A 57,671-nucleotide genomic window follows, 5' to 3' on the forward strand; every position below is an offset into this window, starting at 1 on the left:
ACGTCGCGTCCATCGCGGCCGGCACCGGCGCGAAGTCCGGCGGCAAGTACAAGGGTGTCGCGCCCGGCGCCGACATCCTCAACGGCAAGGTCCTCGACGACAACGGCTCCGGTGACGACTCCGGCATCCTCGCCGGCATGGAGTGGGCGACCGAGCAGGGCGCCGACGTCATCAACATGAGCCTCGGCGGCCCGGACTCCCCGGAGGTCGACCCGCTGGAGGCGGCGGTCGACAAGCTGTCCGCCGAGAAGGGCGTGCTGTTCGCCATCGCGGCGGGCAACTCCGGCCCCGAGTCGGTCGGTTCGCCCGGCACCGCGGACGCCGCGCTGACCGTCGGCGCCGTCGACGACAAGGACGAGCTGGCGGACTTCTCCAGCACCGGCCCGCGGCTCGGCGACGGCGCGATCAAGCCCGACGTCACCGCGCCCGGCGTGGACATCACCGCCGCCTCGGCCAAGGGCAGCGTCATCGCGCAGGAGGTCGGCGAGAAGCCGGCCGGCTACCTGACCATCTCCGGTACGTCGATGGCCACCCCGCACGTCGCGGGCGCCGCCGCCATCCTCAAGCAGCAGCACCCGGACTGGACCGGCGCCCAGATCAAGGCCGCGCTGACCGCCTCCACCAAGGGCGGCGCGTACACGCCGTTCGAGCAGGGCTCGGGCCGGATCCAGGTCGACAAGGCGATCAAGCAGACGGTCGTCGCCGAGCCGGTGTCGGTGAGCTTCGGCGTGCAGCAGTGGCCGCACACCGACGACAAGCCGGTCACCAAGCAGCTGACCTACCGCAACCTCGGCACGACGGACGTCACCCTGACCCTGTCGTCCAAGGCCACCAACCCCAAGGGCCAGGCCGCTCCGGCGGGCTTCTTCACCCTGGGCGCGACCAAGGTCACCGTCCCGGCGGGCGGCAAGGCCTCGGTCGACTTCACCGTCAACACCAAGCTGGGCGGCACCGTCGACGGCGCCTACTCGGCGTACGTGACGGCGACGGGCGGCGGCCAGACCGTGCGCACGGCGGCCGCGGTGCAGCGCGAGGTGGAGTCGTACGACCTCACCGTGCAGCACATCGACCGTGACGGCAACGCGGCGAAGAACTACGGCACCAGCCTCGCCGGCCTCACCGGCCTGAGCAAGGACAAGTGGTTCAACCTCTACGACGCCTCCGGCACCGTCAAGATCCGCGTCCCCAAGGGCAGCTACGTGCTCGACTCCGGTCTCTTCCAGGACCCGGAGGACTTCACCAAGGGCGCCGACTGGCTGGCCCAGCCGAAGCTGAACATCACCAAGAGCACCACGGTGACGGTCGACGCGCGCAAGGCCAAGCCGGTGGACATCACCGTGCCGGCCGCCGGCGCGAAGTCGGAGTTCGCCTCCCCCGACTACACGATCGACACCAGTGAGGGCTCGTACACGTTCGGCTGGTGGATGGACTCGTACGCCAACTTCCGCAGCGCCCACCTGGGCCCGCAGATCACCGACGGCTCGCTGAGCCAGCAGTGGGCCGGGCACTGGACCAAGGGCGCCAACGAGCAGTACGACACCGTGACCGGCGGCAAGGTCAAGCAGCTCGCCACCGGCTACACCAAGCACTACAAGGCCGCTGACCTGGCGAACGTCAAGGTCGCCATGGGTTCGGCGACCCCCGGCAAGAAGGGCGCGATCTCCGCTGTCGGCTGGCTGCCGGGCAGCTCCGTCGCCTCCTCCATCGCCATCCCGCAGAAGCTCCCGGGCACCCGCACGCTCCACCTGTCCGCGCAGGGCGGCGTGAAGTGGGACCTGGAGTTCGAGCAGCAGGGCGGGGTCGACGCCGACGGCTGGCCGATCTCCGAGGCGTACTACACGCTCGGCGAGAACGTCTCCTTCAAGGCCGGCAGGGACTACGCGAAGACGGTCAACAAGGCCGTGTTCGGCCCGACCCTGAACAGCGAGTTCGGCCTCTACCGGGACGGCAACGAGATCTACGGCTACCTGCCGCTGTTCGCCGACTCCCAGAAGAACCCGGGCTCGTCGCTGTTCACCTCGGTGAACACGACCCTGTACCGCAACGGCACCAAGGTCGGCACGCACGACGACCCGCTGTTCGGTGAGAAGTCCTTCAAGGTCCCGTCCGGCGACGCCGCGTACAAGCTGACCACCTCGGTCAAGCGGACCACCAAGGTCGCCGCCGCCTCCACCCGCATCGACGCGAGCTGGACCTTCCGCTCCAAGAAGCCCGCCGACCTGGCCAAGCTCCCGGCCTCCACCGCCCGCTTCAACGCGAGCGTGGGCGCGGACGGCAAGGTCACCGCCGGCCAGAAGGTCACCTTCCCGGTCACGGTGGAGGGCTCCGCCAAGGGCTCCAACCTCAAGTCGCTGCACGTCTACGCCTCGTACGACTACGGCAAGACCTGGAAGAAGCTCACGGTGAAGAACGGCAAGATCACCGTGAAGAACCCGGCGAAGGGGAAGGCCATCTCCTTCCACGCCAAGATCACGGACAAGAAGGGCAACAAGTCCACGATCTCGATCTACAACGCCTACTACGGCAAGTGATCGAACGGCAGTGAACCACTGAAGGCAGCACTACTGAAGGCCCCGGCGCCGTCGTCAGACCGACGGCGCCGGGGTCTTCGTCATGTGCACGCACCGGAGGCGGGACGGCCGCGCCGCGCCTGAGGCCGGACCGGTCGCGCCGCGCCTGGGTCAGACCGGCCGCGCCGCGCCTGAGGCCGGGCCGGTCGCGCCGCGCCAGGGTAGAACCGGCCGCGCCGCGCCGCGCCGGGGTCAGACCGGCCGCGCCGCGCCGGGGGAGGCCGTCGCGTCGGCGCCCCAGCTCGCCAGCAGGCGCAGGGCGTCCGCCGACGGGGAGCCCGGCTCGGCGTGATACGTGATCAGGGACTGCTCCGAGTCGTCGCCCAGACGGAACGTCTCGAACGACAGCGTCAGCTCGCCGACCAGCGGATGGCGCAGCAGTTTCACGCCGTACGTCTTCTCCTTGACGTCGTGCCGGGCCCACAGCCGCCGGAAGTCCTCGCTCTTCACGGACAGCTCCCCGACCAGCGCGGACAGCCGCGGATCGTCGGGGTGACAGCCGGCGTCCAGCCGCAGATGGCCGACCACGTCCGAGGCCTTCTGCTCCCAGTCCGCGAACAGATCGCGGTACTCGGGCCTGAGGAACACCAGCCGCGCCCAGTTGCGCTCCCGCTCCGGCAGCTCACCCCAGTCGCCGAAGACCGCCGCCGCCATCCGGTTCCACGCCAGCACGTCCGAGCGCCGTCCCACCACATACGCCGGGACGCCCTCCATCGAGTCCAGCAGCTGCCCCAGCGCCGCGCGCACCTGCTGAGGGCGCGCCGCCGGCCGCTTCTTGTGCTGCTTCGGCTTCGCCAGATGGATCAGATGGGAGTGCTCGGCGTCGTTCAGCCGCAGTGCGCGGGCGATCGAGTCCAGGACCTCCGCCGAGACATTGCGCCCGTTGCCCTGCTCGAGCCTGGTGTAGTACGCCACCGACACCCCGGCGAGCTGCGCCAGCTCCTCGCGCCGCAGCCCCGGGACCCTGCGGTGCCGCCCGTAGTCGGGCAGCCCCACGTCCTGCGGCTTCAGCCGGGCCCGCCGGGTGCGGAGGAACTCGCTCAGCTCCGCCCGCCGGTCCAGACCTGCGCCGGGCGTGTCGGCGGGTCCGGATACGGCGGCTTCGAGCTGTTCGTCCATACGTCCAGTATTCACGGTCGTACGTACACGATCCTGACCCTGCCAGTGGTACGCACGGCGAACGTACGCAACAGCGTGGTCTGGGTGATCCCCGCGCGGTCCGCGAGGCTGGTGGCGTGCCCGGAAGGAACCGGACGGCGATCCAGCGGTCCGGCGAGAAGGCAGCCGGGCACGAGCCACCCCACGAGGAGAGAACCCCGGCATGACCACTGTCGCCGCATACGCCGCCCCCTCCGCCAAGGCTCCGCTGGAGCGCACCACCATCGAGCGGCGGGAGGTCGGCGAGTTCGACGTCCTGATCGACATCAAGTTCGCCGGCATCTGTCACTCCGACATCCACCAGGCCCGCGAGGGCTGGGGCGAGGCCATCTTCCCGATGGTCCCCGGCCACGAGATCGCGGGTGTCGTCGCCGCAGTCGGCTCCGGCGTCACCAGGTTCGCCGTCGGCGACCGGGTGGGCGTCGGCTGCATGGTCGACTCCTGCCGTGAGTGCGAGAACTGCAAGGCCGGCCTGGAGCAGTACTGCACCGGCGGCGGCATGATCGGCACGTACAACGCCGTCGGCAAGGACGGCCGGCCCACCTACGGCGGCTACTCGCAGAAGATCGTCGTCGACGAGAACTACGTCGTGCGCATCCCCGACGGGCTCGCGCTGGACGAGGCCGCGCCCCTGCTGTGCGCCGGCATCACCCTGTACTCCCCGCTGAAGCGGTTCGGCGCCGGCCCCGGCAAGAAGGTCGCCATCGTCGGCCTCGGCGGCCTCGGCCACATGGGAGTCAAGATCGCCCACGCGCTCGGCGCGGAGGTGACCGTCCTGTCCCAGTCCCTGCGCAAGAAGGACGACGGGCTCAAGCTGGGCGCCGACCACTACCACGCCACCAGCGACCCGAAGACCTTCGAGGAGCTGGCCGGCACCTTCGACCTGATCGTCTCGACGGTCTCGGCCCCCCTCGACCTCGGCGCCTACCTCTCCCTGCTGAAGACCCAGGGCACCCTCGCCAACGTGGGCGCCCCGGAGGAGCCGGTCTCGCTGAACCTGTTCTCCGTCATCAACGGCGGCAAGTCCCTGGCCGGCTCCATGATCGGCGGCATCGCCGAGACCCAGGAGATGCTGGACTTCTGCGCGGAGCACGGCATCGGCGCGGAGATCGAACTGATCCGCGCGGACCAGATCAACGAGGCGTACGAGCGGGTGCTGGCGAGCGACGTGCGGTACCGGTTCGTGATCGACACCTCGACCATCTGACCGTCCGCCTCGACCATCTGACCGTCCGCCGCCATGCGGAAAGGCCGCCGACCTCACGGGTCGGCGGCCTTCGGCTTGCATCGGCGCGGCAGGACCTCGATCCGGTGCGCCCGGACCTCCCTCCGGTGCGGCCGGACCGCGGCGGTCAGCCCTCGGCCTTCGCCACCCCGATCGGGCAGGAGACGCCCGTCCCGCCGATGCCGCAGTAGCCCGCCGGGTTCTTGTCGAGGTACTGCTGGTGGTAGTCCTCGGCCGGGTAGAAGGGGCGGCCTTCGGCCGGGAGGATCTCCGTGGTGATCTCGCCGTAGCGGGAGTCCGAGAGGACCTTCTGGTAGGCCTCGCGGGAGGACTCGGCGGTGGCCGCCTGGGCGGGGGTGTGGGTGTAGATCGCCGAGCGGTACTGGGTGCCGACGTCGTTGCCCTGGCGGTAGCCCTGGGTCGGGTCGTGGGACTCCCAGAAGGTCTTCAGCAGGCGGTCGTAGGGGATGACGGCGGGGTCGTAGACCACGCGGACGACCTCGGTGTGGCCGGTCAGGCCCGAGCAGACCTCCTCGTAGGTGGGGTGCTCGGTGTAGCCGCCCTGGTAGCCGACCAGGGTCGTGTACACCCCCGCCGGGAGCTGCCAGAACTTGCGTTCGGCGCCCCAGAAGCAGCCGAGGCCGAAGTCGGCGATCTCCATGCCCTCGGGGTAGGGGCCGAGGAGCGGGGTGCCGAGGACCGTGTGGCGCTCGGGGACGGTGTAGGCCGGCTCCGGGCGGCCCGTCAGTGCCTGCTCGGGGGTGGGCAGGACGGGGGTGCGGCCGAACAGCATGGTGGGGCTCCTTCTTGCCGGACGACGTCGGGGCGGCACTCGGTGAACGTCCGGGCGCCGCCCCGCATTCCGGCCGGGTGCCGGCCGGGCTCAGTCCGCGGCGGCCACCACCAGCGCCGACGAGTCGCGGATCGTGCAGTAGTACGCCGTCATCCCGTCGCCGCGGTAACGCCACGGCAGCGCGTTGACGTAACCGTCCACCAGACGGAACTGCTCGACCGCCATCTCGTCGCGGTCCTGGAGGGACAGGTAGTACGCCAGCAGGTGGCGCAGTTCCGGCAGGCGCGGGTGGGCCGGGTCGGCCGCGGCGGCGTCCGCGAGGCCCGCGTCCACCCGGGCCACCATCTGCGGCGTACGGTCGCCCTCGGCGTCGTCGGAGTCGTCGTGCTCGAAGTGGGCGATCAGCGGCAGCACCGTCAGCAGGCTGCCCAGCGGTGCCTTCGCCGCGGCCTGCTCGGCGAACTCCATGGCCAGCTCCTCGGAGCCGCGCCACTTGGCGCACCAGTACTGCAGCGCCGAGAAGTGCGCCTCGTAGTGGTGGGGGGCGCGGGCGGTGATCTCCGCCCAGAGCCTGTCCATCTCCGCGTGCGGATAGCCGAGCCCGAGCGCCACCCAGATCTCCGCGATGAACGGCGTGGGGTCGGCGGGGTTCAGCGCCGCCGCCCGCGCGATGTCCTCGCGGGCGCCCGCGAGCGTCCGGTGGAAGCCCTCGAACTGCTCGCTCGTCGTGTACTCGGCCCGCTTTCCGCCGCGCAGCTTCCAGGCCAGGATCACCGTGCTGCGGGCGCGCACCACGGCCGCGTCCGGGTCCTCGGGCCGCGCGGCCTCCCAGGCGAGCAGCCAGTCGTCCTCCTCGGCCGCGAGGTCGCCGAGCAGGTACGCGGCCAGGGAACGGCGGTCCCAGTCGTGTCCCGCCTCGCGCATCAGACCGGCCGCCGCCTGCCAGTCGCCGCCGCGCACGGCCGCCAGCGCCGCCTCCCAGTTCGCGGGCAGCGGGCCCGCGTGCTCGGTGTTCTGCCGGGCGGCGGGCAGCAGGCCGAGCTTGCCGGCCGCCTCGGCGGCGGCCTCCTCGTCATGGCTCGGGGAGAAGAACTCCTTCAGGAACACCCAGGCCAGCCACCCGAAGAAGATCAACGTGGGGACGGCCAGGATCGCCAGGATCCACAGCACTACGGTCATCGGGAACTGTCCGTTTCTCGGTTCGCGGGGTCGGTCGGGGCGGAGGGCAGCAGGGCGCGCAGCGGGGCGGTGACCGGGTGGTCGGCGACCGCGGCGGCGACGGCGGGAGCGAGCAGGTCGCTCACGGCGGTGCCGGTCGCGGACGCCGGTCCGCCCGGCACGGGCAGCACCAGCGCGGTCGCGCCGCGCTCCCAGGAGAACTCCCAGCGCAGCCGGGCATGGGCGCTGAACTCGGCCAGTACCATGCGGTGCAGCGACTCGGCCAGCGCGGGCCGGACGAACTCCCGGAAGGCGCGGCCCTTCGCGGCCGCCGCCTCGTCGGACAGCGGCAGCCGCCGCGCCAGCTGCCACAGCCGGCCCTCGTCGATCAGGGCGAGCAGCGCGGGCAGGGTGGGGCGCGCCTTGGTGTAGAGGGCCAGCGCCCGGTGCAGCGGGGTGTTCAGGCCGGCGAGCTGGGCGGTCATCGAGCCGTCGAGCAGCTCCGGCCAGCCGGCCGTACGCCGCCACCGTCGTACGTCGTCCGGCAGGACCGCGTCCTCCAGGGCCGCCAGGGTCCGGTCGGGGTCGGACAGCAGGCCGAGGGCGGCGTCCCGGCCCTCGTCCGTGCGGTGGTCGGCGGGCAGCGCCTCGACGCGGTGGACGCGGTCGGCGATCGGCGGGTGGGAGTCGTACGGCGAGACCGGCTCGGTCGGCAGCTCGGTGCGCAGGCCGGCCAGTTCCAGCTGGCGGGCGCTCAGCATCCGGCCGAAGCCGCCGAACACCTCCCCGCGCGGCGGCAGCAGCGCGGCGTCCTCGCCGAGGGTGAGGTAGTGGTGCGTGTAGAAGCCGAACGCGGCGTCCAGGACCGGGATCTCGCGCAGCGCGGAGGCGGTCGCGTCCCGGCCGGCGATCCGGGCGGCCGCGGCGTCGGCGGCGTACTCCTGGCGGCGGGCGCCGGCCAGCGTGGCGCGGAGGTACAGCCTGGCGTACGCGGTGTAGAGCCGGGCCATCGCGCGGTACGTCAGGCCCGCGTGCCGGGTGTCGACCTCGCCGGTCTTCTTCCCCTTGGCGGCGGCCCTGGCGTTCTTCTTCTCCTGCCGGGCCCGTTCGCGGGCGGCGCTCTTCCCGGCGCGCTCCTCGAAGTGGCCGATGGTGCGCAGGATCTGGGCGCGGCCGCGCACGGTGAGTGCGGCGAGGCGGGTGTCGGCGTGGGAGTAGTGGCCCAGCTCGTGGGCGAGGACCGAGCGGAGCTGCGCCTCGGTGAGGCCCTGGAGGAGGGGCACGCCGAGGTGGAGGCGGCGCGGGCCGGGCAGCAGGCCGAGCAGCCGGGCGTCCTCGGTGACGGCCGCGTTGACCTCGGCGGTCAGCACGATGCGGGCGGGCGCGCGGGTGCCGATGCGGTCGGCCAGCTCGCGCACGGTGCGCCACAGCGCGGGTTCGTCGGCCTCCGTGACGGCGAGTCCGGGGGCCTCCTCCGCCTTCGGGGTGCGCAGCATGAACAGGCCGCGGACCAGCGGGATCGCCAGCAGCACGGAGACGAGGTACAGCTTGACCGCGACGCCCGAGGGGGCGTGCAGATACAGCAGGTAGTCGAGGCCGGCGAGGGCCGCCAGCAGCAGGACGCCGAGCAGGTGGAAGCCGGCGAGCAGCAGGAGAGCGCGCAGCGCGCGCAAGGTCGCGCCCATCGGGCAGGGTCCCCCCACGGGATGTGCGGTTGACGGTAGCGGGGTGCCGCGACAGCGTGCCGCGGGTGCGCGACGCGGGTGCCGCGGAGCGCGGCGACACGGGTCTGCGCCTGATCGCGGCCGGCCGGTGTGAGGTGGGCTCAGCGCCCGTCGTGATCAGTGGTTGTGGGGGGAAGCGGAGTATCGCCTACCGGCGGGTTGACGTGCAAGACGTGTCCATGGCAGGCCGCTGCTGCCGGGCTGCCGGGCTGCCGGGCTGCCGGGCTGCCGGGCTGCCGGGCTGCCGGGCTGCCGGGCTGCCGGGGTGCCGGGGTGCCGGGGTGCCGGGGTGCCGGGGTGCCGGGCCGCCGGGCTGCCGGGGTGCCGGACCCGGCCATGGAGCCGCGCGCGGGGCGCCGGCCGGGCTGCCCGTCACGGAGCTGCACCGGCCGGGCCGCCGGGCTGCCGGCTACCGGTCACGGAGTCGCGCGCGCAGCGCCGGCCGGGCTGCCGGGGAGCCGGGCGGCGGGGCTGCCCTCAGTGCAGCAGCGTCGCCGGGCTGCCGCCGTTCGCCTCGTAGCCCGCCACCGCGAGGGCGCGGTAGACCGCGAACTCCGCCGCCGGGTCGGGGGAGAGGGTCCACGGCAGGGCGCCGACGTGGCCGTCGACGTGGACGAGCTGGCTCATGGCCTCCGCCCAGCGCTCGCCGCGCACCAGGAAGAAGACCAGCAGGTGGCGCACGTGCGCCAGCATGGGGTCGTCGGCGCGGGCCGAGTGGACCGCGTGCAGCGCGCCGTGGATCGCCTTGGTGACGACCTCGCTCTGGTAGAAACCGCTGACCAGGTTCACCTCGGGCAGATGCTCGAACACCGCGAACAGCGGGAGCGCCGCCAGCAGCGAGCCCTGCGGGGCGCGGGCCGCGGCGGCCTCCGCGAACGAGGCGGCCAGCTCACGCGAGCCGTGCCACTTCTCGCACCAGTAGTGCAGGGCCGCCAGGTGCGCGCCCATGTGGTGCGGCGCCCGGTCGAGGATCTTCAGCCAGAGCTGCTCGAACTCCTCGCGGGAATACGACAGGCCGCGGGCCACCGACAGCTCCACGATGTACGGCACCGGGTCGCCGGGGGCGAGCAGCGCCGCCTCGCCGCACGCCGCCTTCGCCTCCTCCATGATGATCCGGAACTCGTCCGTGCCCGGCGTCGCCGTCCGCCACGCCTGCTGCACCAGGAACTCGGCGTGCACCGCCGCGCCGCCCGCGTCCTTGGGCTGCTCGGCCCGCCACACCCGCAGCCACTGCCCGCCGGGCGTCTCGCCGGCGTTCCCCGGCCGCTGCTGGAGCTCCAGGGACGCGGCGCCCGCGAACGCCTGCACCCGCTGCCAGCGCAGCTCGCCCTGCGCCTCGGTGCCCGCCAGCAGCTGGGCCGCCGCGCGGTAGTCCTGGGTGCGCTGGACCAGGTCCAGGACGTCCAGCAGGTCCGGGTCCGGGCCCGGCATCCGGACGTCCAGCTGCTCCTGGCGCACGAAGCCGTAGTTCGCCGGGTCCGCCGCGTCCGGGTGGCCCGGCGCCACCTGCTCGATCATGCCGCGCCGGCGCCTGAGGAAGGGAAGCAGCACGAAGCCCAGCATGAGCAGTGCCATCAGGACCCAGAGAATCTCCATACCCCCAGCGTTCCAGACGCCTGTGACAATTGGCCAACCCGGTGCGGGGCCCGTGGACGCCCCGGCCGTCCGCCGCTTTCCCCGTGCGCGCACTACGCTCGGTCCCCATGAGCGACAGGCACATCAGTCAGCACTTCGAGACGCTCGCGATTCACGCGGGCAACACCGCCGACCCCCTGACCGGCGCGGTCGTCCCGCCGATCTACCAGGTCTCGACCTACAAGCAGGACGGCGTCGGCGGTCTGCGCGGCGGCTACGAGTACAGCCGCAGCGCCAACCCCACCAGGACCGCGCTGGAGGAGAACCTCGCCGCCCTGGAGGGCGGCCGCCGCGGCCTCGCGTTCGCGTCCGGGCTGGCGGCCGAGGACTGCCTGCTGCGTACGCTGCTCAGCCCCGGCGACCACGTCGTCATCCCGAACGACGCGTACGGCGGTACCTTCCGGCTGTTCGCCAAGGTCGTCGCGCGCTGGGGCGTGGAGTGGTCGGTCGCCGACACCGGCGACGCGGCCGCCGTACGGGCCGCGATCACCCCGAAGACCAAGGCCGTGTGGGTCGAGACGCCCTCCAACCCGCTGCTCGGCATCACCGACATCGCCGCCGTCGCCCAGGTCGCCCGGGACGCGGGCGCGAAGCTCGTCGTCGACAACACCTTCGCCACGCCGTACCTCCAGCAGCCGCTGGCGCTCGGCGCGGACGTCGTCGTGCACTCGCTGACCAAGTACATGGGCGGCCACTCGGACGTGGTCGGCGGCGCGCTGGTCACCGCCGACGAGACGCTGGGCGAGGAGCTGGCGTACCACCAGAACGCGATGGGCGCGGTCGCCGGGCCCTTCGACTCCTGGCTGGTGCTGCGCGGCACCAAGACCCTGTCGGTGCGCATGGACCGGCACAGCGAGAACGCCACGAAGATCGCCGACATGCTGACCCGGCACCCGCGCGTGACCAGCGTCCTCTACCCGGGCCTGCCGGACCACCCCGGTCACGAGGTCGCCGCCAAGCAGATGCGGGCGTTCGGCGGCATGGTCTCCTTCCGGGTCGAGGGCGGCGAGGAGGCGGCCGTGCAGGTCTGCAACCGCGCGAAGATCTTCACCCTGGGCGAGTCCCTGGGCGGCGTCGAGTCGCTGATCGAGCACCCCGGGCGGATGACGCACGCCTCCGCCGCGGGCTCCCCGCTGGAGGTCCCGGGGGACCTGGTGCGCCTGTCCGTCGGCATCGAGAACGTCGACGACCTGCTGGAGGACCTCCAGCAGGCGCTCGGCTGAGCCGGCCGGCACACCGGCGCGCAGCCCGGTGCGTTCACCAGCCCGTGAGCGGTGGGGTCGTCCGCGACGGCGGCTCCACCCACGGGCGGGCGGTCAGCGCCCACACGGTGAACGCCACGGCCGCCGCGAGCAGCAGCAGCCACCCGACGCGGCGGGCGAGGACCCTGCGGCGCAGCATGCGGGCGCCCCGGCGCAGCGCCTGCGCGCAGAGGTCCGGCGGCACGGGCGGCGCCGCCCGCTCCATGATCCGCCGTACGGCGGCCTCCCGTTCGAGCCGGTTCACCGCGGCCGCCTCATGACGGCACCGCCTTCGCCACCGCAGGCGCGGGCCTGCGGGGCGGGTGCAGCACGGTCGCCGTGGCCCGGTCGCAGACGGCGCGGACGCGGTCGGGTGGCAGGCCGAGCAGCGCGGCGGTCTGCTCCTCTCCGACCCCTTCGTACAGCCTGAGCACCAGGATCAGGCGCTCCTGCGGGGCGAGCACGGCGAGCGGCGCGGTGTCCGGGCCGGGCCGGAACCGGGCGAGGGCGCCGCCGTGGTGATGCCATGCCTCGCGGGCGAAGCGGGTGGCCAGATACTGCCGGGCCCGGTCGTACGGGTCCTCCCCGCGCAGCCGGTCCCAGTACGCGTACGTGTGCGCGAGGGCCAGGGTGAGCAGGCGCCGCGCGCGCGGGTTGGCGTCCGGTGTCTCCGCCGTGAGCAGCGTCGCGGTGTGCAGCAGCCGCCCCGCCGCGCCCGCGACGAACGCCTCGAACTCCGGGCCCCGGCGATCGCCTCGGCACACCTGCCGTCGTCGCACCACGCCTCCCCCCTGAGGGCGACCAAGGACGCGGATCCGGGGACCCGGTCTCATATGAGGCCAGGCGAAGCGTTTCGGTCAAGAGCCGTGCAGGGGGCAACCCCGAGCCGGGCCGCACCGGACGACGGCGGTCCGGGTCGGGACGGCAGCGGTGCCGGTCAGGGCGGTGGCGGTGCCGGTCAGGGCGGTGGCGGTGGCGGTCCGGGGCAGACCGGCGGTGAGTCGGGCTCGACGACGGCGGTCGCGGTCAGGGCGGCGGCGGTCCGGGGCAGACCGGCGCCGATCCGGGCTCGACGACGGCGGTCCGGGGCAGACCGGCGCCGATCCGGGCTCGACCACGGCGGTCCCGGTCAGGACGTGGGCGGTCCCGGTCAGGACGTGGGCGGTCCCGGTCAGGACGGAGAGGCCGGCTCCGCCACCGGTGCGCCCGCCGCGGCCATCCGGGCGGACAGCGCCACGTTGAAGCGGGTGAGCAGCGTGCAGAACGCCTCGCGCTCCTCCGGGGCCCAGTCCTGGGTCAGCTCGGCCATCAACTGGCGCCGCGACGAGCGCACTTCCTCCAGCCGGGACAGCCCGCGCGGGGACAGCTGGAGCACCACGGCCCGCCCGTCCTCGGGGTGCGAGGTCCGCTTGACCAGACCGGAGTCGACCAGCGGCGCGACCTGCCGGGTGACCGTCGAGGAGTCGATGCCCATGCTGGAGGCGAGCGCCTTGACGCCCATGGGGCCCTCCTTGTCGAGCCGGTTGAGCAGCAGGTACGCGGCGCGGTCCATGGAGTTGCGCACCTGCCCGACACCGCCGAGCCGGGTCTGTTCGGCGCGGCGGGCGAACACCGCCACCTCGTGCTGGAGGGCGTCGAGAAGACCGGTGTCACCGACGGTCGTCATGTCCATCGACATTTCAGGTGTTGTGGGCATGGCCGGGGGCTCACTTCATGAAGGGGTGCTGGGTTGGGGGACAGGGTACGCGGCCCGGAGGCGGGTCGTACCGGCGCTGCGCAAACCGGTCTCGGAGGTTGGTCACAACCGCGCTTCCCGCCCGTGAACTGCGATGCTGGTGTCATGAGCTACCGCACCGCTGACTCCTTTCGCACCGTCACGCTCGACGATGTGCGCGGGGCGCAGAAGATGCTCACGGGGGTCGCGCGGGTGACCGCGATGGAGGGCAGCCGGCACCTGAGCGGTCTCGTCGGCTCGCCCGTGCACCTCAAGTGCGAGAACCTCCAGCGGACGGGATCGTTCAAGCTGCGCGGCGCCTACGTGCGGATCGCCGGGCTGCTGCCCGAGGAGCGGGCCGCCGGAGTGGTCGCCGCGAGCGCCGGCAACCACGCGCAGGGCGTGGCCCTGGCGTCGTCCCTGCTCGGGGTGCGCGCGACGGTGTTCATGCCGAGAGGCGCCCCGCTGCCGAAGATCAGCGCCACGCGGGACTACGGCGCCGAGGTGCGCCTGCACGGTCACGTCGTCGACGAGACGCTGGCCGCCGCGCAGGAGTACGCCGACGACACCGGCGCGGTCTTCATCCACCCCTTCGACCACCCCGATGTCATCGCGGGCCAGGGCACCGTCGGCCTGGAGATCCTTGAGCAGTGCCCGGAGGTGCGCACGATCGTCGTGGGGATCGGCGGCGGCGGGCTCGCCGCGGGCGTCGCGGTCGCGGTGAAGGCGCTGCGGCCGGACGTGCGGATCGTCGGTGTGCAAGCGGCGGGGGCTGCGGCGTATCCGCCCTCGCTGGCGGCGGGCCGCCCGGTGTCGGTCGGGAACCCGGCGACGATGGCCGACGGCATCAGGGTCGGCCGCCCCGGCGACGTGCCGTTCGGGATCGTCGGCGCGCTCGTCGACGAGGTGCGCACGGTCACCGAGGACGAGCTGTCCACCGCGCTGCTGCTGTGCCTGGAGCGGGCCAAGCTGGTCGTGGAGCCGGCCGGGGCGAGCCCGGTCGCGGCGCTGCTGAGCGCCCCCGACGCGTTCGAGGGGCCGGTGGTGGCGGTGCTGTCGGGCGGCAACGTCGACCCGGTGCTGATGCAGCGCGTCCTGCGGCACGGCATGGCCGCGCAGGGCCGCTACCTGGCCGTACGGCTGCGGCTGACCGACCGGCCGGGCGCCCTCGCGACGCTGCTGGCGGTGCTGTCGGCGGTCGACGCGAACGTCCTGGACGTGAGCCACGTGCGGACCGATCCGCGCCTCGGCCTGACCGAGGCGGAGGTCGAGCTGCACCTGGAGACCATGGGCCCGACGCACTGCGCCGAGGTCGGCGAGGCGCTGCGCACGGCGGGCTACACGGTCATCGGGTGAGGCGCGCCGGGCCGCGGGCGTACGACGACGCCCCCGGCGTCACAGGACACCGGGGGCGCGCGGCAGTGGCGGCGGCTGGGGTCAGCCGCTGTACGGCTCGGCCTTCAGGATCCGCACCGAGGCCTTCTTGCCGTTGGGCAGCTCGTACTCCGCGTCCTCGCCGACCTTCTTGCCGTTGACGCCGGTGCCCAGCGGGGACTGCGGCGAGTACGTCTCGATGGTCTCGCTCGCGTACTCCCGGGAGGCGAGCAGGAACGTCAGCGTGTCGTCCTCGTCGCCGTCGAAGGCGATCGTGACGACCATGCCGGGCGCGACGACGCCCTCGGTCGCCGGAGGCTCACCCACCTTGGCGTTCTCGAGGAGCTGGGTCAGCTGGCGCACGCGGAGCTCCTGCTTGCCCTGCTCCTCCTTGGCCGCGTGGTACCCGCCGTTCTCCCGCAGGTCGCCCTCCTCACGCGCCGCGGCGATCTTGGCCGCGATCTCGGTGCGCGCGGGACCAGACAGGTATTCAAGCTCTTCCTTGAGCTTGTCATACGCCTCCTGGGTCAGCCAGGTGACGTTCTCGCTGGTCTGGGTCACAGGTGCTCCTCGTCGGTACTGGGAATACAAAGCATCGCCCTACCCAGAAGCATGTTCCTTCAGGAGTGGGCGAAACCACGAGCCTAACAATTCAGGGACGGAACGGGGAGGACATAAGTCACTAAAACCACGTCAACGCAGGTCAGCCGGTCGATATTCCGGGTGGTGCGTCGGGCGGCGCGCGGTGGTGCGCTCAGTCCGCGTGGCAGCCCAGCAGCTCGGCCGTGGTCCCGGGCGCGGTGGTGCGCAGCGTGACGACCTCGGTGAGGCGGGTGGCGTCGCCGGCGAAGCGGAAGTCGGCCCGGCCGACCTCGGCGCCGTTCTCCGCCTGGGACCGGACCGTGCAGTAGCCGGACGCGCCGGCGTCCTTCTCGATGTGCAGTTCGACCTTCACCGCATCGTCCTGGAGATCGAAACTGATCACTTCTGCGCTGATCTTGTTCTGGCCGACGTAGTGGTACGCGAAGTACCCGACCAGGACGACGAGCAGCGCTCCCAGGACCCCGCCGACGGTCTTGAGCGTGCGGTCCGTGCGCTCGTCCGAGGAGCGGCCGTAGCGGCCCTCGCGCAGTGGCGTACGCACCGTACTCATGATCATCCTCTCGGCCGGGCGGGACACCCTGTTCCGAAACGGGCCATCCGGGCCTTACCCCGGAATTATTCACCCTCCGGTTCGGTCACTATAGAAGCCGCCGTTCGCTCCCGGTCCACCGGGCGCCGACACAACGACCGAGGAAGAGCCTTGACTGACCAGCTGCGACTCATGGCCGTGCACGCACACCCCGACGACGAGTCGAGCAAGGGGGCGGCCACCATGGCGAAGTACGTGTCCGAGGGGGTGGACGTGCTCGTGGTGACCTGCACGGGCGGGGAACGCGGCTCCATCCTCAACCCCAAGCTCCAGGGCGACACCTACATCGAGGAGAACATCCACGAGGTCCGCCGCAAAGAGATGGACGAGGCCCGGGAGATCCTCGGCGTCAAGCAGGAGTGGCTCGGCTTCGTCGACTCCGGCCTGCCCGAGGGCGACCCGCTGCCGCCGCTGCCGGAGGGCTGCTTCGCCCTGGAGGACGTCGACCACGCGGCCGGCGAGCTGGTGCGGAAGATCCGCTCCTTCCGCCCCCAGGTGATCACCACCTACGACGAGAACGGCGGCTACCCGCACCCCGACCACATCATGACCCACAAGATCACGATGGTGGCCTTCGAGGGCGCGGCCGACACCGAGAAGTACCCCGAGGCCGAGTACGGCCCGGCCTACCAGCCGCTGAAGGTGTACTACAACCAGGGCTTCAACCGCCCCCGCACCGAGGCCCTGCACCAGGCCATGCTGGACCGCGGCCTGGAGTCCCCCTACGGGGACTGGCTCAAGCGCTGGGACGAGTCCGGCTTCAAGGACCGCACCCTCACCACCCACGTGCCCTGCGCCGAGTTCTTCGAGATCCGCGACAAGGCCCTGCTCGCCCACCGCACCCAGATCGACCCCGACGGCGGCTGGTTCCGCGTCCCGCTGGAGCTCCAGAAGGAGGTCTGGCCCACCGAGGAGTACGAGCTGGCGAAGTCCCTCGTCGATACCTCCCTCCCCGAGGACGACCTCTTCGCGGGCATCCGGGACAATGCCTGACATGACCCCAAGCACAAGCCTGGCCGTGACGCACTTCGTGACCATCGCCAAGGAGTTCGACAAGGACAAGGTCACCCCCGGTGTCCTCGGCTTCATCGTCTTCGCGGTGATGGGCCTGGCCGTCTGGGCCCTGATGAAGTCCATGAACAAGCACATGGGCAAGGTCGACTTCGAGGTGGCCCCGGCGGACGGCGCCGACGCGAAGTCGGCGACCGTAGGAGCCAAGGCCGACGAGGCGTAGAGAGCCCTGACGTTCCGCACGCGTCGGGGGGCGTCTCGGTTCTCGCCCGGCTTTCCGTCAGGCAAGCCGGGCAGCCTGGCCGTCAGTGATTCCTTGCGTGGGGCTTGCTCCCAGGCAGGCCCGCTCTCTTTGCCCGCTGTTGCGTTGGTGTGTTCTGTGTTGTTGCAGTTACTCTCCGTCGACCATTGCGTCCCGTTCAACGCTCCCCAGGGTGGCTGGCCGAGCCGGCCTGGGAGCTGATATGCCGGCAGCGTCACGCACATGCCACTGTCGTGTGAATACCACCGCGTCCAGGGCCAGCTCATGGACGCAGTGGAGAAGACCGACGGGACATTGCAGGAAGTGGTTGAGTTCTTGCAATACGAAGCCAAGGTTCCGCTCGCCCGCCTGGTTCCGTACAACATCCAGATCATGCTGCTCGCTGTCTTCTTCCACTTCTCAGGGGAAGTAGGCCAGGAGCAACGGAACAAGCTGCGCGACTGGTTCTGGATCACCTCACTCGCTGGTACCTTCGCAGGGGCCAACACCACGCAGGTGCGAAAGTTCATCGAAGAGATGAAGGCCTTCGCTGAAGGAAAGGGCGAACTCAGCTATTCGGATGAGCGAGCTCGCGCCTTCCCCGAGCGTTTCGACCTGCGTAGTGCGCGGGTGCGTGCCTATCTCCTCTGGGATTTGCAAACTTTCCCCCATCGGATGAACTCTGATGGCAGTCGCATCAATGTGGTAGATCAGCTGGCGACAGCGCATCGAGAGACCTACCGGCATATCATTACGCAGAGCAAGGTCCCGGGGGCTTCCAGCCCGGCTAACCGCATTGTTATGGCGACGCCGCCGGGAGTGTCGATTCGACAGGCGCTCATCAAACTCGCAGAGGAGGGAAGGACCGACATCCTTGACTCCCACGGAGTGAGTCTCGCTTCAGTCGAACATCTCAAGGCTGACGACTACGCTGAGTTCATCACCGTGCGTCAGCATGAGGTCGCGGCTCGAGAGAAGGACTTCATCGTCAGTTTGGGCATTCTTCCTTCCGAGCGCGCGTTCGGCGAGGCTGACATCGATACGGAATGACCGGCAGCATTGAGTGGCTGCTGGTTCGGGCGGGTCCGGGACGGACTGCGGTGATCAGTCTGGCATGTCCGCGCCAAAGGCGGACGCCAGAAGCCATGCGCCCCGATGCATGAAAACAACCAGTCAGACTCCGGATGTCGGCGTTTCGTCACTGGCATTGTGCGAGTCAGCACGGAAACGCCGTGCCGTGCGCCGGGGAATGGGTACTGGGGCAGGATGGGAACCATGCCGAACCGACTCGCCCACGAGACGTCCCCCTACCTGCTCCAGCACGCGGACAACCCCGTCGACTGGTGGCCCTGGTCCGAGGAGGCGTTCGCGGAGGCGCGGCGCCGGGACGTGCCCGTGCTGCTGAGCGTCGGCTACGCGAGCTGCCACTGGTGCCACGTCATGGCGCACGAGTCCTTCGAGGACGAGACCACCGCCGCGTACCTCAACGAGCACTTCGTCAGCGTCAAGGTCGACCGCGAGGAACGCCCCGACGTGGACGCCGTCTACATGGAGGCCGTGCAGGCGGCCACCGGGCACGGCGGGTGGCCGATGACGGTGTTCCTGACCCCGGACGCGGAGCCGTTCTACTTCGGCACGTACTTCCCGCCCGCGCCGCGCCACGGGATGCCCTCCTTCCGGCAGGTGCTGGAGGGCGTGCGGCAGGCGTGGGACGACCGGCGCGAGGAGGTCGCCGACGTCGCGGGGAAGATCGTCCGCGATCTCGCCGGGCGGGAGATCGACTACGGCGCCGGCAAGCAGGTGCCCGGCGAGCAGGAGCTGGCGCAGGCGCTGCTGGGGCTGACCCGGGAGTACGACCCGCAGCGCGGCGGGTTCGGCGGCGCGCCCAAGTTCCCGCCGTCCATGGTGATCGAGTTCCTGCTGCGCCACCACGCGCGCACCGGCTCCGAGGGCGCCCTGCAGATGGCGCGGGACACCTGCGAGCGGATGGCGCGGGGCGGGATCTACGACCAGCTCGGGGGCGGCTTCGCCCGCTACTCCGTCGACCGGGACTGGGTCGTGCCGCACTTCGAGAAGATGCTGTACGACAACGCGCTGCTCTGCCGGGTCTACGCCCACCTGTGGCGGGCCACCGGTTCCGAGCTCGCCCGCCGCGTCGCCCTGGAGACCGCCGACTTCATGGTGCGCGAGCTGCGCACCGCCGAGGGCGGGTTCGCCTCCGCGCTCGACGCCGACAGCGACGACGGAACCGGGCGGCACGTCGAGGGCGCGTACTACGTGTGGACGCCGGACCAGCTGCGCGCCGTCCTCGGCGACGACGACGCCCGGCTCGCCGCCCAGTACTTCGGCGTCACCGAGGAGGGCACCTTCGAACACGGCTCCTCGGTGCTGCAACTGCCGCAGCAGGAGGGCGTCTTCGACGCCGCGCGGATCGACGGCGTACGGCAGCGGCTGCTGCGGGCCCGCGGCGAGCGGCCCGCGCCCGGCCGGGACGACAAGATCGTCGCCGCCTGGAACGGCCTGGCCATCGCCGCGCTCGCCGAGACCGGCGCCTTCTTCGACCGCCCCGACCTCGTCGACGCCGCCCTCGCCGCCGCCGACCTGCTGGTGAGGGTGCACCTCGACGACCGCGCCCACCTCTCCCGGACCAGCAAGGACGGGCGGGCCGGCGCCAACGCGGGCGTGCTGGAGGACTACGCGGACGTCGCCGAGGGGTTCCTCGCGCTGGCCTCCGTCACCGGCGAGGGCGTATGGCTGGACTTCGCCGGACTGCTGCTCGACCACGTGCTCACCCGGTTCGCCGACGAGAAGACCGGCGCGCTGTTCGACACCGCCGCCGACGCCGAACGGCTCATCCGCCGGCCGCAGGACCCGACCGACAACGCCACCCCGTCCGGCTGGACCGCCGCCGCGGGCGCGCTGCTGAGCTACGCCGCCCACACCGGCTCCGCGCCGCACCGCACCGCCGCCGAGCGGGCGCTCGGCGTGGTGAAGGTGCTGGGACCGCGCGTGCCGCGGTTCATCGGCTGGGGCCTCGCGGTGGCGGAGGCGCTGCTGGACGGGCCGCGCGAGGTGGCGGTCGTGGGGCGCGCGGCGGACGACACCGGCGCGCGGGAGCTGCACCGCACCGCGCTGCTCGCCACCGCGCCGGGTGCGGTCGTGGCGTACGGCCCGGCGGGCGGCGAGGAGTTCCCGCTGCTCGCGGACCGGCCACTGGTCGGCGGTGAACCGGCCGCGTACGTCTGCCGCAACTTCACCTGTGACGCTCCGACGACCGACCCGCAGCGGCTGCGCGCGGCGCTCTCGGGGCACTGAGCGGGGCCGAGGCGGGCGCCGAGCCGGCGCCGAACGGGCGCCGAGCAGGCGCCGAACGGGGTGCCGAACGGGCACCGAGGCGGGCGCCGAGCGCTGGGCTTTCGGCCTGGAAAGCGCTGTCTGAAATGATCGGAACTGAGCAGGTGTTCGGTTAGATCCCGCTAGGCACCCCACCGGCCGGAAACACGCTTTTTATCGGAACAGCTCCCACGCTTCACGGTTCCCCCCTAGTCTCTGCACATGCCGTGACCCCGGCCGCTGCCGGCCGTCACGGCATGGGGGTTTTGGGGATCTGGGGGGATCTGTTTGCTGACGTCTGTCTTCATCGCTGCCGTTTCGCTCGCCCTGTTCTGGATGGCGGCCTTCACCCTGTGGTGGCAGATGCACGCGTGGCGCACGCCCGAAGTGCTGGCCTCCACCCGGTTCAGCCGGCCCGAAGGGGCCGAGCAGCTGTCCTTCTCGCTGCTGCTGCCCGCGCGCCACGAGCAGGCCGTGCTCGACCACACCATCCAGCGCCTGCTGGAGTCCACACACACCGACTTCGAGATCATCGTGATCGTCGGCCACGACGACCCGGAGACCACCGAGGTCGCCGAGCGCGCCGCCGCGCGCGACCCGCGGGTGCGGGTCGTCGTCGACACCCACGAGAAGAAGAACAAACCGAAGGCCATGAACACGGCGCTGCCGCACTGCCGCGGCGACGTCGTCGGGGTCTTCGACGCCGAGGACCAGGTCCATCCGGAGCTGCTGGCCCACGTCGACCACGCCTTCCGCGCCACCGGCGCCGACGTCGTCCAGGGCGGCGTCCAGCTGATCAACTTCCACTCCAGCTGGTACAGCCTGCGCAACTGCCTGGAGTACTTCTTCTGGTTCCGCTCCCGGCTGCACCTGCACGCCCAGAAGGGGTTCATCCCGCTCGGCGGCAACACCGTCTTCGTCCGCACCCACGTGCTGCGCGAAGCCGACGGCTGGGACCCGAACTGCCTCGCCGAGGACTGCGACCTGGGCGTACGGCTGTCCAGCGTCGGCAAGAAGGTCGTCGTCGCCTACGACTCCGAGATGGTCACCCGCGAGGAGACACCCGGCTCGCTGATGAGCCTGCTGAAGCAGCGCACCCGCTGGAACCAGGGGTTCCTCCAGGTCTACCGCAAGCGCGACTGGAAACAGCTGCCCACCTTCGGACAGCGCCTCCTGGCCCGCTACACCCTCATGACGCCGTATCTGCAGGCCGTCTCCGGGGTGGTCATCCCGCTCAACGTCGGGATCGCGCTCTTCCTCGACGTGCCCGTCGGCGTCGCCTTCATCACCTTCCTGCCGGCCGTCACCGCCCTGGTGACCTTCGTCTTCGAGCTGGTGGGACTCCACGACTTCGGCAAGCAGTACGGGCTGCGCGTGCGGTTCGTCCACTATCTGAAGCTCATCGTGGGCGGCCCCTTCTACCAGGTGCTCCTCGCCGGGGCCGCCGTCCGCGCCGTCTGGCGCGAGCAGCGCGGCCAGAGCGACTGGGAGCTGACCAGCCATGTCGGCGCTCATCTCGCGCACGCGAACCGAGAGGACGTTCCTGCGTGACCTCCACCCTTCCCGCGGCGACCGGAATCAAGGTCCCCGCGCAGCGGACCGCTGCGCCCATGACCCGTTCGAGCGGCCGAACACAGCCTCCGCAGCGACTGCGCTCCTCCCGCCCCGACCTGGTCCTGTGCGGTGTCCTCCTCGTGGCGATCCTCGTCGTCCAGGGCTGGAACATCGCCGACTACCCCACCCTCAGCGACGACGAGGGCACCTACCTCGCCCAGGCCTGGGCCGTCCAGGAGGGCCGCGGCCTCGCCCACTACACCTACTGGTACGACCATCCGCCGCTCGGCTGGATCCAGCTCGCCGTCCTGACCTGGATACCCGCGCTGATCAGCCCGGACTCGATGACCGTCGGGACCATGCGCGCCGCGATGCTGCTGATCTCCGCGGTCAGCGCGGTCCTCGTCTACGTCCTCGGCCGCCGCCTCGCCCTGCCCCGCTGGGCCGCGGCGCTCGGCATGGCGCTGTTCGGGCTCTCCCCGCTGTCGGTCGTCCTCCAGCGCGAGATCTTCCTCGACAACCTCGCCGTGATGTGGACGCTGCTCGCGTTCACCCTCGCCGCCTCCCCGAGCCGCCACCTCTGGCACCACTTCGGCGCGGGCATCGCCGCCGCGACGGCCGTGCTCACCAAGGAGACGATGCTCGTCGTCCTGCCCGCCCTGCTGCTCACCATGTGGCGGCACAGCCACCGCGACACCCGCAAGTTCGCGGTCACCGGCGCGATCACCGCCTGCGCCCTGATCGGCCTGTCGTACCCGCTGTTCGCCCTGCTCAAGGGCGAGCTGCTGCCGGGCGCGGGCCATGTGTCGCTGTGGGACGGCATCGTCTACCAGATGAGCCGCCCCGGCTCCGGCTTCATCCTCACCGAGGGCACCGGCTCCCACGGCGTCCTCCGGTCGTGGCTCTACTACGACCGCGTGCTGCCCCTCGGCGGCCTCGCCGGCGCCCTGCTGCTCCTGCTGACCTGGCGCTGGTCGGTCACCGCCCGCGCGCTCGCCGGACCCGCGCTGACCGTCGCGATCCTCGCCCTGGTCGCGCTGCGCCCGAACGGCTACCTGCCCGCGATGTACATCATCCAGGCGCTGCCGTTCCTCGCCCTGGTCCTCGCGGGCGGCACCGCCAGCGTCGCCCACGCCGTGCTGCACAAGCGTGGCGGCGCCGGCCGCCGGCCGTCGCGCGCCCGGTACGCGCTCGCCGCCGTCCTCGCCCTCGCCGCGAGCGCCTACGTGCTGCCGCGCTGGTACGACGGCGCCCGTACCGCCGTGACCACCGACGCCAACGCCCCCTACCGGGCCGCCGCGCGATGGCTGGCCACCGAGGTGCCCGACCCGGGGGACACCCGCGTCCTGGTCGACGACGCGCTCTGGCTGGACCTCGTCCACCAGGGCTACGACCCCGGCCTCGGCGTCATCTGGTTCTACAAGGCCGACCTCGACCCGGCCGTCACCAGGACCATGCCGCGCGGCTGGCGCGACCTCGACTACGTGGTCGCCTCGCCGACGGTGCGGCGCGACGCGGTCGACCTGCCGAACGTCAAGGCCGCCATCGAGCACTCGGCGCCGGTCGCCGTCTTCGGCACCGGCCCCGACCGGATCGAGATCCGGCGCATCCAGACCGCGGGCGCCCCGGGAGGCGAGCGATGACCCACGAGTACACCGTCCCCGACGAGACCGTCACGGCACCCGAGGTCGCCGGGGTCGCCGAGCCGGGCGCCGTCACCATCGTCGTACCGACCTTCAACGAGTCGGCGAACATACGGCAGCTGCTGCACCAGATCACCGAGTCGGTGCCGTCCCGGCTGCCCTGCGAGGTGGTCTTCGTCGACGACTCCACCGACGACACCCCGGACGTCATCCGCGCCGCCGCGGCGGACTGCCCGTTCCCGGTGACCGTGCTGCACCGCGAGGAGCCCGTGGGCGGGCTCGGCGGCGCGGTCGTCGAGGGCATGAAGGCGGCCGGCTCGGACTGGATCGTCGTCATGGACGGCGACTGCCAGCACCCGCCGTCCCTCGTCCCCGAACTGGTCGCCACCGGCGAACGCGCGGGCGCCGGACTCGTCGTCGCCTCCCGCTACCTCAAGGGCGGCAGCCGCGCCGGGCTCGCCGGCAGCTACCGCGTCGCCGTCTCGCGCGGCGCGACCTGGCTGACCAAGGCGCTCTTCCCGCGCCGGCTGCACGGCATCAGCGACCCGATGAGCGGCTTCTTCGCGATCCGCCGCAGCGACATCACCGCGGAGCTGCTCCAGCCGCTCGGCTACAAGATCCTCCTCGAACTCGCGGTGCGCAGCCGCCCCCGCGAGGTCAGCGAGGTGCCGTTCGTCTTCCAGGAGCGGTTCGCCGGGGAGTCGAAGTCCACCGCCCAGGAGGGCCTGCGCTTCCTGCGCCACCTCGCCGGGCTGCGCACCGCCGGCCCGCTGGCCCGGCTGGTGGTGTTCGGACTGATCGGGCTGTCGGGTTTCGTCCCGAACCTGGCCGCCCTGTGGGCGATGACCGAGGCGGGCCTGCACTACGTGCCCGCCGAGATCGTCGCCAACCAGTTCGGCGTGGCCTGGAACTTCCTGCTCATCGAGAAACTGCTGTTCCGCGACCGGCGGCGGCACCGCCACTGGGCCGACCGCACCCTGCGGTTCGCGCTGCTGTCCAACGCCGACCTGGTGCTGCGCATCCCGCTGATCGCCCTGCTGGTGGCGCAGTTCGGGCTGGCCGTGCTGCCGGCCACGGCGCTCGCCCTCGCCATCACCTTCGTCCTGCGCTTCGTCGGCACCGAAGCGCTGGTCTACCTGCCGCGCCGCGCACCGGGCGGGCGGAGCCGCACCGCAAGGAGGACCGCGTGAACCAACGCCGCAGAAGAACCGCCCTGCTCGCCGTGGCGGGGCTGACCGGAGGGCTGCTGCTCGCCTCGCCCCAGCCCGCCTCCGCCGCCAACCTCATCAAGAACCCCGGCTTCGAGACCGCCGGCACCGGTGACATGCCGTACTGCTGGCAGAAGTCCGGCTGGGGCGAGAACGATTTCGCCTTCGAGACGACCGCCGACGCCCGCTCCGGCTCCAAGGCGATGAAGGTGACGCTGACCCGCCGGGTCGACGGCGACCGCAAGGCGCTGATCACGGAGTCCGCGGACTGCGCGCCGGTGGTGGCGGCCGGCAAGCAGTACGACCTGTCGCTCTGGTACAAGACGACCACGCCGGACGCCAACATCACCCTGTTCCGGCACGACACCACGGCGGGCTGGCAGTACTGGACCGACCTGAAGACCCTCCCGCTCGCGGGGAACTGGACCGAGGCGTCCGTGCGCACCCCCGAGGTGCCGCCCGGCACCGACCGCATCAGCTGGGGCGTCTCCGTCTACGGCACCGGCTCCGCCACCACCGACGACTACACGATGGAGCAGGTCGCCGACCCGGTCCCGCCGCCGCGGTGCACCGGCACCGCCGACCAGTGCGCCAACGGCGCCTGGGAGGTGCTGCCCGCGCAGAACCCGGTGCGGTCCATGCACTCGGTCGTCCTGCACAACGGCAAGGTCCTGCTGATCGCGGGCTCCGGCAACGACCCGGAGAAGTTCGAGGCGGGCACCTTCACCTCGGCCGTCTACGACCCCGCGAACGGCAGCTACAAGATCATCCCCACCCCGAGGGACATGTTCTGCGCCGGGCACGTCCAGCTCCAGGACGGGCGGGTGCTGGTGATGAGCGGCAACAAGGGCTACCCGTCCGCGGACGGGAAGATCGGCTACCAGGGGTACAAGGACTCGTACGTCTTCGACCCCGCGACGGAGACCTACACCAGGACCAACGACATGAACGACGGGCACTGGTATCCGTCGGCGACCGTCATGGGCAACGGTGACGTGCTCTCCTTCGGCGGGCTGAAGGAGGACTCCACCGGCTCGGTCACCGCCGAGCGCTGGTCGCAGGCCGAGCAGCGCTGGCTGCCGACCTGGCAGGTCAAGCAGACCTGGTCGTTCTGGGGCCTGTACCCGTCGATGATCCTCCTGCAGGACGGCCGGCTCTTCTACTCCGGCAGCCATGTCTTCGGCAACAACATCCCCGGCACCGGCGCCGCGATCTACGACTACGACGCCAACACCATCACCCAGGTGCCCGGCCTGCAGCGCAAGGACGAGCGGGACCAGTCGGCGAGCGTGCTGCTGCCCCCGGCGCAGGACCAGAAGGTCCTCACCATCGGCGGCGGCAACATCGACTCCAACCCGGCCGCGAACCGGCTGACGGACGTCATCGACCTGAAGCAGCCGAACCCGTCCTACGTCGCCGGCCCGCCGCTGCCGCAGGGCACCGTCGACTTCGGCAACGGCAAGGTCCCGCAGACCGGCGACCAGGGCAAGATGTACGTCTCCGCGGTGCTGCTGCCCGACGGCACGGTCATGGAGACGGGCGGCGCCCTGCACAACCGCGCCGACCCCGTCTTCGAGACCTCGCTCTACGACCCGCGGACGAACACCTTCGACCCGGTGACCGCCGACCCGGAGGCCCGCGGCTACCACTCCTCCGCGTTCCTGCTGCCCGACGGCCGGGTCATGACCACCGGCGACAACCCGGGCAACGGCAGCTGGAACCACAAGGTGTCGGTCTACACCCCGCCCTACCTCTTCAAGGGCCCCCGCCCGGTGATCACCTCGCTGATCGACACCGAGTGGACCTACGGCGACACCCAGCGGATCACCGTCGACCGGCCCATCGCCAAGGCGGAGCTGATCCGCCCGGCCGCCGTCACCCACTCCTCCGACCCGAACCAGCGCTTCGTGGACCTGCCGCTGACCGTGGACGGCAACAACGTCGACCTGAACGTGACGAGCAACCCGAACGTGGCCCCGCCCGGCTGGTACATGCTGTTCGCGGTCGACGCCAACGGGGTGCCCTCGGTCGCCAAGTGGGTGCACCTCCAGGGCCCGTCCGCGCTCAAGGCCACGGACGCCTCCCCGCACATCCACTCCTTCGCCGACGACCTGAAGGGCAAGCGGACCGGTCCCGGCAAGAAGCGCGCCTCCCAGCCGGTGAGCCCCACCGTCTCCGGCTGCGACCGCCACTACGGCTCCGCCAACGTCTGCGTGCCCACCGCCTTCCCGCCCCAGGTCAAGAAGACGACGGCGGCCCGCTGCGCCTGGCTGAAGCAGAACGACTACGGCCGCCTGAAGGTCAACGGCACCGACGACCCGCTCGCCCTGGACCGCGACAGGGACGGCGTGGCCTGCGGCAAGGGGGACGTCAGGCGCCGCTAGCCGGGCTGCGCGAACTCCGCCAGGGCGCGCTCCACGATGGCCTCCAGCTGATCGTGGTGCGCGCCCTTCCAGTAGGCGCGGCCGCACTCCCGGCACTGGGCGAACACGTCGTACGTGCGCTGGGTGCCGGCCTCCAGGCGGTCGGCGACCTCCTCCTTGGTGGCCTCGCGCAGCTGGCCGTTGCAGGCGGTGCAGCGGGTCCACGGGCGCAGCTGGGGGCGGAACCGGTCGAGGATGTCGCGCAGTTGCTCGTCGGGGCGGGTGCTGTAGACGAAGGCGCCGGAGAACAGCTCGCGGCGGCGCAGCAGGCCCCGGTCGCGGCTGAGCATGACCCGCTGCTCGGCGGCCGAGCGGGCGGCGAGCGCGGCGTCCCCGATGTCCGTCGACTCGTAGGCGGTGTCCACGCCGAGCAGCCGCAGCCGGCGGGCCAGGGTCCCGAGGTGCACGTCGAGCAGGAAGCGCAAGGGCGCGCCGGTGACCCGCTGCGGGCGGGGGACGGCCCGGACGCTCACCCGCTCGCCGTCCGCGGGGATGTGCCCGGTGGGGACCTCCCGCCCGTCCACGACCAGCGAGCCGACTTCGGTCAGCGGCACTCCGAGGGATTCGACGACGTGCCCGAGCGTCGAGACGCCGTCCACGGCGAGCCGGGTGGCCCCGGAGCGGCGGTGCTGGGGGACGAACAGGGCGAGCCCGGGGGCGACGTCGACGTGGATCTCGGGTGCGTTCACGGGCTCAGGATGTCAGGCCGCGTTCGAAGACGGTGAGGGCGCGGTCCACCAGGTCGCCGAAGTCCTCGCTGAAGCCGCCCTTCACCCAGTGCCGGGTGGCTTCCATCAGACCGCCGATCAGGGACATCGCGAACACCCGTACCTCAAGGCTCTCCGGGTCCCGGCCGGTGCGCTCGGCGATGGCCGCGGCGAGCAGGTCGCCGGTGGCCGACATGCTCTCCATCATCCGCGAGCGCACCGCCGGCACCTCGGTCATCAGCGTCGTGCGCAGCCTGGTCACCCGGGGATCCTCGTGCGCGCCGAAGCCGACGGCCTTGCGCAGCACGTACCGCAGGGACTCCAGCCAGGGTTCGTCCGCGGGCCGCTCCCGCAGTTCCGCCAGCAGCAGCGGGTCGTACTCGTCCGTGAGGACGATGTCCTCCTTGGTCGGGAAGTAGCGGAAGACGGTCGACGGTGAGACTTCGGCGCGCTCGGCGATCTGCTCGATCGTCGTGGCCTCGTATCCCTGTTCCTCGATCAGCGCGTAGGTGGCCTCGCGGATCGCCTCCCGGGTCTTGATCTTCTTCCGTTCCCGGAGTCCCAGCTGGGGGCGGTCGGCGGGGGCGGAGGTGCGTGCGGCCGTCATGCAGGTCATTGTCCGGCATCCGTGGCGGGCGTGGCCATGTCCGGGGCGGCGGGCGCGCTCCGGGCGGCGGGCAGGAAGGCGGCCACCAGCAGCGCGGACGCCAGCGAGACCAGCGCGCACACCAGCAGCACCTGGGCCATTCCGTGCGTGTACGCGACGTTCGCCGAGGCGATCACATCGGGTGCGTCCGCCCGTTCGGCGACGAGGTGGGCGGCCACCACCGACTCCCCGGCCGTGTCCGCGGCCCGCTCCGGGAGTCCCGCGACATCGAGCCGGTCCTGGAAGGCGCCGCTGAGCAGGGAGCCGAGCAGGGCGATCCCGATCGCGCCGCCGACCTGGCGCAAGGTCATGAGGAGTCCCGAGCCGCTGCCCGCGCGGTCGGCGGGGAGGGTGGAGAGCGCGCCGTCCATCGCGGGCACGACCGCGAAGCCGAAGCCCACACCGGCGAGGGAAAGCCACAGCGCGATGAAGCCGTAGCCGGACTCCGCCGTCGTACGGGCGCCCAGCAGCGCGGCGAACGCCAGCACCGCGAGGCCCGCGCACACCACCTGCCTGGCCCCGAAACGGGCGACGGCCGGCTGGGCGGCGCGTGCCGCGACGAGGAGACCGCCCATCAGCGGCAGCAGCCGAATCCCCGTACCGAGGGCGTCGTGCCCGAGGACCGCCTGGAGGTAGGGCGGCAGCACGAACAGCAGCCCGGAGAGCACGAACATCACCAGGGTCGCGGCAAGGGCGTTGACGAGGAACCCGCGCCGGGCCAGCAGCACCAGGTCCAGCATGGGCCGCGCGGCCCGCCGTTCGCGCAAGCCCAGCAGGACGAGCAGGACGAGGGCGGCGCCCAGCCCGCCGAGGGTCAGCGGGTCGGCCCAGCCGCGCTCGGGCGCCTCGATGATCGCGTAGATGAGAAGGCCGAGCCCGGCCGCGGTGAGCGCGGTGGAGACGGTGTCGACCTCGGGCGAGGAGGGGTCGCGGGTCTCCGGCAGGAGGAAGACACCGGCGGCGATGGCGAGGGCGGCCATCGGCACGTTGACCAGGAAGACCGAGCCCCACCAGAAGTGGTCGAGCAGCCAGCCGCCGATGACCGGGCCGAGCGGCATGCCGAGTGCGGAGGCGGCCGAGATGACGCCCACGGCCCTGGTGCGTTCTCCCGGCCCGAAGAGCGAGGGCAGTACGGACAGGGAGAGCGGCGTGATCAGCGCTCCGCCGACGCCCATCACCGCCCGCGCGGTGATCACCGCGGGCACGTCGTCGGCGAGTGCGCCCGCCACGGAACCGGCGAGGAAGACGGCGAGCCCGGCCACCAGCATCCTGCGGCGGCCGAAGCGGTCGCCGAGCAGCCCCGCGGGGAGCATCAGCGCGGCGAAGACGACGACGTACGCGTCCGCCATCCACTGCTGCTCACCGGTGCTCGCGCCGAGCTGTCCGGCCATCGTCGGCAGTGCGACGTTGAGGATCGTCATGTCGAAGCCGAGGGTCAGCATGCTCGCCACGAGCGCGGTGAGGGTCCACCAGCGGCGGGGGTCGGAGCCGGTCTCATTCGCATGAGTGACAGTAGCCATGAAATGACAGTAGCTCTCAAAAGCAGGACACTGTCAATGCTGGCCGTCCGTGCCGGCTGTCCGCACCGGCTGCCGGCCGTGGTGTCCGGGCATGAAAAAGGGCCACGGCTCGCAAGCCGTGGCCCGGAGGCCGGCCGGGGAGGGCCCGGGGGAGCGGGGTCTACGTGTGCCGGTACGCCACGAGGGAGATCGCGACGTAGTGGGCGGCGAACGCCGCCACGGTCAGGGCGTGGAAGACCTCGTGGAAGCCGAACCAGCGCGGTGACGGGTTGGGCCGCTTGATGCCGTAGACGATCCCGCCCAGGCTGTAGAGGATCCCGCCGGCGACCACCAGGGCGAGGACGGCGGCGCCGCCCGTGCGCAGGAAGTCGGGCAGGAAGAACACGGCCGCCCAGCCCATCGCGATGTAGCACGGCGTGTACAGCCAGCGCGGGGCGCCGACCCAGAAGACCCGGAAGGCGATGCCGGCCACGGCCGCCGCCCAGATGCCCCACAGCAGCCACTTCCCCTTCGCGTCGGGCAGCAGCAGCACGGTCAGCGGCGTGTAGGTGCCCGCGATGATCAGGAAGATGTTGGCGTGGTCCAGTCGGCGCAGCACGCCGTCCATCCGGGGGCTCCAGGTGCCCCGGTGGTAGAGCGCGCTCACCCCGAAGAGCAGGCAGGCCGTCAGTGCGTAGATGCCGCACGCCATGCGACCGCGCGGTGAGTTCGCGAGGGCCGTCAGCACCAGGCCCGAGATCAGTGCCGCGGGGAACATGCCGAGGTGCAGCCAGCCCCGCAGCTTCGGCTTGACGGAGTCCGGCAAGGACGGGTGCGGCAGGTGGCGCGCCACGGAACCGCGGTCGGCGACCGGCGTGTGCGTGTGGGCGTCGGAGGCGGACGCAGTCATGCGGGGCATCGTACCTACGGGGTCGTAAGTGACGGATCAGGGTCGGACGACAGCGGGGGCTGTCGCGAAGGGATGTACCCGGTCGGCGGGTGGGCCACGCCAAGAAAAGGTCACCGGAACTCCAGGTGGACGCAAAGAATCGCGGCGATAACCGCAGGACGTGGCGTGTCTCACGGCGCTCAGGTGTGCGGCCCTCTGGACAAATGCGCAGCCACCTCGGATGATCAAATGAGTGCGGTCGGCACCGGATGAGCGGCTGCGAAGCATCCGGGTCGCGGCCCCCACGGGGCAGACAGGACAAAAAACCCTCTCTTAGGAGCGATCGTGGCGCGCGACAACGCGGCTCCCACCACCGTCAGTCCGACCACCCATCAGGAACTGATCTCGTGGGTCGACGAGATCGCGGAACTGACCCAGCCGGACAACGTGGTCTGGTGCGACGGATCCGAGGCCGAGTACGAGCGGCTGTGCGAGGAGCTCGTCCGGAAGGGCACCTTCCGCAAGCTCGACCCGGTCAAGCGCCCGAACTCCTACTACGCCGCCTCGGACCCCACCGACGTCGCCCGCGTCGAGGACCGGACCTTCATCTGCTCCGAGAAGGAGGAGGACGCCGGCCCCACCAACCACTGGAAGGCCCCCGCCGAGATGCGGGAGATCTTCCAGGGCTCCGGCGGCGAAGGCGGCCTGTTCCGCGGCTCGATGCGCGGCCGCACCATGTACGTCGTGCCCTTCTGCATGGGCCCGCTCGGCTCGCCGCTGTCCGCGATCGGCGTCGAGATCACCGACTCCGCGTACGTGGCCGTCTCGATGCGCACCATGACCCGGATGGGACAGGCCGTCCTCGACGAGCTCGGCTCCGAGGGCTTCTTCGTGAAGGCCGTGCACACCCTCGGCGCCCCCCTGGAGCCCGGCCAGCAGGACGTCCCCTGGCCCTGCAACCAGACCAAGTACATCTCGCACTTCCCCGAGACCCGCGAGATCTGGTCCTACGGCTCCGGCTACGGCGGCAACGCCCTGCTCGGCAAGAAGTGCTACGCCCTGCGCATCGCCTCCGTCATGGCGCGCGACGAGGGCTGGCTCGCCGAGCACATGCTGATCCTCAAGCTCACCCCGCCGCAGGGCGAGCCGAAGTACGTCGCCGCCGCCTTCCCGTCCGCCTGCGGCAAGACCAACCTGGCCATGCTGGAGCCCACGATCTCCGGCTGGACGGTCGAGACCATCGGCGACGACATCGCCTGGATGCGCTTCGGCGAGGACGGCCGCCTGTACGCGATCAACCCCGAGGCGGGCTTCTTCGGCGTCGCGCCCGGCACCGGCGAGCACACCAACGCCAACGCCATGAAGACCCTGTGGGGCAACGCCGTCTTCACCAACGTCGCCCTCACCGACGACAACGACGTGTGGTGGGAGGGCATGACCGAGGAGCCGCCCGCCCACCTCACCGACTGGAAGGGCAACGACTGGACCCCGCAGTCCGGGACCCCGGCGGCCCACCCCAACGCCCGCTTCACCGTCCCCGCCTCGCAGTGCCCGATCATCGCGCCCGAGTGGGAGGACCCCAAGGGCGTGCCGATCTCCGCGATCCTCTTCGGCGGCCGCCGCGCCACCGCCGTACCGCTGGTGACGGAGTCCTTCGACTGGAACCACGGCGTCTTCCTCGGCGCCAACGTGGCCTCCGAGAAGACCGCCGCCGCCGAGGGCAAGGTCGGCGAGCTGCGCCGCGACCCGTTCGCGATGCTCCCGTTCTGCGGCTACAACATGGGCGACTACATGGCCCACTGGATCGACGTGGCCAAGGACAAGGACCAGGCCAAGCTGCCGAAGATCTACTACGTCAACTGGTTCCGCAAGGACGACGAGGGCCGCTTCGTCTGGCCCGGCTTCGGCGAGAACTCCCGCGTCCTGAAGTGGATCGTGGAGCGCCTGGACGGCAAGGCCGAGGGCGTCGAGACCCCGATCGGCATCCTGCCGGCCAAGGGCGCCCTGGACACCGACGGCCTCGAACTGGCCGACTCCGACCTGGAGTTCCTGCTGACGGTGGACAAGGACGTGTGGCGCGAGGAGGCCGCTCTGATCCCCGAGCACCTGAACACCTTCGGCGACCACACCCCCAAGGAGCTGTGGGACGAGTACCGCGCGCTCGTGGAGCGCCTGGGCTGAGGCCCGCCCCCAAGACTCCGCGGCCGGTTGAACCGACTGTGCCCTGACCAGCTACATCGTCACGGCCGGCCGCGGTGACATCGTCACGGCACCCAAGCCCCGCACAACGGCGTGCGGGGCTTCGGTGTCTGCGCGGCCGGACCTCGGCGGCGGTGAGGAGCGGCGTGACCGGCCACAGGTGCCGGGCAACCGCAGACGGCAGGGCGCCCTCACGGCGCACGACCGCTGACGGCGCACGAGCGCTCACGGCGGTGCGGTGCATCCGTGGCGCCCGGTCCGCGCGTCGCTGCGGGTGCACGCGGACCGGGGCCGTTCAGGGGGGAGGGGTCAGCGGGACGCGAGTTCCCGCGGGCCCAGCGCCTCCGCGTGCGCGTCCATCCGCTCCGCGGCGAGGATCGCGGCGGCGGTGTCCGCGCGGGAGGCCGCGACCACCAGCGCCCGGCCCGCGAGCGCGTGCGCCCGCTGGTGCAGCGCCGCGAGGTGCGGCTCGGACACCGCGCTCACCGCGGAGCGGACCGGCGCCTTGCCGCCCCGCAGCCGGGCCACCTGCTCCGCCAGTCGCGTGGCGGCGGTGTCCAGGTCGTCGGAGGGGGCCAGGGCGCGCAGCTCGTCGGTCACGGCGAGCAGTGCGGCGAGATGGCCCGCGAGCTGGATGTCCAGCTCCTCCTCGCGCGACCGGTGGGGGAAGTCCGGGGTGCCGGCCATCGTGTGGACCGACTTCGTGCGGATCGGTTCGTACATGGGATGGCCTCCTGTGCTGTGACAGAAGGCATCCTACATTGGATTCGTTCTAAAGTTGAGAGTGATCCCGGAAGCTGGGGTGCGGAGTGTTACGGCTGGCTGTAGCCGTCCAGGAAGTTCCCGATCCGCCCGATCGCGTCGCGCAGATCGCCCGCCGTCGGCAGCGTCACGACCCGGAAGTGGTCCGGCTCGGGCCAGTTGAAGCCGGTGCCCTGGACGACCATGATCTTCTCCTGCCGCAGCAGGTCCAGGACCATCCGCCGGTCGTCCTTGATCTTGAAGACCTTCGGGTCGAGGCGCGGGAAGAGATACAGCGCGCCCTTCGGGCGGACACAGCTCACGCCCGGGATCCGGGTCAGCATCTCGTACGCGACGTCCAGCTGCTCCTTCAGCCGCCCGCCCGGCAGCACCAGGTCGTTGATCGTCTGGCGTCCGCTGAGCGCGGCGACCACCCCGTGCTGGCCGGGCATGTTCGCGCACAGCCGCATGTTTGCCAGGATCGTCAGGCCCTCGATGTAGGAGTCGGCGTGCGCGCGCGGGCCGGAGATCGACATCCAGCCGACCCGGTAGCCGGCCACCCGGTACGCCTTCGACATGCCGTTGAAGGTCAGGGTGAGCAGATCGGGGGCGACGGCGGCGGTGGGGGTGTGCGTGGCGCCGTCGTAGAGGATCTTGTCGTAGATCTCGTCGGAGCAGACCAGCAGGTTGTGGCGGCGGGCGATGTCGGTGAGGCCCCTGAGGACGGCCTCGTCGTAGACCGCGCCGGTCGGGTTGTTCGGGTTGATGATGACGATCGCCTTGGTGCGGTCGGTCACCTTGCGCTCGACGTCGGCCAGGTCCGGCATCCAGTCGGACTGCTCGTCGCAGCGGTAGTGCACGGCCGTACCGCCCGACAGCGAGACCGCGGCGGTCCACAGCGGGTAGTCCGGGGCGGGCACCAGCACCTCGTCGCCGTCGTCCAGCAGGCCCTGCATCGCCATGACGATCAGCTCGGAGACGCCGTTGCCGATGAAGACGTGCTCGACGTCGGTCTCGATGCCGATGGTCTGGTTGTGCATGACCACCGCCCGGCGCGCGGCCAGCAGGCCCTTCGCGTCCCCGTAGCCGTGGGCTGTCGAGACGTTGCGGAGGATGTCCTCCAGGATCTCGGGCGGGCACTCGAAGCCGAACGCCGCCGGGTTGCCGGTGTTCAGCTTGAGGATGCGGTGACCGGCAGCTTCCAGCCGCATCGCCTCCTCGAGCACCGGACCCCGGATCTCGTAACAGACGTTGGCGAGCTTGGTCGACTGGATCACCTGCATGTCTGGGAGCTTACGGCCGGGTATCGCTGCGCGGGTCGTGTTTTCCGCCACGTGAGACGAGTGATTTGGGCCGGTATGACTTCGCACTGTCCCTGGAGTCACTCCAGTCCCTAGAATGCGCGGCCATGTCCGAGCCCCCCAGAACGGGTGAACACCAGGGTCCACCGATGGTGTACCAGCCGCAGCCGGAGCACATTCCGGCCTACGAGGAGTACGCCGACCCGGCGGCGGCACACGGCTGGCAGAACACCTACGACGAGACCCGCGAGCTGCCCCCGCTCACCCCGCCCGGGCCCCGCCGCTCGCGGCGCAAGCCCAGCCCGTGGTGGCAGCGGCGGGCGGCCGGGGCCGTGGCCGCCGCGGGCGCGGTGTCCGCGGCCGCGCTGATCGCCGGGTTCTCCCTGGCCGGGTCCCCGTCCTCGGACGGCGGGGCGCGCGGCGAGAAGGACCGCACCAGTCCGGCGGCCGGCGAAGCGGGCACGGGGACGCCGTCCGGCGCGGACCGGGACACCCGTAAGGCCGGCCCGCTCCCGGAGGCCGGCACCGGCACCGCGCCGGCGCCGGGCTCCACCCCGCCGCCGAGCACACCGGCGAGCGGCGGCCCCGGCTCCGCCACGCCCTCCGGGCCCCCCACCCCCGCCCCGTCGTCCACCACCGCACCTCCGGCCGCCCCGGCGCCCTCCGCCACCGCCACCGCCACCGCCACCACGACCCCCGTCCCGGACGACGTCCCCGGCAACGCCAACGGCAACCCGGGCCACGGTCCGGGCGGCACCAAGCGCCCCAAGTGAGCCGGGCGACCGGCCGGTGGCGGCCCGGTGGTCACCGGGCGGCGGCCGCCGGACGAGCGTTGATCCCGCCGAGAGGCGCGCGCTAAGGTGCCAGCGCCGGCGCACCGCGCTCACGCACGCCCGCGCACGGCACCTGTGCACACCGCGGACACGTCAGGCCCGGGGCTCGGGGTCTCGGCGCTCGACGAGGGTGGAGTGGACCGATGAGGCGATGAGGACCGGACCGAGGGCGATGCGGCGGCTCAGCGCCCGCCTGGTGGGCGGCTTACGGCCGCTCCTCGCCGACGAGGACGTCATCCCGGCGACGGCCCGGGCCCTCAGCGACGTACGGGGGCGCCCGGTGCACCTGCGCCAGGCCGTGTTCCCGCCGTTCACGGCCAGCGGGGTCTGGGTGGACCGCACCGATCACGACCTGATCGTCTACGAGGAGAACACCGACCCCGAGCACCAGCTGGTGATCATCGGTCACGAGGCGTGGCACATGTTCCAGGGCCACGGCCACACCGGCAGCGGCACCGGGGACGGTGCCGGGAACGGCGACGGTGACCACGGGCCCGCCGCCCCCCGAGCCCCCCGCGCCTCCCGTGCCGCCCGCCCGTCTCGCGCAGCCCCCGCCTCCCTCACCTCCCGCGCCGCCCGCCCTGCCGCCCACCCCGCCGACCGCGGCCCGGCCGCGACGCTCGCGGAGTTCGTCGCCGCCCTCGCCGAGGCCACCCGCACCGACCTGCCGCCCGGCGCGCGCATGGACGCCTCCCTCCACTTCGCGGCACGCACCGAGGGACACCGCGTGCGGGAGGAACTCGACGCCGAGCACTTCGGCTTCCGGTTCGCCACCGACGTCCGGGCCGTCCTCCACGAGGACCGCTCGCCCGGCGACCCGCACGACCTCACCGGCCGGATCCGGGCCTCCATGGCCCACCGCTTCCAGCGCTGAGGACGGCCCGCCCAGTGACCTCCGGAACGAGCGACGCCGGTTTCTACGTGTGCGGGGCCATGCTGCTGCTGGTGGGCGCCGTGAAGCTCCCCGCGCTCGTGCGAAGACGCCACGACACCCTGCTGCGCGCGGCCTGTCTGCTGCTCTTCTCCGCCGGCTGCCTGATGCTCTTCGCCGCTCCCGCGTCCATCGCCCGGCTCAACCGGCTCACGGACGTCCCCAACCTGGCCGCCCCCGTCGTCTACGCGACGACGACCGTGTTCTCCGGCGCGAGCCTGCTGCTCATCGTCAACTGGCGCCCGGCGTCACCGGAGCGGACCCGGCGCGTCTCCCGCCTGTGCGTGATCGCGTACGGCCTCACGGCCCTCGCCGTCGTCGCCCTGTTCGCGGCGGGCAGCGCGCCCGTCGAGCAGCCCGTCCTGTTCGACGCCCACTACGCCACCACGCCGTTCCTCCGCGAGATGATCGTCCTCTACCTCGTCGCGCAGGGCGTGGCCATGACGGCCGCGAGCGTCCTGTGCCGGCGCTGGTCCGCGCAGGTCCACGGCTCGCTCCGGGCGGGCCTGCGCATCCTCGGCCCGGCCTACGCGATCATCGTCTGCTACGACGTGCTGCGGCTGGTGGCGGTCGCCGCCCGCTGGACGGGCCACGACCTGGACTTCCTGGTGGGAGAGGTCACCCCGCTCCTCGCCCCGCCCGCCTGCGTCCTCGGCGCCCTCGGCTTCGCCGTGCCGCTCGCCGGACCCCGTCTCGCCGAACAAGTCGGGGCAGTACGGGAGTTGTGGCAGCTCGCCCCGCTGTGGCGGGCGCTGCGGGACGTACGCACCCCGGGCGCCGTACGCGCCCCGCTGCCGTGGTGGCGGACTCCGCCGCCGCTGCTGCTGACGGGCCGCAGGACGGCGCTGTACGACGCCATCCTCGCCCTGGCCCCGTACTGCGACCCGGCCCTGCGCGAACGCGCCTACCGCAGGGCACTGGCCGACGGCGCCGACCCCTCGCACGCGGCGGCCACCGCGGACGCGATCGCCCTCCTCGACGCCCACGCCCGACAGCACAGGACAGCGGAGCCCCCACCGGGCGCCCCGGACCCCTCGGGTGCCTCGGTCACTCCGCCGGCCTCCGGCACCACGGACCCCTCGGCCGTCGCCGACACCCCGCCCACGCCGGACACCCCAGGCACGCCGAGCGCCCCGCGTACCCCGGGCGCCGCCCGCACCCCGGCCACCCCCGCCACCCCGGACGCTCCGCCCGCGCGCGTCCGGCGCGCGCGGGATCTCGTTGCGCTGGCGCAGGCGTTGGCCTCGCCCGTGGTGCGGGAGTACCGGGGGCGCCGGGAGTCCTACCGCCTCGCCGACCCGTCCGACGTATCGCAGAAAGCAGCCCGCCATGAGTGATGTCCCGCAGCCCGGCCAGGGCCCCCGTCCCGGTTCCGCCCATGCCGTCGTCGTCGGCGGCAGCATCGCGGGGATGCTGGCCGCGGCCGCGGTGCGGGAGTACGTCGGAACCGTGGAGATCGTGGAGGCGCACGAGCTGCCCGACGGTCCGGGACCCCGTACCGGGGTGCCGCAGGCCGCGCACATCCACTTCCTGCAGACCGGGGGAGTGGCGGCGATCGAGACGCTGCTGCCGGGCAGTGTCGGGCGGCTGCTGGCCGCGGGGGCCCACCGCATCCCCGTGACCGGCGGCATGGTGATCTGCTCGCCGGAGGGCTGGTACCGCCGCTGGCGGCGCAGCACCCACCATCTGATCACCGCGAGCCGGGACCTGACCGACTCCGTGGTGCGGGCGCGGGTCCTGGCGGACCCCCGGGTGCGCGTGCGGACGCGGACGAGGGCCGTCGGCCTGCTCGGCAGCCGCCACCGCGTCACCGGCATACGCGTGCGCGGCGCCGACGGCACGGAGGCGGAGCTGCGGGCCGACCTGGTGATCGACGCCTCCGGCCGCGGCTCGCGCACGCCCCGGTGGCTCGCCGGGCTGGGCGTCACCGGGCTCGCCGAGGACCGCGTCGACTCCGGACTCGTCTACGCCAGCCGCGTCTACCGCGCCCCGGTGCCCACCCGCGGCTGGCCGGTGATCGGCATCCAGGCCGACCCGCGGCTGCCCCGGCCGGGCAACGCCGGCGGCCTCCTGCCGATCGAGGGCGACCGCTGGCACGTCAGCCTGATGGGCGCCCCCGGCGGGGAGCCCACCGCGGACCCGGACGCCTTCGAGCCCTTCGCACGCACCCTGCGCCACCCGCTCATCGCCGACCTCATCGCCCACGCCACACCGCTCACCGACGTCAGCGTCACGCGCAGCACCGCCAACCGGCGGTACGCCTACGAACGGCTCCCCTGCTGGCCGGAGGGCCTGGTGGTGCTGGGCGACGCCGTCGCGGCCGTCAACCCCCTGTACGGGCAGGGTGTCTCGGCCGCCGCCCAGAGCGCCGTAGCCCTGCGCGACCTGGTCGCGGGAGGTCTCGTCCCCGGTCTGGCCCGGCGCGTCCAGCGGGCCGTCGCCCGCAGCGTCGACACCGCGTGGACGCTGTCCGTGGGGCAGGACATCCACTTCCCCACGACCACGGGCCGCCGCCCGAGCCCCGCCGACCGCCTGCTGCACCGCTATGTCAGCCGGCTGTCCCGCACCGCGACCGGCTCGTTCCACGCGGCGACGGCCCTGACCGACGTCCTGGCGCTGCGGGCCACGCCGTTGTCCCTGGTCCGGCCGAGCGTGCTGCTGTCGGCGCTGGCGGGGCCGCTGCGCCCGCAGCTGGACGGCCCGCAGTTCACCGCGGCCGAACGCGCGCTGCTGGCGGCCCTGGAGCGGCCCGCCGCGGCGGCCGGGCAGCCGGTGACCGGGGGCGCGGGGTGACGCGCCCGCGCCCGACGCGTGGCGGATAAGCCTCCTTGCCGCGCCCTCCCCTCGCCACGACGATGTCCATGACAAGACAGTGGGCGGCCGGACGACCTCCGGCCGCCCCCGTCGCACAGAGGGGACCCCCCATGAAGAAGCCTCTCCTCGCCACGCTCACGGCCCTGGTGATCACCGGGGCGGGCGCGGCACCCGCCGTCGCGGCCACGCCGGACACCGGGACGGCGCCCGCGGCCGAGGCGAGAACTTCGCCGGGACCGTGGCGCTGAGCAACTGCTCCGGCGCGGTCATCCGCATGCCCGACTCCGCGGCCGACGACCCGGCGCTGGCGCTCACCAACGGCCACTGCCTGGAGTCCGGCTTCCCCGACCCCGGCGAGGTCGTCGTCGACCGCGCCTCCACCCGCTCCTTCGGCCTGCTGAACGCCGCCGGCACCCGGGTGGCGACCCTGCGCGCGAACAAGATCGCCTACGCGACCATGACCGGCACCGACGCCGCCGTCTACCAGCTCACCCGCACCTACGCCCAGATCAAGAGCTCCTACGGCATCGACGCGCTCACCCTGAACGACACCCGTCCGGCCGCCGGCACCGCCATCAGCGTCGTCTCCGGCTACTGGAAGCGCACCTACAACTGCTCCATAGACGGCTTCGTCCACCAGCTGCGCGAGGGCGACTGGACCTGGAAGGACTCCGTCCGCTACACCTCCACGTGCAACACCATCGGCGGCACCTCCGGCTCCCCGGTCGTCGACCACTCCACCGGCCGGGTCGTCGCCGTCAACAACACCGGCAACGAGAGCGGCGGGCGCTGCACCCTCAACAACCCCTGCGAGGTGGACGCGAACGGCAACGTCACCGTCCGCCAGGGCATCAACTACGCCCAGCAGACCTACCCGTTCGCCGCCTGCTTCGGCCTCGACAGCAAGCTCGACCTGTACGCGAGCGGCTGCACCCTGCCCAAGCCGTGAGCCCTGAGCCGTAAGCCCTGAGCCGTCAGGCCCTCACACGGGCGTCCTGCGCACCGAGCGGCCCGCCAGGACGTCCGTGCGCCGCCCGTCCTCGATCACGAACCGGCCGTCCACCAGAACGTGGGGGATGCCCGTCGGCAGCGCGCGCGGACGCTCGTACGTCGACCCGGCCGCCACCGTGGCCGGGTCGAACAGCACCAGGTCCGCCCGGTACCCCTCGCGCACCACGCCCCGGTCCGGCAGCCGCAGCCGGGCCGCCGGGCGGGAGGTGAGGTGGGCGACGCACTCCTCCAGGGACAGCACGCCCAGCTCGCGGACGTAGTGGCCGAGGTAGTGCGGGAAGGTGCCGTAGGCGCGCGGATGCGGCTTCGCGCCCTGGAGGATGCCGTCGGAGCCGCCGGTGTGGACGCGGTGGCGCATGATCGCCCGGACGTTCTCCTCGTGGCCGACGTGCTGGAGGATCGAGGTGGCCAGGCGGTCCTCCAGCAGCAGCCGGCGGGCCGCCGCCCAGCCGTCCAGACGGCGGCCGACCCAGCCGGCGAGCGCCGGGTCGCCGACCCCGGAGATCTCGATCGTGTGCCACTCCACCGGCACCCCGTGGCAGCCGTCCGACCCGGTGACCTCCAGGTGGTGGCGGATCCGCTCGGCCGTCGCGTCGTCCGCGAGCCGGGCGAGCACCGCGTCCGGGCCGCCCTCGCCCGCCCAGCTCGGCAGCAGCGCCGCGAGCGTGGTGCTGCCGGGCGTGTAGGGATAGGTGTCGAGGCTGATGTCCGCGCCCGCCGCCAGCGCCTCGTCCAGCAGCGCCAGCAGCTCGGGCGCGCGGCCCTCGTTGACGCCGAAGTTCATGGTGGCGTGCGCCAGATGCAGCGCGCAGCCCGCCTCCCGGGCGAGCGCCACCATCTCCGCGTAGGCCTCCAGCGCACCCGCCCCGTAGGAGCGGTGGTGCGGGCAGTAGTAGCCGCCGTACGACGCCACCACCCGGCACAGCTCGGTCAGTTCGGCGTCCTTCGCGTACATGCCCGGCGTGTACGTCAGCCCGGACGACATGCCGACCGCGCCCTGCTCCAGGCCCTCGGCGACCAGCCGGCGCATCCGGTCCAGCTCGGCCGGGGTCGCCTCGCGGTCCTCCCAGCCGACGGCGAGCGCGCGGACCGTGCCCTGGGGGACCAGGTAGGCCGCGTTGACGGCGATGCCCCCGTCCAGCCGGTCCAGGTACTCGCCGACCGACCGCCAGTCGAAGTCGATGTCGTCGCCCGAGCCGTTCCAGCCGGTGATCGCGCGGCGCACCTCGGCGAGCGTACGGTCGTCGACCGGCGCGTACGACAGCCCGTCCTGGCCGATCACCTCCAGCGTGACGCCCTGCGCGGCCTTCGCGCTGTGGTCGGGGTCGCGCAGCAGCGCCAGGTCGCTGTGGGCGTGCATGTCGATGAAGCCGGGGGTGAGGACCAGGCCCTCGGCGTCCAGTTCCCGCATGGCCGACGGGCGCTGGCAGCCGGCCGCCGCGGCCTCCTTGACGATCGACACGATCCGGCCGCCGTCCACCACCACGTCGGCGCGGTAGGACGGCGCGCCGGTGCCGTCGACGACCTCCGCGTCCCGGATGACGAGATCTTCCACTGCCGGGCCCCCTAGAAGAACGTGCGGACGTAGTCGACGACCGTGCCGTCGGCCTCGGCCACCGGGATCAGCTGCCACTTGTCGAACGACGTGCACGGGTGGGACAGCCCGAGACCGACCCAGTCGCCGACCTCCAGGTCCGCCTCCGGCGAGGTGCGCAGCCAGGCGTGCTGGTCGGACAGGCCCGTCACCTCGATCCCGGTGGCCGGGCGCTCGGTGCCGCCGCGGCGCACCACGTGGGCGACCGGCAGGTCCAGGTCGTGGGCCGCGTCCCGCTTGCCCGCGTTGACGAAGGCCTGCTCGGCCGTGGGCCGCGATACCACCTGCGCCCACAGCCGGAACGCGGGCTCCAGCGCGCCCTCCTCGGGGACCCGGGTGAACGGGGTCAGCCGGCGGTAGTGGCCGTCGTCGTGCGAGACGTACGCCCCGGAGCGCAGCAGCTTCAGCACCGGCGCGGACAGTGCGGGGAGCGCGGCGAAGGCGTCGGCCACCGCGTCGAACCAGGCGCTGCCGCCCGCGCTCACCACGATCTCGTCCAGCCCCGCGAACCGGCCCGCCTCGTCGAACTCCACGGCCAGCGCGACCAGCCGGTCCAGCCACACCCGCACCCGCTCCGGCGTCGCCCGCGGCACCTCGCCCTCGTACCCGGCGACCCCGGCCAGCCGCAGCGTCCGGGCCGCGGCCACCGCGTCCGCGACCCGCGCGCACTCCGCCTCCGTGCGCACACCGGTCCGGGCGCCCTCGCCCGCGGCCAGCTCCACGACCACGTCCACCGGGCGGGGCGCGCCGGCGTCCGCCAGCGCCGCGTCCATCAGCTCCACGCCGCGCACCGAGTCGACGTAGCAGACGAAGCGGAACGCCGGGTCGGCCAGCTCGGCGGCGAGCCAGCGCAGGGCCGCGGCGTCCACCAGCTCGTTCGCCAGGAACACCCGCTGCACGCCGAACGCCCGCGCCACCCGCACCTGGTGCGGCACCGCGAGCGTGATGCCCCAGGCGCCGTGCTCGATCTGGCGGGCGAACAGCTGCGGGGCCATGGAGGTCTTGCCGTGCGGGGCGAAGGCCAGGCCGTGCCGCTGGGTGTACTCGGCCATCAGCCGCAGGTTGTGCTCCAGGTGCTCGGCGGACAGGGCGAGGACGGGGGTGGTGAAGCCGCCGGTGAACAGGTTGCGGCGCTGGGCGGCCAGCTCGCCGACGGTGAGCCCGTCGGCGTCCGGCGGGAGGCCCCGGAAGCGGTGGTCGACGCGTTCGCCCGAGAGCCGGGCGAGGGCTTCGCTGCTCATGAAGAGCCTCCGATCAGGTGCGTTGCATATTCTGCAACGTCCATTGCGTATGTCGCTTACCGCTGTCTAACATCTCGGCGAACGCGGGGTCAACGGATCCGCCACCGCCCTGTGCGAGACCGAGGAGCTACGACGATCGTGACCACCGACGGACTGTGCAACGCCCCCGGCGTCGTGGACGTCGTCGCGCTCGGCGAGTCCATGGTCACCTTCCTGCCCTCCCGCCCCGGCCGTCTCGCCGACGTGCCGTCCTTCGACCGGGCCATCGGCGGCGCCGAGTCCAACGTGGCCTGCATGCTGGCCGCCGCCGGGCACTCCGCCCGGTGGGTCAGCCGGGTCGGCGCCGACGGGTTCGGCGACCACCTGGTCGAGACGATCGGCGCGTACGGCGTCGACGTGACCTCCGTACGCCGCGACCCCGCACGCCCGACCGGCGTGTACTTCCGCACCGCGGGCGACCGCGCCACCGACGCCCACGAGGTGGCCTACTACCGGGCCGGATCGGCGGCCTCCGCGATGTCCGTGACCGGCGTCGACCTGAGCGCCGTACGGGCCGGGCGGATCCTGCACCTGTCCGGCATCACCGCGGCGCTCTCCGACGGCTGCCGCGAGCTGCTGCGCGAACTGACCGCGCCCCGCCCCGGCCGCCCCCTCGTCTCCTTCGACGTCAACCACCGCCCCGGCCTGTGGCCGCACCCCGGCGGGCCCGCCCTGCTGAAAGACCTCGCCCGCCGCGCCGACCTGGTCTTCGTCGGCGAGGACGAGGCCTGGGGACTGACCGGCCCCGAGGAGATCCGCGCCGCGCTGCCCGAACCCGAGGTGCTCGTCGTCAAGCAGGGCCCGGCGGGCGCCACCGCGTTCCACGGACCCCACGCCACCTTCGTCCCCGCCCTCACCGTGGACGTCGTCGCCGCCGTCGGCGCCGGAGACGCCTTCGCCGCCGGGTTCCTCTCCGCCACCCTGCGCGGCCTGCCCCCGCGGGACCGCCTGCGCCACGGCCACCTGTGGGCCGCCGCCGCCCTCACCGCCCCCGGCGACCTCGCCGCACCCCCCGCCCGCGACCACGCCGACCGGCTCGCCGCCCTCGACGACACCGCGTGGGGGAGACTTCGACTCGGCCCCGGCTGGACAGCCGGCACCCAAGGGGCCGAGGAGGAGGTACGTACGCCATGAGCCAGACCGTCGACCGCGCGCTGAGCATCCTGCCGCTGCTCGCCGAGGGACCCGCCGACCTCGGACAGGTCGCCGACCGCCTCGGCGTGCACAAGTCCACCGCCCTCAGGCTGCTGCGCACCCTCAACGAGCACGGCTTCGTCTACCGCCAGTCCGACCAGCGCTACCGGCTCGGCGCCCGGCTGTTCGCCCTCGCCCAGGAGGCGATGGAGAACCTGGACATCCGCGAGATCGCCCACCCGCACCTCGTCCGCCTCAACGAACAGTGCGGGCACACCGTGCACCTCGCGGTGTACGAGGACGACGAGGTCCTCTACATCGACAAGGTGGAGAGCCGCTACCCGGTCCGCATGTACTCGAGGATCGGCAAACCGGTCGCCATCACCGTCGCCGCCGTCGCCAAGCTGCTCCTCGCCGACCTGCCCGAGCCCGAGCGGCGCGCGGTCGCGGAGAAGCTCGACTACCCCCTGTACACGGCCCGTTCGACGCCGAACGCCGAGGCCTTCCTCACGGAGCTGGCCAAGGTGCGCGAACAGGGCTGGGCCACCGACCTCGGCGGCCACGAGGAGTCCATCAACTGCGTCGCCGCGCCCGTCCGCGGCGCCGACGGCAGGGTCGTCGCCGCCATGTCGGTCTCCGCGCCGAACGTCGTCGTCACCGCCGACGAACTCCTCACCCTGCTCCCGCTGGTGCGCCGTACGGCGGAGGACATCAGCGGCGAGTACTCCGGAAGAACGCCAGTAAGGGACCCCGCATGACGGACAAGACCGCACTCACCCCCAAGACCCACACCACCCCGCCCGCGAAGTTCTCGCACGGCGTCAGGAAGGGCAACATCCTCCAGGTCGCCGGCCAGGTCGGCTTCCTCCCCGCCGAGGAGGGCAAGCCCCCGACGCCCGCCGGCCCCACCCTGCGCGAGCAGACCCTCCAGACCCTCGCCAACGTCAAGTCCGTCCTGGAGGAGGGCGGCGCGAGCTGGGACGACGTGATGATGATCCGCGTCTACCTCACGGACGTGGACCACTTCGCCGAGATGAACGAGATCTACAACGCCTACTTCGAGGAGCAGGGCCTCACCCAGCCCCCGGCCGCCCGCACGACGGTCTACGTCGGCCTGCCCGCCGGCCTGCTCATCGAGATCGACGCGCTCGCCGTCCTCGGCTGACCCCTTCTCACCACCCGCACGCCGCGCACGGCATGGTGTCCGCGCCTTCCCGGACGCCATGCCGCGATCCCCCCTGCCCGAAAGCAGTATGTACTTATCCAGAGGACCCCCTGATGTCCCCTTCGTCCCTGTCGTCCCCGCTGCTGTCGTCCCCTCCGCTGTCGTCCCCTCCGCTGTCGTCCCCTCCGCTGTCGTCCCCTCCGCTGTCGTCCCCGCCCCACACCGGCGGTCTCCTGCTGCTCATCGACGGCACCGCCGGACTGCTCACCGTCGCCGCCCTCGGCATCGCCCTGCTGCTGTTCCTCATCATCAAGGCGCGCCTCCAGCCGTTCGTCGCCCTGCTCGCCGTCTCCATAGCCGTCGGCCTGCTGGCCGGCCTGTCCGTCACCGAACTCTTCGGCACCGTCCAGCGCTCCGACGCCGTCTCCACCATCGAGTCCGGCATGGGCGGCATCCTCGGCCACGTCGCCATCATCATCGGCCTGGGCACCATGCTCGGCGCGATCCTCGAAGTCAGCGGCGGCGCCGAGGTGCTGGCCTCCCGGCTGCTGAACCTCTTCGGGGAGAGGCGCGCCCCGCTCGCCATGGGCCTGACCGGCCTCATCTTCGGCATCCCGGTCTTCTTCGACGTCGGCATCTTCGTCCTCGCGCCGCTCGTCTACGCCGCCGCCAAGCGAAGCGGCAAGTCGATCCTGCTCTACTGCCTTCCGCTGCTCGCGGGCCTGTCCATGACCCACGCCTTCCTGCCCCCGCACCCCGGCCCCGTCGCCGCCGCCGGGCTGCTCCACGTGGACCTCGGCTGGGTCATCCTCATGGGCGTCGTCTGCGGCATCCCCGCCGTCCTGGCCGCCTGGGCGTTCTCCGCGTGGATCGGCCGCCGTATCTTCGTGCCCGTCCCGCAGGACATGGTGGAGGCCGCGGAGGAGGCCAGGCGCGCGGTGCTCGCCGAGCGGGCCGCGCCCCGCGAACAGCCGGTCGCCCTCGGCACGGTGCTCGCCATCATCGGCACGCCGCTGATCCTGATCCTCGCCGCCACCTTCTCCTCGATCGCGCTCAGTCCCTCCACGCTCCGCTCGGTGATCGAGTTCTTCGGCCACCCCTTCGTTGCCCTCACCCTCGCCCTGCTCCTCGCGTACTACGTCCTCGGCATCCGCCGCGGCTGGTCCCGCAAGTCGCTGGAGACGGTGTCGACGTCCTCGCTGAAGCCGGTCGGCAACATCCTGCTCGTGGTCGGCGCGGGCGGCGTCTTCGGCGCCGTCCTCAAGGCGAGCGGGGTCGCCCAGGCCCTCTCGGACACCTTCGACGACGTCGGCCTGCCGTTGATCGCGCTGTCCTACCTGATCTCCCTGGTGCTGCGCGTCGCCCAGGGATCGGCCACCGTCGCCATCGTCACCACGGCCGGCATCGTCGCCCCGCTGCTCGCCGGCGGCGACCACTCCCAGGCCTTCGTCGCCCTGGTCATCATGGCCATCTCGGCGGGCTCCATCTTCGCCTCGCACGTCAACGACGGCGGCTTCTGGATCGTCGCCAAGTACTTCGGGATCAGCGAGCGGGACACCCTGAAGACGTGGACCGTACTGGAGTCGGTGCTGTCGCTGGCCGGGTTCGCGGTGGCGGCGGTGCTCAGCCTCTTCGTGTAGGACGACGGCCCCGCCGAACAGCCTGGCTGTCGCCCGCACAGCTCCGTCGTCCATACTTCCGCCGTGGAGCAGCGCATAGGACCCAGCATTCAGCCCCTGCAAGGCGCCGCGGCGGACCCGGCGTTCGTCCCCGGCATCACGGGCCCGCGCCCCGACGAGCCGGCCCGTCCGGCGACCGTCGCAGCGGAGGAGACGGCCGAGGCCGCGGCGGGGGAGGACACCGCCGAGAAGGCCGCCGTCGAAGCCGCCCCGGAAGCCGCCGAGGAGGTGACTGCCGAGGAGGAACCCCCCGCCGACGGCCCCGTGTTCGAGGCCGCCGACCGGCGCGCCCGGATCGTCGCCGACGCCCGGGGCATCCGCCTCAGCCTCGACGAGGAGAGCTGCGACTTCCGCTGGGACGAGATCGGCGCGGTGGAGACCGAGACGGCCCGCTTCGGCAAGCGGTTCACCGTCACGGTGCACACCCCTGACCGGCGCTGGTACCCGATCGAGATCGAGGCGCCGGCCAGGGCGCGCTTCGCGGAGTGGGAGTCACAGCTCGACGCGGTGCTGGACGCCTACTTCGAGGACGAGGCGCAGGCGCAGGAGAAGACGGACGCGGGCGAGGACGCCTAGCAGTACTGGGCTTCCTTGCCGATCGACCGGTACATGCAGTCCGCGTTCTCCAGCAGTTGCAGCACCGCGTCCCGGTTCCGTGAGGTCTCCCGCTCGATCACCTCGTCGGGCGGGTAGAACCCGCCTCCGGAGCTGGACCGCGGATACATCTCGAAGGTGTAGCCGAAGATCTTGTGCGTGCCCCAGAGGTAGTCGTCGATCGACCCGTCGGTGATGTACAGGTCGCTGGACTGCTCCGGGGTGTAGCCGTTGCTGGCGGCCATCTTCTGCCCGACCGTCGCGAACGCGTTGCGGTCGTCGGCGGTCATGCCGGTGGTGGTGTCCGCGGTGGTGTAGCCGAACGGCCAGAGCACCAGCTCGCTGTAGGTGTGGAAGTCGATGCCCGCGGTGATCTGCTGCTTGCCGCCGACGACCCGGCTGCGCACGAAGTCCGCGACGACCTTGACCTCCTTGGCCGACTCGGGGGCCGAACCGCGGTAGGTCTCGGAGGACGGCGAGCCGGAGGAGCCGCCGCAGCAGCCCCAGCGGTAGTTCCAGTTGCGGTTGAGGTCCGTACCGACGTACGACGAACCGGAGTTGGGCTGGCGGTTCTTGCGCCACGAGCGGTAGGAACCGGAGGCGATGTCGTACTCGCCGCCGTCCGGGTTGAGGTCCGGGATGATCCAGATCTCGCGGCTGTTGACCAGGCCGGTGACGCGGGAGTCGCTGCCGTAGTCGCCGGTCAGCTCGCGCAGCAGGTAGAGCGCCATCTCGACGGTCAGGTGCTCGCGGGCGTGCTGGTGGTGGGTGAACAGCACCTCCGGCTCGGACTCGTCCGCCGAGACGTTGTCGCTGATCTTGATGGCGACGATGTTGCGCCCCTGGTACGAGGTGCCGATCGTGCGCTGGCTCGCGATGGACGGGTTCGCCGCGACGATCGAGTTGATCTCGGCCGTCATCTCGGCGTAGTTGTGGTAGCGCGCGTCGGCCGACGGGAAGTCGTAGAGCCGGATGTCGCCGTCCTTCGCCGAACGGTCCGGTACGGCGCCCAGCGCGGTGACGTCGTAGCCGAGCCGGCGCAGTTCGCGGATCTGGTCCGCGCGGCCGGAGACGACCACGCCGTGCCCGTGGACCTCGTCCACGGAGACGCCGGCCCGCTGCAACGCGGTGCGGTCCTCGGCCGTCGAGTGCAGATGGATCTCGTACTGGCGGATGTCGTCCGCCGAAGCGGCCGGTTTCGCCGCGCTGTCGGCGCTGGCGTCGCCCGCCGTCGCCGAGAGGGGGGCCGCGAGGGCGAGGGCGAGCAGACCGGCGAGCGCGGCGGCGCGTCTGCCGCCGCGGGCGCCCTGGCCGCGGATGCGGAGTCGCATGAAGTCTCCTTGTGTCTCCAGGGATTCCGGGGTCTCCGGAAGTGGGGAGTGGAGCTGGGGGTGGTTCTTCCGTGCGACGTACGACCTACTGGTGTGGGTGTGGCGCTCATGGTTCGCCCCATGGCATGAGCAGGTCAATAGCCGGTTCCGGGTGGATGTCCGGAACCAGGCGGAAAACGGCCGTGCAGTGTACGCGCGACGGCCCCCGCCGACGCCCGCCCCGGCAAAGTGCACCCGCGGGTGTGACCGATGCGTGCATATATGTGCCGACCGGGGAAGAGTGAAGGTCCGTGCACCGGGAGTCACGGGACAACCGGCTCCCCGCTCACACCGCAGAGGACTGGCTGATCATGGGCGGATCAGCGCCGGGACGGGACGGCCGGCCGCCCGTCGAGACGACCAGCTTCGTCGACCGGCGCGACGAACAGGCCGAGGGCCGCGACCTGCTGGCCCGCGCCCGGCTCGTCACCCTGACCGGACCCGGCGGCGTCGGCAAGACACGCCTCGCCGCCCGGATCGCGGCCCGCGTCGCCCGCGCCTTCCCCGACGGCGTGCGCTTCGTCCACCTCTCCGGCCTGCACGACCCCGCCCTCGTCCCGCTCGCCGCCGCCGACGCCCTCGGCCTGCACGACCACTCCGCCCAGCCCCCGCTCGACGCCCTGGTCGAACAGGTCCGCGACCGGCGGCTCCTGCTCGTCGTCGACAACTGCGAACACCTGCTCGCCGCCTGCGCCGAACTCGCCGCCGCCCTGCTGCGCCGCACCACCGGCGTGCGGATCCTCGCCACCAGCCGGCACCGCCTCGGCCTCACCGAGGAACACCTCATGGACGTACGGCCACTGCCCGTCCCCGACCCCGAGGGCGACCTCTCCGCCGCCGACGCGAGCCCCGCCCTCACCCTCTTCGCCGACCGCGCCGCCGCCGTCGACCCCGGCTTCCGCCTCACCCCCGCCAACCGGGCCGCCGTCGCCCGCCTGTGCCGCCGCCTCGACGGGCTGCCCCTCGCCATCGAACTCGCCGCCGTCCGCATGCGCGTCCTCAGCGTCGAACAGCTCCTGGCCCGCCTCGACGACCGCTACCGCCTGCTCAGCGCGGGCAGCCCCGCCGTCCTGCCCCGCCACCAGACCCTGCGCGCCGCCGTCGACTGGAGCCACGACCTGTGCACCGAGCGGGAGCGACTGGTGTGGGCCCGCGCCGCCGTCCTGGCCGGCGGCTTCGACCTGGAGACCGCGGAGGCCGTCTGCGCGGACGGCGAGCGGGTGCGGGCCGGCGACGTCCTCGAAGCCGTCGCCGGACTCGTCGACAAGAGCGTGCTCAGCCGCGAACCCGGCCCCGACGGCGTCCGCTACCGCCTCCTCGACACCCTGCGCCACCACGGCCTGGAGAAGCTGCGCGCACTGCCCGGCGAGGAGGACGCCGCCCGCCGCCGCCAGCGCGACTGGATGCAGGAACGGGCCGCCGCCTGCGAACGCGCCTGGTTCGGGCCCGGCCAGCGCGAGACCGTCGCCCGGCTCCGCGCCGACCAGGACAACCTGCGCGCCGCCCTCGACTACAGCCTCACCGCCCCCGGCGAAGCCCTCGCCGGCCTCCGCCTGGCCGGCACCCTCTGGTTCTACTGGCACGCCTGCGGCGCCCCCCGCGAAGGCCGCTACTGGCTCGACCGCGCCCTCGACGCCCACCCCGGACCCACCCGCGAACGCGCCCGCGCCCTGTGGATCTCCGGCCTCCTCGCCGGCTGCCCCGAAGACCTCACCCGCGGCCGCCGCCGCGCCGAGGAGGCCGCCGCCCTCGCCCGCCGCCTCGGCGACGAGGCCGAAGCCGCGCACGCCGAGTACGTCATCGGCGTCATCCAGCTGTTCAGCGGCGACCTGCACGGCGCCCTCGACCACTTCCGGGCCGGCGTCGCCCGCGGCCCCGTCCCCGGCCGGCACCTCAGCATGGTCGGCCTCGACCGGGTCGAACTCGCCTGCGCCCTCAACTTCCTCGGCGAGGCCGACGAGGCCATCGCGGTCTGCGAGGAGACCCGCCGGCTGTGCGAGGCGCACGGCGAGGAATGGGTGCTGTCGTACGTGCTGCGCATGCTGGCCCTCGCCCACACCGTCAAACGGGACTGGCCGCGCGCCGAACGCCACGCCCGCGAGGCACTGCGCCGCAAACTCGCCGTCCACGACATCGTCGGCATGGGCCTCACCCTCGACCTGCTCGCCCAGATCGCCGCCCACGGCGGTACCCCCGAACGCGCGGCCGTGCTGCTCGGCGGAGCCGACCGGGTGTGGGCCGACGTCGACCGCGACCGCTGGGGCGCCGCCTGCCTGCAGACCAGCCGCCGCACCACCGAGGAGCGCGCCCGCGAGGCCGCCGGCGCCCAGGAGTACGAGCGCGCCTACCGGCGGGGCGCCGCCCTCGCCCTCACCGACCTGGTGGGCTACGCCCTGGAGGAGCACCGGCCGCCCGAACCGCCCGAGCCCGAACGCCCCCCGCAGGGCGTCCGCCTCACCCGCCGCGAGACCGAGGTCGCCGAACTCGTCGCCGAAGGACTCGCCAACCAGCAGATCGCCGACCGCCTGGTGATCGCCCGCCGCACCGCCGAAGGCCATGTCGAACGCATCCTCAGCAAGCTCGGCTTCAGCAACCGCAGCCAGATCGCCGCCTGGGTGACGGCCCAGCGCTGAAGCCGCCTTCCGAGCCGCCGTCCCGGCACCCGTGTCCGACCCACCCCCTTGGGAGACCCATGACCGCCACCCGGCCAGCCACCCCGCCGGCCCCGTCCGGCGCCTTCGACCACCGCATCGCCGTCCACAGCACCGACGACGAGTTCCTGGCCCTCGCCCTGCCCTTCCTCGCCGAGGGCCTCGCCGCCCCCGACGAGCCCCCGCCGGTCGCCATCACCGCCCCCGCCAAGCTGGACCTGCTGCGCGCCGCGCTCGGCCCCGAGGACGCGCGGCGCGTCGTCACCGTCCCGCACACCGACTGGTACACCGGCTCCGCCGCCAACGCCATCGCGCGCGCCGCCGCCCACCTCGCCGCCCACGCCGGCCCCGGCGGCCGTATCCACCTCCTCATGGAACCGGACTGGGCCGGCCGCGCCGGACGCTCCGCCCGCGAGTCCGCCGAGTGGATCCGCTACGAGGCCCTGGCCAACGTCCTGTTCGCCCCGTACGCCACCACCGCCATGTGCGTCTACGACACACGCACCGCGGGCCCCGCCGTCATCGCCGCCGCCCGCCGCGCCCACCCCGACACCGAGGTGTACGCCGACCCGCTGCTGGTCGCCGCCGAACTGGACGCCGTACCCCTGCCGCCCGCGCCCCGCGACGCGTACCGGCTGACCGCGCCCGATCCGCACGCCGTCCGCGCCTGGGCGGTCGACCGGGGCCTGGCCGCCGCCGAGGCCGACCTGTTCGCGACGGCGGTCGCGGAGGCCGCCGTGGACCCGGTCACCCGCGTACTGCTGTGGGGCGAGGCGCCGTCCTGCGTGTGCGAACTGCGCACCCCCCGCCGCCTCGACGACCCGCTCGCGGGCTTCGTCCCCCCGCCCGCCGCCGGGTTACGGCCCGGCCAGGGCCTGTGGTTCGCCCGCCAGGTCTGCGCGTACGTCGACATCCGCCACGACGCCGACGGGGCCTCGGTCCGCCTCCAGTACGCGTAGGGCCGCACCGGTGCCGTGCCGCCACGCAGGTATGGAATCGGGTAGTCCTCCCCGTGTGGCCGACCGGTCCCCGGGACAACCTGAACCCATGTCGCCACCCTCCGCGCGTCTCCTCCCGGCCCCCCATCCCCAGTACGGCGCGTACCCGCAGCCCCCCATGGGCGCGGGTCACGCGAGCACCGAATACGACCCCCGCCCCTCCGCGGTCGGCCAGGCCCGCGCGGAGGTCCGCCGGCAGCTGGAGGGCTGGGGGCTCGCCGAGCGCGACGACCTGGAGGACCTGGTGGCCACCGCCGAGCTCCTCGTCAGCGAGCTGGCCACCAACGCCGTGGTGCACTCCGCGAGCCGCTTCCGGCTGACCCTGTCCGCCGCCCACGGCGTGCTGCGCTGCGAGGTCACGGACGCCGGCCGCCGGGTGCCGCAGGTGCTCCAGGCGGGCACCTCCGAGAGCGGCCGCGGGATGTTCCTCGTGGACGCGCTCGCCCGCCGCTGGGGCTGCCACCAGGACGGGCAGGGCAAGACCGTGTGGTTCGAGCTCGGCACCTGCGCCTGCGACGGCTGCGGACGGCGCCGGCCGTAGCACGGCGTACACCAGGACCACTCGTTCTGTGGAGATCCCGCACGCCCTCTTGCCGCGCGGCCGTTGATCGGCTTACTTGGCCAGCATGGCGGACACCACGGGAAACACCACGGAACCACAGGTCGGCGGCCCGGACTCCACAGCCCGCAAGTCCAGTTGGAAGTACATCGGACCCGGAATCGTCGTGGCCGCGACGGGCGTGGGCGCCGGCGACCTGGTGGCGACGCTCATCGCCGGCAGCAACTTCGGCTACACGCTCCTGTGGGCCGCGGTCGTCGGCTGCCTGGTGAAGATCTCACTGGCCGAGGCGGCGGGCCGCTGGCACCTCTCCACCGGCCGCACCCTCTTCGACGGCTGGGCCAGCCTGGGCCGCTGGACCACGTACTTCTTCGCCGTCTACCTGGTGATCTGGGGCTTCGTCTACGGCGCGGCGGCCATGTCGTCCAGCGCCCTGCCGCTCCAGGCGCTGTTCCCCGACGTCATGGACCTGAAGTGGTGGGCGGTGGCCTGCGGCCTGGTCGGGCTGGTCTTCGTCTGGTTCAACAAGTACGCGGTGTTCGAGAAGGTCATGACGGTCCTGGTGGGCGTCATGTTCGTCGTGACGGTCTACCTGGCGATCAGGGTCACCCCGAACCTGGGGGAGGCCTTCGCCGGCCTGCTCCCCGTGCTGCCCGACGAGAAGGACTCCATCCTCAACACCCTCGGCCTGATCGGCGGCGTGGGCGGCACGATCACCCTCGCGGCCTACGGCTACTGGGTCAACGCCAAGGGCTGGACCGACACGGGCTGGATGAAGGTCATGCGGCTGGACAACCGCGTCGCCTACGCGACGACGGGCGTCTTCGTGGTCGCCATGCTCTTCGTCGGCGCGGAACTGCTCCACTCCGCGAACGTGGCCATCGCGAGCGGCGACAAGGGCCTGATCCAGCTCGGCGACATCCTGGACGAGAAGTACGGCACGGCGACGGCGAAGTTCTTCCTCATCGGCTTCTTCGCCACGTCCTTCACGTCCCTGATCGGCGTCTGGCACGGCGTGAGCCTGATGTTCGCCGACTTCGTCGCCCGCTACCGCAAGGACGACGCCGCCAAGGCCGAGGCGGTGGCCTCCGGCACCCGCGAACGCTCCTGGCCCTTCCGCGCGTACCTCCTGTGGCTGACCTTCCCCCCGGTCGTCCTGCTCTTCCAGGGCCAGCCCTTCCGCCTCATCATCCTCTACGGCGTCCTCGGCGCGGCCTTCCTCCCCTTCCTGGCCGGCACCCTCCTGTGGCTCCTCAACTCCTCCCGCACCCCCCGCGAATGGCGCAACAGCTGGCTCAGCAACGGCATGCTCACCCTGGCCGGCCTGCTGTTCCTGGTCCTGTGCGTGAAACAGATCTGGGACCAGCCGTGGTCGGAGTTCTTCTAGGTCAGCCCATCGGGCGGTAGCACCCGAGCACCGCCGGCAACCGGGCGAACCACTCCTGCATCCTTCCCCTGGGCAGGAGGTCCGGGGGAGGCGGCGCGGGCCCCCGCTTCACTGCCGGGCCGCGAGGTAGGGGCGCACCTTCGCCAGGCGGGGCGCAGGGGCCTCGAACCGGATTCCCGAAGCGGTGGTTCCCAGCGTCACCTCGAAGAGTCCGCCGTCGCGGGCCTTGAGCCGGACGCGGCCGGCCTCGGACGCTCCCCAGCCGGTTGCCCGGAACCCCATGACATCGGGGAAGACGAGGTAGAACTCCACGGTGTTGAATTCCTTCGCCGCCCATTCCCCGGGAGTGTGCGCGGGCAGGTGTCGTGTCTCGAAACCGAGGGTCACTGACGTGTCGCGCTCGTCAAGGTGAACGTAGAAGAGGTGACAGTCCTCCGGCTTGGGCGGTTCGTCGTCGTAAAGAGTCCCGAGACGGTCCGGTGAGGTGAGCAGTCGCTCCCACTCAGCGCTCATAGAACGTCTTCTCCTCGGTTCCGGGCAGGGCGTCATACCGCCGTGCATCGATCACGCTCATGAAGAAGTGCCGTCCGTCATCCGATCCGTCTGCGCCGATTCTGAAGGCGCTGATGTGACCGACGCGCACGGATTCGGCGCAGTCGAACCGCAGCGCCGTCCCCCTGCCGTCGACCGTCACGCGCATGCGCCGCTCGTGTCCCAGCGAAACCATCTCGACATCGCCGACCACCGGCGGTGACCAACTTTCGAGCGAGAGGTGCTCCACAGCGAGGAATTGCAGCTGGCACTGCACGGTGTCCAACCCTGCGTCCGCCCATTCCTGCGGCGGCACCCGGGGATACGCCGGCATGTCGACGCGCAGCGTCAGAGTGGGCCCACGCCAATTGAGATTGACCGACCGAACCCGCACTCCGCGAAGTTCGGGGACGTGACCGTAGAGGGAGCGCAGCACCTGCGGATTGGCGAGACATTCGTCAACGGTCATAGTAGTAGTGCTCCTCGGCGCCCGGGATCTGCCCGTTGCGGGTGTCCTCGAAAGGTCTCACGTGGACATGTGGGCCCTGATAACCGGGCTCGCCCGGTTTCTGGTGCCCGAACCAGTGATCCTGAAAGACGATAAGGTTTTCACCGTCGAGATGCTCGTAGATCTCCTCGGTGTAGTAGATGGGCTGGTGATCGTCGGTCATCAATTGCTTCGATCCCTGCCACGCAGGCGTCGTTGCGCGCACGAATGCGTCGACTTCCAGAGGGTGGGCACCGTCCGGAACGCCGGCATCGCGCAAAGCTTGCACCTTGGCCTCATCGAACGTACGTCCGACCTTGTTCGGGTAATCCGGCGACAGGCCCAGCGGGTCCGTCCACACGCAAGGGTTGTGCACATAGGCGATGGGATTGGGCGAGGGAGCCAGGCCGAGCGGGTCCTGGGTGAGATACCGGGCCGTATCGGGGTCGTAGTGGCGGAAGTAGTTGTAGTGGAGGCCCGTTTCCGGGTCGTAGTACTGGCCGGGGAAGCGCAGGGGCGTGTAAGTGGTGCTGTCGGCCGCCCATGCGGTGGTGCCCCACAGGGTGCTCCGGGTGTGCCAGGCGATCTCGCCTCGCTCATCAACGAGTTCGGTCGGGGTGCCGATCAGGTCGGTGACGATGGCGAAGAAGCGGGAGTCGATCTCCTCCTGCGGGGCGTCGGCGGTGGGCAGGAGGCGTTCCGTCTGGGCCAGGGGGCGCAGGCCCTGGTGGTCCCAGGTGAGGGTGACCGGGTGGGGCAGGTCCCGGGATAGCGTGGTCTGTTCGCACAGCGTCGTGCCGTCCCAGGTGAACTGGACCCGTTCCACGACGCTTTCGCCGTCCTCCGCCAGGCGAAGCTTCGCCGTGCGACGGCCCAGGGGGTCGTAGGTGTAGCGCCAGCGGGTGCCGTCCGGGGTGGTCACCGAGGTCAGGCGGTCCTCGGTGTCCCATGCGTAGCGCCAGGTGTCCGGCTTGCGGGACAGGCGGGCTTTCCGGCGCAGGACTGTGCGGCCGAGCGCGTCGTGTTCGTAGCGGACTCGGCCGGCTCGGGTGATGCGGGTGCCCGTGTATGCGCGTTCGCCCGCCGCCTCCGCGCCTGGGTGGGAGGCGGGCCAGGACGCCGAGGTCTGGTTGCCCGCCGCGTCGTAGGCGTACGTCTCCGTCCAGTTCGCCGCGTGGACCGCCGTCACGCGGCCCGCCGCGTCCAGGTCGAAGCGGCGGGGGCCGGACAACTGGTCGTCGATGCCGGTCAGGTTGCCGTCGGCGCGGTAAGTGTACGAGCGGTGCTGGACGCGGCGACCGCCGGCTCCGCTCACCGACTGTGTCGTCAGGCGGCCCAGTTCGTCGAAGCCGTGCTCCAGGGTCACCGTCTCGCCGACCCGGCGGGTCAGCTCGCGGCCCGCCGCGTCGTAGGTGAAGTCGATCGGGCGGCCGGAGGCCACCATGCGGGTGCGGCGGCCGGCCGCGTCGTAGGA

At 72.2% G+C, this 57,671-nt stretch carries 47 protein-coding genes and 2 pseudogenes (2 of these 49 running past the window's edge); 27 read left to right on the plus strand and 22 right to left on the minus strand.

What is annotated here, in order from left to right:
• Positions 1–2,531, plus strand: the 3' portion of a protein-coding gene (locus AB0K92_RS02255; protein ID WP_365918528.1) for a S8 family peptidase. Its footprint begins 772 nt before the window's first position; only the last 2,531 of its 3,303 coding nucleotides appear in the window; the start codon falls outside the window, past its left edge; it ends in the stop codon at positions 2,529–2,531.
• Between the two features lie 231 nt (positions 2,532–2,762).
• Here AB0K92_RS02255 and AB0K92_RS02260 read toward each other — a convergent pair whose 3' ends face one another.
• Positions 2,763–3,689 (minus strand): helix-turn-helix transcriptional regulator, encoded by a 927-nt coding sequence (locus AB0K92_RS02260; protein WP_365918530.1) that lies wholly within the window; start codon positions 3,687–3,689, stop codon positions 2,763–2,765.
• Positions 3,690–3,891: 202 nt separating this feature from the next.
• Here AB0K92_RS02260 and AB0K92_RS02265 point away from each other — a divergent pair, with 202 nt between their 5' ends.
• Positions 3,892–4,935: an NAD(P)-dependent alcohol dehydrogenase gene (locus AB0K92_RS02265; protein WP_166001942.1), complete on the plus strand. Its 1,044-nt coding sequence runs from the start codon at positions 3,892–3,894 to the stop codon at positions 4,933–4,935.
• A 145-nt stretch (positions 4,936–5,080) separates the two neighbouring features.
• Here AB0K92_RS02265 and msrA read toward each other — a convergent pair whose 3' ends face one another.
• The 4 genes from msrA to AB0K92_RS02285 form a co-directional block, all read right to left on the minus strand.
• Positions 5,081–5,746, minus strand: a complete 666-nt coding sequence (msrA, locus tag AB0K92_RS02270; protein WP_365918533.1) for a peptide-methionine (S)-S-oxide reductase MsrA — start codon at positions 5,744–5,746, stop codon at positions 5,081–5,083.
• Between the two features lie 90 nt (positions 5,747–5,836).
• The gene (locus AB0K92_RS02275; protein WP_365918535.1) at positions 5,837–6,925 is read right to left on the minus strand and encodes a hypothetical protein; all 1,089 of its coding nucleotides are present in this window, start codon (positions 6,923–6,925) and stop codon (positions 5,837–5,839) included.
• Entirely contained in the window at positions 6,922–8,589 is a 1,668-nt protein-coding gene (locus AB0K92_RS02280) for a M48 family metallopeptidase (protein ID WP_365918537.1), read from the minus strand. The genes AB0K92_RS02275 and AB0K92_RS02280 overlap by 4 nt, the downstream gene beginning before the upstream one ends.
• A 516-nt stretch (positions 8,590–9,105) precedes the next feature.
• On the minus strand, positions 9,106–10,224 hold the full coding sequence (locus AB0K92_RS02285) for a hypothetical protein (RefSeq protein WP_365918539.1): 1,119 nt from the start codon (positions 10,222–10,224) through the stop codon (positions 9,106–9,108).
• 107 nt (positions 10,225–10,331) lie between these two features.
• Here AB0K92_RS02285 and AB0K92_RS02290 point away from each other — a divergent pair, with 107 nt between their 5' ends.
• Positions 10,332–11,486 carry a cystathionine gamma-synthase gene (locus tag AB0K92_RS02290; RefSeq protein WP_166001958.1) on the plus strand — a complete coding sequence of 385 codons (1,155 nt, stop codon included), beginning with the start codon at positions 10,332–10,334 and terminating at the stop codon, positions 11,484–11,486.
• A 34-nt stretch (positions 11,487–11,520) separates the two neighbouring features.
• Here AB0K92_RS02290 and AB0K92_RS02295 read toward each other — a convergent pair whose 3' ends face one another.
• The 3 genes from AB0K92_RS02295 to AB0K92_RS02305 form a co-directional block, all read right to left on the minus strand.
• Entirely contained in the window at positions 11,521–11,769 is a 249-nt protein-coding gene (locus AB0K92_RS02295) for a hypothetical protein (RefSeq protein ID WP_365918541.1), read from the minus strand.
• Positions 11,770–11,779: 10 nt separating this feature from the next.
• Positions 11,780–12,283 (minus strand): RNA polymerase subunit sigma-70, encoded by a 504-nt coding sequence (locus AB0K92_RS02300; protein WP_365918543.1) that lies wholly within the window; start codon positions 12,281–12,283, stop codon positions 11,780–11,782.
• A gap of 392 nt (positions 12,284–12,675) precedes the next feature.
• Positions 12,676–13,182, minus strand: coding sequence for a MarR family transcriptional regulator (locus tag AB0K92_RS02305; protein ID WP_166005201.1), 507 nt, complete (start codon positions 13,180–13,182; stop codon positions 12,676–12,678).
• 162 nt (positions 13,183–13,344) lie between these two features.
• Between AB0K92_RS02305 and ilvA the strand changes: the two genes are divergently transcribed.
• Positions 13,345–14,574 (plus strand): threonine ammonia-lyase, encoded by a 1,230-nt coding sequence (gene ilvA, locus AB0K92_RS02310; RefSeq protein WP_365918546.1) that lies wholly within the window; start codon positions 13,345–13,347, stop codon positions 14,572–14,574.
• An 81-nt stretch (positions 14,575–14,655) separates the two neighbouring features.
• Here the strand turns inward: ilvA and greA are convergent, their stop codons facing one another.
• Complete coding sequence (greA, locus tag AB0K92_RS02315; protein WP_166001964.1) at positions 14,656–15,153, minus strand: transcription elongation factor GreA; 498 nt, start codon at positions 15,151–15,153, stop codon at positions 14,656–14,658.
• Positions 15,154–15,346: 193 nt separating this feature from the next.
• Positions 15,347–15,745: a DUF4307 domain-containing protein gene (locus AB0K92_RS02320; protein WP_166001966.1), complete on the minus strand. Its 399-nt coding sequence runs from the start codon at positions 15,743–15,745 to the stop codon at positions 15,347–15,349.
• A gap of 171 nt (positions 15,746–15,916) precedes the next feature.
• On the opposite strand from AB0K92_RS02320, the gene mca reads away from it, so the two are divergent.
• The 8 genes from mca (at position 15,917) to AB0K92_RS02360 (ending at position 27,158) form a co-directional block, all read left to right on the plus strand.
• Entirely contained in the window at positions 15,917–16,777 is an 861-nt protein-coding gene (gene mca / locus AB0K92_RS02325; protein ID WP_166005203.1) for a mycothiol conjugate amidase Mca, read from the plus strand.
• Entirely contained in the window at positions 16,770–17,018 is a 249-nt protein-coding gene (locus AB0K92_RS02330) for a hypothetical protein (RefSeq protein WP_365918549.1), read from the plus strand. The genes mca and AB0K92_RS02330 overlap by 8 nt, the downstream gene beginning before the upstream one ends.
• Positions 17,019–17,330: 312 nt before the next feature.
• Positions 17,331–18,086 (plus strand): hypothetical protein, encoded by a 756-nt coding sequence (locus AB0K92_RS02335; RefSeq protein WP_365918551.1) that lies wholly within the window; start codon positions 17,331–17,333, stop codon positions 18,084–18,086.
• A 225-nt stretch (positions 18,087–18,311) separates the two neighbouring features.
• Positions 18,312–20,351, plus strand: coding sequence for a thioredoxin domain-containing protein (locus AB0K92_RS02340; RefSeq protein WP_365918553.1), 2,040 nt, complete (start codon positions 18,312–18,314; stop codon positions 20,349–20,351).
• Between the two features lie 306 nt (positions 20,352–20,657).
• Positions 20,658–21,920, plus strand: coding sequence for a glycosyltransferase (locus tag AB0K92_RS02345; protein WP_365918555.1), 1,263 nt, complete (start codon positions 20,658–20,660; stop codon positions 21,918–21,920).
• Positions 21,917–23,566: a phospholipid carrier-dependent glycosyltransferase gene (locus AB0K92_RS02350; RefSeq protein WP_365918557.1), complete on the plus strand. Its 1,650-nt coding sequence runs from the start codon at positions 21,917–21,919 to the stop codon at positions 23,564–23,566. Before AB0K92_RS02345 ends, AB0K92_RS02350 begins: the two co-directional genes overlap by 4 nt.
• Entirely contained in the window at positions 23,563–24,756 is a 1,194-nt protein-coding gene (locus tag AB0K92_RS02355) for a glycosyltransferase family 2 protein (protein ID WP_365918559.1), read from the plus strand. Before AB0K92_RS02350 ends, AB0K92_RS02355 begins: the two co-directional genes overlap by 4 nt.
• On the plus strand, positions 24,753–27,158 hold the full coding sequence (locus tag AB0K92_RS02360) for a galactose oxidase early set domain-containing protein (protein ID WP_365918561.1): 2,406 nt from the start codon (positions 24,753–24,755) through the stop codon (positions 27,156–27,158). The genes AB0K92_RS02355 and AB0K92_RS02360 overlap by 4 nt, the downstream gene beginning before the upstream one ends.
• Here the strand turns inward: AB0K92_RS02360 and AB0K92_RS02365 are convergent.
• The 4 genes from AB0K92_RS02365 to AB0K92_RS02380 form a co-directional block, all read right to left on the minus strand.
• On the minus strand, positions 27,155–27,886 hold the full coding sequence (locus AB0K92_RS02365) for a Mut7-C RNAse domain-containing protein (protein WP_365918563.1): 732 nt from the start codon (positions 27,884–27,886) through the stop codon (positions 27,155–27,157). The two genes, AB0K92_RS02360 and AB0K92_RS02365, sit on opposite strands and share 4 nt — an antisense overlap.
• A gap of 4 nt (positions 27,887–27,890) precedes the next feature.
• On the minus strand, positions 27,891–28,520 hold the full coding sequence (locus AB0K92_RS02370) for a TetR family transcriptional regulator (RefSeq protein ID WP_365918565.1): 630 nt from the start codon (positions 28,518–28,520) through the stop codon (positions 27,891–27,893).
• The gene (locus AB0K92_RS02375) at positions 28,517–30,070 is read right to left on the minus strand and encodes an MFS transporter (RefSeq protein ID WP_365918567.1); all 1,554 of its coding nucleotides are present in this window, start codon (positions 30,068–30,070) and stop codon (positions 28,517–28,519) included. Before AB0K92_RS02375 ends, AB0K92_RS02370 begins: the two co-directional genes overlap by 4 nt.
• Before the next feature lie 160 nt (positions 30,071–30,230).
• Positions 30,231–30,959, minus strand: a complete 729-nt coding sequence (locus AB0K92_RS02380) for a hemolysin III family protein (protein ID WP_365918569.1) — start codon at positions 30,957–30,959, stop codon at positions 30,231–30,233.
• A 324-nt stretch (positions 30,960–31,283) separates the two neighbouring features.
• Here AB0K92_RS02380 and AB0K92_RS02385 point away from each other — a divergent pair, with 324 nt between their 5' ends.
• Entirely contained in the window at positions 31,284–33,119 is a 1,836-nt protein-coding gene (locus AB0K92_RS02385; protein ID WP_365918571.1) for a phosphoenolpyruvate carboxykinase (GTP), read from the plus strand.
• Positions 33,120–33,446: 327 nt separating this feature from the next.
• Here the strand turns inward: AB0K92_RS02385 and AB0K92_RS02390 are convergent, their stop codons facing one another.
• Positions 33,447–33,860 carry a hypothetical protein gene (locus AB0K92_RS02390; protein ID WP_365918573.1) on the minus strand — a complete coding sequence of 138 codons (414 nt, stop codon included), beginning with the start codon at positions 33,858–33,860 and terminating at the stop codon, positions 33,447–33,449.
• Between the two features lie 89 nt (positions 33,861–33,949).
• On the minus strand, positions 33,950–35,161 hold the full coding sequence (locus AB0K92_RS02395; RefSeq protein WP_166002000.1) for a pyridoxal phosphate-dependent aminotransferase: 1,212 nt from the start codon (positions 35,159–35,161) through the stop codon (positions 33,950–33,952).
• Between the two features lie 167 nt (positions 35,162–35,328).
• On the opposite strand from AB0K92_RS02395, the gene AB0K92_RS02400 reads away from it, so the two are divergent.
• The 5 genes and pseudogenes from AB0K92_RS02400 to AB0K92_RS02420 all read left to right on the plus strand — a co-directional run bounded on the left by AB0K92_RS02400 (position 35,329) and on the right by AB0K92_RS02420 (position 40,706).
• Positions 35,329–35,952, plus strand: a complete 624-nt coding sequence (locus tag AB0K92_RS02400) for a hypothetical protein (RefSeq protein WP_365918575.1) — start codon at positions 35,329–35,331, stop codon at positions 35,950–35,952.
• A gap of 211 nt (positions 35,953–36,163) precedes the next feature.
• Positions 36,164–36,886, plus strand: a complete 723-nt coding sequence (locus AB0K92_RS02405) for a hypothetical protein (RefSeq protein ID WP_365918577.1) — start codon at positions 36,164–36,166, stop codon at positions 36,884–36,886.
• 14 nt (positions 36,887–36,900) lie between these two features.
• Positions 36,901–38,280: a DUF6545 domain-containing protein gene (locus tag AB0K92_RS02410; protein ID WP_365918579.1), complete on the plus strand. Its 1,380-nt coding sequence runs from the start codon at positions 36,901–36,903 to the stop codon at positions 38,278–38,280.
• Between the two features lie 73 nt (positions 38,281–38,353).
• Positions 38,354–39,736 carry an FAD-dependent monooxygenase gene (locus tag AB0K92_RS02415; RefSeq protein WP_365918773.1) on the plus strand — a complete coding sequence of 461 codons (1,383 nt, stop codon included), beginning with the start codon at positions 38,354–38,356 and terminating at the stop codon, positions 39,734–39,736.
• 131 nt (positions 39,737–39,867) lie between these two features.
• Positions 39,868–40,706 (plus strand): annotated as a pseudogene (locus AB0K92_RS02420) (serine protease).
• Between the two features lie 33 nt (positions 40,707–40,739).
• On the opposite strand, the gene AB0K92_RS02425 reads toward AB0K92_RS02420, so the two are convergent.
• The gene (locus AB0K92_RS02425; RefSeq protein ID WP_365918581.1) at positions 40,740–42,323 is read right to left on the minus strand and encodes a D-aminoacylase; all 1,584 of its coding nucleotides are present in this window, start codon (positions 42,321–42,323) and stop codon (positions 40,740–40,742) included.
• Positions 42,324–42,334: 11 nt separating this feature from the next.
• On the minus strand, positions 42,335–43,603 hold the full coding sequence (locus tag AB0K92_RS02430) for an amino acid deaminase (protein ID WP_365918583.1): 1,269 nt from the start codon (positions 43,601–43,603) through the stop codon (positions 42,335–42,337).
• A gap of 138 nt (positions 43,604–43,741) precedes the next feature.
• On the opposite strand from AB0K92_RS02430, the gene AB0K92_RS02435 reads away from it, so the two are divergent.
• The 5 genes from AB0K92_RS02435 (at position 43,742) to AB0K92_RS02455 (ending at position 48,196) form a co-directional block, all read left to right on the plus strand.
• Complete coding sequence (locus AB0K92_RS02435; protein WP_365918585.1) at positions 43,742–44,776, plus strand: sugar kinase; 1,035 nt, start codon at positions 43,742–43,744, stop codon at positions 44,774–44,776.
• Positions 44,773–45,534, plus strand: a complete 762-nt coding sequence (locus AB0K92_RS02440) for an IclR family transcriptional regulator (RefSeq protein ID WP_365918587.1) — start codon at positions 44,773–44,775, stop codon at positions 45,532–45,534. Before AB0K92_RS02435 ends, AB0K92_RS02440 begins: the two co-directional genes overlap by 4 nt.
• Positions 45,531–45,941, plus strand: a complete 411-nt coding sequence (locus AB0K92_RS02445) for a RidA family protein (protein ID WP_365918589.1) — start codon at positions 45,531–45,533, stop codon at positions 45,939–45,941. Before AB0K92_RS02440 ends, AB0K92_RS02445 begins: the two co-directional genes overlap by 4 nt.
• Positions 45,942–46,054: 113 nt before the next feature.
• Positions 46,055–47,581: a gluconate:H+ symporter gene (locus tag AB0K92_RS02450; protein ID WP_365918591.1), complete on the plus strand. Its 1,527-nt coding sequence runs from the start codon at positions 46,055–46,057 to the stop codon at positions 47,579–47,581.
• Between the two features lie 63 nt (positions 47,582–47,644).
• Positions 47,645–48,196 carry a hypothetical protein gene (locus tag AB0K92_RS02455; RefSeq protein WP_365918593.1) on the plus strand — a complete coding sequence of 184 codons (552 nt, stop codon included), beginning with the start codon at positions 47,645–47,647 and terminating at the stop codon, positions 48,194–48,196.
• Here the strand turns inward: AB0K92_RS02455 and AB0K92_RS02460 are convergent.
• Positions 48,193–49,545 carry a M14 family metallopeptidase gene (locus tag AB0K92_RS02460; protein ID WP_365918595.1) on the minus strand — a complete coding sequence of 451 codons (1,353 nt, stop codon included), beginning with the start codon at positions 49,543–49,545 and terminating at the stop codon, positions 48,193–48,195. The two genes, AB0K92_RS02455 and AB0K92_RS02460, sit on opposite strands and share 4 nt — an antisense overlap.
• 350 nt (positions 49,546–49,895) lie before the next feature.
• Here AB0K92_RS02460 and AB0K92_RS02465 point away from each other — a divergent pair, with 350 nt between their 5' ends.
• The 4 genes from AB0K92_RS02465 to AB0K92_RS02480 all read left to right on the plus strand — a co-directional run bounded on the left by AB0K92_RS02465 (position 49,896) and on the right by AB0K92_RS02480 (position 55,179).
• Positions 49,896–52,217 (plus strand): LuxR C-terminal-related transcriptional regulator, encoded by a 2,322-nt coding sequence (locus tag AB0K92_RS02465; protein WP_365918597.1) that lies wholly within the window; start codon positions 49,896–49,898, stop codon positions 52,215–52,217.
• Between the two features lie 59 nt (positions 52,218–52,276).
• Entirely contained in the window at positions 52,277–53,194 is a 918-nt protein-coding gene (locus AB0K92_RS02470; protein WP_365918599.1) for an MEDS domain-containing protein, read from the plus strand.
• A 157-nt stretch (positions 53,195–53,351) separates the two neighbouring features.
• A complete protein-coding gene (locus AB0K92_RS02475; RefSeq protein ID WP_365918775.1) occupies positions 53,352–53,774 on the plus strand; it encodes an ATP-binding protein in 423 nt (140 codons plus the stop codon).
• 85 nt (positions 53,775–53,859) lie between these two features.
• Entirely contained in the window at positions 53,860–55,179 is a 1,320-nt protein-coding gene (locus tag AB0K92_RS02480; RefSeq protein WP_365918601.1) for an Nramp family divalent metal transporter, read from the plus strand.
• 108 nt (positions 55,180–55,287) lie between these two features.
• On the opposite strand, the gene AB0K92_RS02485 is transcribed toward AB0K92_RS02480, so the two are convergent.
• The 3 genes and pseudogenes from AB0K92_RS02485 to AB0K92_RS02495 form a co-directional block, all read right to left on the minus strand.
• Positions 55,288–55,692: an Imm50 family immunity protein gene (locus AB0K92_RS02485; RefSeq protein ID WP_365918603.1), complete on the minus strand. Its 405-nt coding sequence runs from the start codon at positions 55,690–55,692 to the stop codon at positions 55,288–55,290.
• Positions 55,682–56,179, minus strand: coding sequence for an Imm50 family immunity protein (locus AB0K92_RS02490; protein ID WP_365918606.1), 498 nt, complete (start codon positions 56,177–56,179; stop codon positions 55,682–55,684). Before AB0K92_RS02490 ends, AB0K92_RS02485 begins: the two co-directional genes overlap by 11 nt.
• A pseudogene (locus AB0K92_RS02495) lies at positions 56,169–57,671 on the minus strand (RHS repeat-associated core domain-containing protein) (its annotated part continues 624 nt past the right edge of the window); the annotation flags it as partial. The pseudogene AB0K92_RS02495 and the gene AB0K92_RS02490, both read right to left, overlap by 11 nt.

This window comes from Streptomyces sp. NPDC052687, assembly GCF_040678395.1.
Classification (GTDB): Bacteria; Actinomycetota; Actinomycetes; order Streptomycetales; family Streptomycetaceae; genus Streptomyces.

Excerpts from the sequence above, each read along its gene's own strand:
- AB0K92_RS02260 (WP_365918530.1), bottom strand. The coding sequence starts at position 3,689 with ATGGACGAACAGCTCGAAGCCGCCGTATCCGGACCCGCCGACACGCCC.
- AB0K92_RS02265 (WP_166001942.1), top strand. The coding sequence starts at position 3,892 with ATGACCACTGTCGCCGCATACGCCGCCCCCTCCGCCAAGGCTCCGCTG.
- msrA (WP_365918533.1), bottom strand. The coding sequence starts at position 5,746 with ATGCTGTTCGGCCGCACCCCCGTCCTGCCCACCCCCGAGCAGGCACTG.
- AB0K92_RS02275 (WP_365918535.1), bottom strand. The coding sequence starts at position 6,925 with ATGACCGTAGTGCTGTGGATCCTGGCGATCCTGGCCGTCCCCACGTTG.
- AB0K92_RS02280 (WP_365918537.1), bottom strand. The coding sequence starts at position 8,589 with ATGGGCGCGACCTTGCGCGCGCTGCGCGCTCTCCTGCTGCTCGCCGGC.
- AB0K92_RS02285 (WP_365918539.1), bottom strand. The coding sequence starts at position 10,224 with ATGGAGATTCTCTGGGTCCTGATGGCACTGCTCATGCTGGGCTTCGTG.
- AB0K92_RS02290 (WP_166001958.1), top strand. The coding sequence starts at position 10,332 with ATGAGCGACAGGCACATCAGTCAGCACTTCGAGACGCTCGCGATTCAC.
- AB0K92_RS02305 (WP_166005201.1), bottom strand. The coding sequence starts at position 13,182 with ATGTCGATGGACATGACGACCGTCGGTGACACCGGTCTTCTCGACGCC.
- ilvA (WP_365918546.1), top strand. The coding sequence starts at position 13,345 with ATGAGCTACCGCACCGCTGACTCCTTTCGCACCGTCACGCTCGACGAT.
- AB0K92_RS02320 (WP_166001966.1), bottom strand. The coding sequence starts at position 15,745 with ATGAGTACGGTGCGTACGCCACTGCGCGAGGGCCGCTACGGCCGCTCC.
- mca (WP_166005203.1), top strand. The coding sequence starts at position 15,917 with ATGGCCGTGCACGCACACCCCGACGACGAGTCGAGCAAGGGGGCGGCC.
- AB0K92_RS02330 (WP_365918549.1), top strand. The coding sequence starts at position 16,770 with ATGCCTGACATGACCCCAAGCACAAGCCTGGCCGTGACGCACTTCGTG.
- AB0K92_RS02340 (WP_365918553.1), top strand. The coding sequence starts at position 18,312 with ATGCCGAACCGACTCGCCCACGAGACGTCCCCCTACCTGCTCCAGCAC.
- AB0K92_RS02355 (WP_365918559.1), top strand. The coding sequence starts at position 23,563 with ATGACCCACGAGTACACCGTCCCCGACGAGACCGTCACGGCACCCGAG.
- AB0K92_RS02370 (WP_365918565.1), bottom strand. The coding sequence starts at position 28,520 with ATGACCTGCATGACGGCCGCACGCACCTCCGCCCCCGCCGACCGCCCC.
- AB0K92_RS02375 (WP_365918567.1), bottom strand. The coding sequence starts at position 30,070 with ATGGCTACTGTCACTCATGCGAATGAGACCGGCTCCGACCCCCGCCGC.
- AB0K92_RS02380 (WP_365918569.1), bottom strand. The coding sequence starts at position 30,959 with ATGACTGCGTCCGCCTCCGACGCCCACACGCACACGCCGGTCGCCGAC.
- AB0K92_RS02390 (WP_365918573.1), bottom strand. The coding sequence starts at position 33,860 with ATGTACGAACCGATCCGCACGAAGTCGGTCCACACGATGGCCGGCACC.
- AB0K92_RS02395 (WP_166002000.1), bottom strand. The coding sequence starts at position 35,161 with ATGCAGGTGATCCAGTCGACCAAGCTCGCCAACGTCTGTTACGAGATC.
- AB0K92_RS02400 (WP_365918575.1), top strand. The coding sequence starts at position 35,329 with ATGGTGTACCAGCCGCAGCCGGAGCACATTCCGGCCTACGAGGAGTAC.
- AB0K92_RS02405 (WP_365918577.1), top strand. The coding sequence starts at position 36,164 with ATGAGGACCGGACCGAGGGCGATGCGGCGGCTCAGCGCCCGCCTGGTG.
- AB0K92_RS02415 (WP_365918773.1), top strand. The coding sequence starts at position 38,354 with ATGCTGGCCGCGGCCGCGGTGCGGGAGTACGTCGGAACCGTGGAGATC.
- AB0K92_RS02430 (WP_365918583.1), bottom strand. The coding sequence starts at position 43,603 with ATGAGCAGCGAAGCCCTCGCCCGGCTCTCGGGCGAACGCGTCGACCAC.
- AB0K92_RS02440 (WP_365918587.1), top strand. The coding sequence starts at position 44,773 with ATGAGCCAGACCGTCGACCGCGCGCTGAGCATCCTGCCGCTGCTCGCC.
- AB0K92_RS02445 (WP_365918589.1), top strand. The coding sequence starts at position 45,531 with ATGACGGACAAGACCGCACTCACCCCCAAGACCCACACCACCCCGCCC.
- AB0K92_RS02450 (WP_365918591.1), top strand. The coding sequence starts at position 46,055 with ATGTCCCCTTCGTCCCTGTCGTCCCCGCTGCTGTCGTCCCCTCCGCTG.
- AB0K92_RS02460 (WP_365918595.1), bottom strand. The coding sequence starts at position 49,545 with ATGCGACTCCGCATCCGCGGCCAGGGCGCCCGCGGCGGCAGACGCGCC.
- AB0K92_RS02465 (WP_365918597.1), top strand. The coding sequence starts at position 49,896 with ATGGGCGGATCAGCGCCGGGACGGGACGGCCGGCCGCCCGTCGAGACG.
- AB0K92_RS02470 (WP_365918599.1), top strand. The coding sequence starts at position 52,277 with ATGACCGCCACCCGGCCAGCCACCCCGCCGGCCCCGTCCGGCGCCTTC.
- AB0K92_RS02475 (WP_365918775.1), top strand. The coding sequence starts at position 53,352 with ATGGGCGCGGGTCACGCGAGCACCGAATACGACCCCCGCCCCTCCGCG.
- AB0K92_RS02480 (WP_365918601.1), top strand. The coding sequence starts at position 53,860 with ATGGCGGACACCACGGGAAACACCACGGAACCACAGGTCGGCGGCCCG.
- AB0K92_RS02485 (WP_365918603.1), bottom strand. The coding sequence starts at position 55,692 with ATGAGCGCTGAGTGGGAGCGACTGCTCACCTCACCGGACCGTCTCGGG.
- AB0K92_RS02490 (WP_365918606.1), bottom strand. The coding sequence starts at position 56,179 with ATGACCGTTGACGAATGTCTCGCCAATCCGCAGGTGCTGCGCTCCCTC.